The 57671-nt window shown below is 60.2% G+C and carries 50 protein-coding genes (1 of these 50 running past the window's edge); 29 read left to right on the top strand and 21 right to left on the bottom strand.

Annotated elements, in window-relative coordinates; all coding sequences use genetic code 11:
• Positions 1–303 carry the 5' portion of a S4 domain-containing protein gene (locus tag AC07XF_RS05060; protein WP_108231466.1) on the bottom strand. It extends 102 nt beyond the left edge of the window, so the window shows 303 of its 405 coding nt (coding positions 1–303); its start codon is at positions 301–303; its stop codon lies beyond the left edge, outside the window.
• Positions 304–519: 216 nt separating this feature from the next.
• Here AC07XF_RS05060 and rimB point away from each other — a divergent pair, with 216 nt between their 5' ends.
• Complete coding sequence (gene rimB, locus AC07XF_RS05055; protein WP_007983163.1) at positions 520–999, top strand: retropepsin-like aspartic endopeptidase RimB; 480 nt, start codon at positions 520–522, stop codon at positions 997–999.
• Positions 996–1901, top strand: a complete 906-nt coding sequence (rimK, locus tag AC07XF_RS05050) for a 30S ribosomal protein S6--L-glutamate ligase (protein WP_007972871.1) — start codon at positions 996–998, stop codon at positions 1899–1901. The genes rimB and rimK overlap by 4 nt, the downstream gene beginning before the upstream one ends.
• 165 nt (positions 1902–2066) lie before the next feature.
• Here the strand turns inward: rimK and AC07XF_RS05045 are convergent, their stop codons facing one another.
• The gene (locus AC07XF_RS05045) at positions 2067–3380 is read right to left on the bottom strand and encodes an ATP-binding protein (RefSeq protein WP_007983159.1); all 1314 of its coding nucleotides are present in this window, start codon (positions 3378–3380) and stop codon (positions 2067–2069) included.
• Positions 3381–3495: 115 nt separating this feature from the next.
• Positions 3496–4236 carry an osmolarity response regulator transcription factor OmpR gene (gene ompR, locus AC07XF_RS05040; RefSeq protein ID WP_008003231.1) on the bottom strand — a complete coding sequence of 247 codons (741 nt, stop codon included), beginning with the start codon at positions 4234–4236 and terminating at the stop codon, positions 3496–3498.
• 361 nt (positions 4237–4597) lie between these two features.
• Between ompR and AC07XF_RS05035 the strand changes: the two genes are divergently transcribed.
• The 7 genes from AC07XF_RS05035 to tauD all read left to right on the top strand — a co-directional run bounded on the left by AC07XF_RS05035 (position 4598) and on the right by tauD (position 12966).
• The gene (locus tag AC07XF_RS05035) at positions 4598–6922 is read left to right on the top strand and encodes a Tex family protein (protein WP_495025640.1); all 2325 of its coding nucleotides are present in this window, start codon (positions 4598–4600) and stop codon (positions 6920–6922) included.
• Complete coding sequence (locus AC07XF_RS05030) at positions 6922–7305, top strand: PaaI family thioesterase (protein ID WP_007972875.1); 384 nt, start codon at positions 6922–6924, stop codon at positions 7303–7305. Before AC07XF_RS05035 ends, AC07XF_RS05030 begins: the two co-directional genes overlap by 1 nt.
• Positions 7306–7548: 243 nt before the next feature.
• Positions 7549–9132, top strand: a complete 1584-nt coding sequence (gshA, locus tag AC07XF_RS05025) for a glutamate--cysteine ligase (protein WP_495025639.1) — start codon at positions 7549–7551, stop codon at positions 9130–9132.
• Positions 9133–9377: 245 nt separating this feature from the next.
• Complete coding sequence (gene tauA, locus AC07XF_RS05020; protein ID WP_008003239.1) at positions 9378–10355, top strand: taurine ABC transporter substrate-binding protein; 978 nt, start codon at positions 9378–9380, stop codon at positions 10353–10355.
• Positions 10356–10370: 15 nt separating this feature from the next.
• Complete coding sequence (gene tauB / locus AC07XF_RS05015) at positions 10371–11165, top strand: taurine ABC transporter ATP-binding subunit (protein WP_495025638.1); 795 nt, start codon at positions 10371–10373, stop codon at positions 11163–11165.
• Positions 11162–11995 carry a taurine ABC transporter permease TauC gene (tauC, locus tag AC07XF_RS05010; protein WP_495025637.1) on the top strand — a complete coding sequence of 278 codons (834 nt, stop codon included), beginning with the start codon at positions 11162–11164 and terminating at the stop codon, positions 11993–11995. Before tauB ends, tauC begins: the two co-directional genes overlap by 4 nt.
• 128 nt (positions 11996–12123) lie before the next feature.
• Positions 12124–12966, top strand: coding sequence for a taurine dioxygenase (gene tauD, locus AC07XF_RS05005; protein ID WP_495025636.1), 843 nt, complete (start codon positions 12124–12126; stop codon positions 12964–12966).
• Between the two features lie 142 nt (positions 12967–13108).
• On the opposite strand, the gene mgrA is transcribed toward tauD, so the two are convergent.
• Complete coding sequence (gene mgrA / locus AC07XF_RS05000; RefSeq protein WP_495025635.1) at positions 13109–14146, bottom strand: L-glyceraldehyde 3-phosphate reductase; 1038 nt, start codon at positions 14144–14146, stop codon at positions 13109–13111.
• Between the two features lie 157 nt (positions 14147–14303).
• On the bottom strand, positions 14304–14705 hold the full coding sequence (locus AC07XF_RS04995; protein ID WP_495025634.1) for a type II toxin-antitoxin system HicB family antitoxin: 402 nt from the start codon (positions 14703–14705) through the stop codon (positions 14304–14306).
• Positions 14706–14912: 207 nt separating this feature from the next.
• Here AC07XF_RS04995 and AC07XF_RS04990 point away from each other — a divergent pair, with 207 nt between their 5' ends.
• Positions 14913–15173: a hypothetical protein gene (locus AC07XF_RS04990; protein WP_007983141.1), complete on the top strand. Its 261-nt coding sequence runs from the start codon at positions 14913–14915 to the stop codon at positions 15171–15173.
• A gap of 24 nt (positions 15174–15197) precedes the next feature.
• Here AC07XF_RS04990 and betT read toward each other — a convergent pair whose 3' ends face one another.
• Both betT and epsC read right to left on the bottom strand, forming a co-directional pair.
• The gene (betT, locus tag AC07XF_RS04985; protein ID WP_495025745.1) at positions 15198–17159 is read right to left on the bottom strand and encodes a choline transporter BetT; all 1962 of its coding nucleotides are present in this window, start codon (positions 17157–17159) and stop codon (positions 15198–15200) included.
• A 397-nt stretch (positions 17160–17556) separates the two neighbouring features.
• On the bottom strand, positions 17557–18483 hold the full coding sequence (epsC, locus tag AC07XF_RS04980) for a serine O-acetyltransferase EpsC (RefSeq protein WP_007983137.1): 927 nt from the start codon (positions 18481–18483) through the stop codon (positions 17557–17559).
• Between the two features lie 190 nt (positions 18484–18673).
• Between epsC and AC07XF_RS04975 the strand changes: the two genes are divergently transcribed.
• The 13 genes from AC07XF_RS04975 (at position 18674) to AC07XF_RS04915 (ending at position 31598) form a co-directional block, all read left to right on the top strand.
• Positions 18674–19672 (top strand): D-cysteine desulfhydrase, encoded by a 999-nt coding sequence (locus AC07XF_RS04975; protein WP_495025633.1) that lies wholly within the window; start codon positions 18674–18676, stop codon positions 19670–19672.
• A gap of 351 nt (positions 19673–20023) precedes the next feature.
• The gene (gene tcyJ, locus AC07XF_RS04970) at positions 20024–20818 is read left to right on the top strand and encodes a cystine ABC transporter substrate-binding protein (RefSeq protein ID WP_495025632.1); all 795 of its coding nucleotides are present in this window, start codon (positions 20024–20026) and stop codon (positions 20816–20818) included.
• Positions 20818–21483 (top strand): cystine ABC transporter permease, encoded by a 666-nt coding sequence (tcyL, locus tag AC07XF_RS04965; protein ID WP_007983131.1) that lies wholly within the window; start codon positions 20818–20820, stop codon positions 21481–21483. The genes tcyJ and tcyL overlap by 1 nt, the downstream gene beginning before the upstream one ends.
• A gap of 4 nt (positions 21484–21487) precedes the next feature.
• Entirely contained in the window at positions 21488–22243 is a 756-nt protein-coding gene (tcyN, locus tag AC07XF_RS04960) for an L-cystine ABC transporter ATP-binding protein TcyN (protein WP_495025631.1), read from the top strand.
• A gap of 484 nt (positions 22244–22727) precedes the next feature.
• Positions 22728–23492: a hypothetical protein gene (locus AC07XF_RS04955; RefSeq protein ID WP_495025630.1), complete on the top strand. Its 765-nt coding sequence runs from the start codon at positions 22728–22730 to the stop codon at positions 23490–23492.
• Positions 23493–23862: 370 nt separating this feature from the next.
• On the top strand, positions 23863–25095 hold the full coding sequence (locus tag AC07XF_RS04950; protein WP_495025629.1) for an SfnB family sulfur acquisition oxidoreductase: 1233 nt from the start codon (positions 23863–23865) through the stop codon (positions 25093–25095).
• 23 nt (positions 25096–25118) lie between these two features.
• A complete protein-coding gene (locus AC07XF_RS04945) occupies positions 25119–26312 on the top strand; it encodes an SfnB family sulfur acquisition oxidoreductase (RefSeq protein ID WP_495025628.1) in 1194 nt (397 codons plus the stop codon).
• The gene (locus AC07XF_RS04940; protein WP_495025627.1) at positions 26313–27665 is read left to right on the top strand and encodes an LLM class flavin-dependent oxidoreductase; all 1353 of its coding nucleotides are present in this window, start codon (positions 26313–26315) and stop codon (positions 27663–27665) included. It begins immediately after the preceding gene.
• A 119-nt stretch (positions 27666–27784) separates the two neighbouring features.
• Entirely contained in the window at positions 27785–28594 is an 810-nt protein-coding gene (locus tag AC07XF_RS04935) for a MetQ/NlpA family ABC transporter substrate-binding protein (protein WP_495025626.1), read from the top strand.
• A gap of 2 nt (positions 28595–28596) precedes the next feature.
• Positions 28597–29730, top strand: coding sequence for a methionine ABC transporter ATP-binding protein (locus AC07XF_RS04930; RefSeq protein ID WP_495025625.1), 1134 nt, complete (start codon positions 28597–28599; stop codon positions 29728–29730).
• On the top strand, positions 29720–30364 hold the full coding sequence (locus AC07XF_RS04925) for a methionine ABC transporter permease (RefSeq protein WP_495025624.1): 645 nt from the start codon (positions 29720–29722) through the stop codon (positions 30362–30364). Before AC07XF_RS04930 ends, AC07XF_RS04925 begins: the two co-directional genes overlap by 11 nt.
• A 189-nt stretch (positions 30365–30553) precedes the next feature.
• The gene (locus AC07XF_RS04920) at positions 30554–30775 is read left to right on the top strand and encodes a hypothetical protein (protein WP_495025623.1); all 222 of its coding nucleotides are present in this window, start codon (positions 30554–30556) and stop codon (positions 30773–30775) included.
• A 196-nt stretch (positions 30776–30971) separates the two neighbouring features.
• Positions 30972–31598: a class I SAM-dependent methyltransferase gene (locus tag AC07XF_RS04915; protein WP_495025622.1), complete on the top strand. Its 627-nt coding sequence runs from the start codon at positions 30972–30974 to the stop codon at positions 31596–31598.
• Between the two features lie 134 nt (positions 31599–31732).
• Here the strand turns inward: AC07XF_RS04915 and AC07XF_RS04910 are convergent, their stop codons facing one another.
• The 3 genes from AC07XF_RS04910 to AC07XF_RS04900 are packed head-to-tail and all read right to left on the bottom strand — an operon-like array spanning position 31733 to position 36944.
• Entirely contained in the window at positions 31733–34783 is a 3051-nt protein-coding gene (locus AC07XF_RS04910; protein WP_495025621.1) for an efflux RND transporter permease subunit, read from the bottom strand.
• On the bottom strand, positions 34780–35844 hold the full coding sequence (locus AC07XF_RS04905; protein WP_495025620.1) for an efflux RND transporter periplasmic adaptor subunit: 1065 nt from the start codon (positions 35842–35844) through the stop codon (positions 34780–34782). Before AC07XF_RS04905 ends, AC07XF_RS04910 begins: the two co-directional genes overlap by 4 nt.
• The gene (locus AC07XF_RS04900) at positions 35841–36944 is read right to left on the bottom strand and encodes an efflux RND transporter periplasmic adaptor subunit (protein WP_495025619.1); all 1104 of its coding nucleotides are present in this window, start codon (positions 36942–36944) and stop codon (positions 35841–35843) included. Before AC07XF_RS04900 ends, AC07XF_RS04905 begins: the two co-directional genes overlap by 4 nt.
• A 176-nt stretch (positions 36945–37120) precedes the next feature.
• Between AC07XF_RS04900 and AC07XF_RS04895 the strand changes: the two genes are divergently transcribed.
• Complete coding sequence (locus AC07XF_RS04895; RefSeq protein ID WP_495025618.1) at positions 37121–38317, top strand: AAA family ATPase; 1197 nt, start codon at positions 37121–37123, stop codon at positions 38315–38317.
• 18 nt (positions 38318–38335) lie between these two features.
• Here AC07XF_RS04895 and AC07XF_RS04890 read toward each other — a convergent pair whose 3' ends face one another.
• The 9 genes from AC07XF_RS04890 to AC07XF_RS04850 form a co-directional block, all read right to left on the bottom strand.
• On the bottom strand, positions 38336–39457 hold the full coding sequence (locus tag AC07XF_RS04890) for an RHS repeat-associated core domain-containing protein (protein ID WP_495025617.1): 1122 nt from the start codon (positions 39455–39457) through the stop codon (positions 38336–38338).
• A gap of 539 nt (positions 39458–39996) precedes the next feature.
• Entirely contained in the window at positions 39997–40779 is a 783-nt protein-coding gene (locus AC07XF_RS04885; RefSeq protein WP_007983099.1) for a MetQ/NlpA family ABC transporter substrate-binding protein, read from the bottom strand.
• Positions 40780–41033: 254 nt separating this feature from the next.
• On the bottom strand, positions 41034–41957 hold the full coding sequence (locus AC07XF_RS04880) for a sigma 54-interacting transcriptional regulator (RefSeq protein ID WP_495025616.1): 924 nt from the start codon (positions 41955–41957) through the stop codon (positions 41034–41036).
• Between the two features lie 67 nt (positions 41958–42024).
• Positions 42025–42606, bottom strand: coding sequence for an alpha/beta hydrolase (locus tag AC07XF_RS04875; RefSeq protein WP_495025615.1), 582 nt, complete (start codon positions 42604–42606; stop codon positions 42025–42027).
• A 280-nt stretch (positions 42607–42886) separates the two neighbouring features.
• Positions 42887–43288 (bottom strand): ExbD/TolR family protein, encoded by a 402-nt coding sequence (locus AC07XF_RS04870; RefSeq protein ID WP_007972930.1) that lies wholly within the window; start codon positions 43286–43288, stop codon positions 42887–42889.
• 1 nt (position 43289) lies between these two features.
• Positions 43290–44015: a MotA/TolQ/ExbB proton channel family protein gene (locus tag AC07XF_RS04865; protein WP_204934118.1), complete on the bottom strand. Its 726-nt coding sequence runs from the start codon at positions 44013–44015 to the stop codon at positions 43290–43292.
• 44 nt (positions 44016–44059) lie between these two features.
• The gene (locus AC07XF_RS04860) at positions 44060–44869 is read right to left on the bottom strand and encodes an energy transducer TonB (RefSeq protein ID WP_495025614.1); all 810 of its coding nucleotides are present in this window, start codon (positions 44867–44869) and stop codon (positions 44060–44062) included.
• Positions 44870–45128: 259 nt separating this feature from the next.
• Positions 45129–47489 carry a TonB-dependent receptor gene (locus AC07XF_RS04855; protein WP_495025613.1) on the bottom strand — a complete coding sequence of 787 codons (2361 nt, stop codon included), beginning with the start codon at positions 47487–47489 and terminating at the stop codon, positions 45129–45131.
• Between the two features lie 134 nt (positions 47490–47623).
• Positions 47624–48544 carry a TauD/TfdA dioxygenase family protein gene (locus AC07XF_RS04850; RefSeq protein ID WP_495025612.1) on the bottom strand — a complete coding sequence of 307 codons (921 nt, stop codon included), beginning with the start codon at positions 48542–48544 and terminating at the stop codon, positions 47624–47626.
• A 183-nt stretch (positions 48545–48727) separates the two neighbouring features.
• Between AC07XF_RS04850 and AC07XF_RS04845 the strand changes: the two genes are divergently transcribed.
• The gene (locus tag AC07XF_RS04845) at positions 48728–49648 is read left to right on the top strand and encodes a LysR family transcriptional regulator (RefSeq protein ID WP_495025611.1); all 921 of its coding nucleotides are present in this window, start codon (positions 48728–48730) and stop codon (positions 49646–49648) included.
• 105 nt (positions 49649–49753) lie between these two features.
• Here AC07XF_RS04845 and AC07XF_RS04840 read toward each other — a convergent pair whose 3' ends face one another.
• A complete protein-coding gene (locus AC07XF_RS04840; protein ID WP_495025610.1) occupies positions 49754–50767 on the bottom strand; it encodes an ABC transporter substrate-binding protein in 1014 nt (337 codons plus the stop codon).
• A 380-nt stretch (positions 50768–51147) separates the two neighbouring features.
• On the opposite strand from AC07XF_RS04840, the gene AC07XF_RS04835 reads away from it, so the two are divergent.
• From AC07XF_RS04835 to AC07XF_RS04825, 3 genes are read left to right on the top strand one after another with little or no spacing between them, the layout of a single operon-like run.
• Positions 51148–52746 carry an ABC transporter permease gene (locus AC07XF_RS04835; protein WP_495025609.1) on the top strand — a complete coding sequence of 533 codons (1599 nt, stop codon included), beginning with the start codon at positions 51148–51150 and terminating at the stop codon, positions 52744–52746.
• On the top strand, positions 52743–53558 hold the full coding sequence (locus AC07XF_RS04830; RefSeq protein WP_495025608.1) for an ABC transporter ATP-binding protein: 816 nt from the start codon (positions 52743–52745) through the stop codon (positions 53556–53558). The genes AC07XF_RS04835 and AC07XF_RS04830 overlap by 4 nt, the downstream gene beginning before the upstream one ends.
• A gap of 15 nt (positions 53559–53573) precedes the next feature.
• Positions 53574–55184: an arylsulfatase gene (locus tag AC07XF_RS04825; RefSeq protein ID WP_495025607.1), complete on the top strand. Its 1611-nt coding sequence runs from the start codon at positions 53574–53576 to the stop codon at positions 55182–55184.
• A gap of 131 nt (positions 55185–55315) precedes the next feature.
• Here the strand turns inward: AC07XF_RS04825 and AC07XF_RS04820 are convergent, their stop codons facing one another.
• Positions 55316–56389, bottom strand: coding sequence for a fatty acid desaturase (locus tag AC07XF_RS04820; RefSeq protein ID WP_495025606.1), 1074 nt, complete (start codon positions 56387–56389; stop codon positions 55316–55318).
• Between the two features lie 100 nt (positions 56390–56489).
• On the opposite strand from AC07XF_RS04820, the gene AC07XF_RS04815 reads away from it, so the two are divergent.
• Positions 56490–57494, top strand: coding sequence for an AraC family transcriptional regulator (locus AC07XF_RS04815; RefSeq protein WP_495025605.1), 1005 nt, complete (start codon positions 56490–56492; stop codon positions 57492–57494).
• The last annotated feature ends 177 nt before the right edge of the window (positions 57495–57671 follow it).

Below are 57671 nucleotides of genomic sequence, written 5' to 3'. Positions count from 1 at the left end.
GGCGGCGTTTTCGCGCTTGGCGATGCTGGCTTCAGTTTCGGCGTACAGCATCTGCGCCTCCGGTGCGCCCCGGCGAACGATCGACAACGCCTGGACCACCACCGTGCGCTCATCGAAACCGGTGCGAATCACAAACTCATCGCCGACGCGTGGCTCTTTACCCGGCTTGCAACGTTCGCCCCGGCAATGCACCTTGCCGCTTTCAATCGCCGCCTTGGCCAAGGCACGGGTTTTGTAAAATCGTGCAGCCCACAACCATTTATCGAGGCGGACTTTGTCGTCCTCTTCGTTTTTTTGTGCCATGGAATTTCCTCATTCTGAAATATTGGTGAACTGTACTACCGTTTCTGTCGTGCCAAGAATTTCACCGTCCCGGACTACAATGCTGACATTCCATAACCTCCTTGTGAGACTGGAAATACGGGCCGTAGATATCTGTCGCCTTTTAACCATTATTCTGCGTGAATACCGCGAATTTGGCCGCATGCGGCCCGAGCGGTTTCTACCGGTTGAGCACTTTTGAAGACATTTGACCATTTGACCGTTGTCGGTCTGCGCGAGTGGGTGGCGCTCCCGGATTTGGGAGTCGCGGGCCTTCGGGCAAAAATCGACACCGGTGCCAGCACCTCAAGCCTCCACGCCACCGAAATCGAGCCATTCGAGCGCGACGGCGAACAGTGGGTGCGCTTCACCGCGCACCTGGGCTCCGTCGTGCAACTGCGTCACCGGCGCTGCGAAGCACCGCTGGTGACAATGAAAACCATTAAAAGCTCAAACGGTCACGCGCAGGTGCGATACGTGATCAGCACCACCCTGGCCCTTGGTGATCGGGTCTGGCGGGTCGAGTTCACGCTCGCCTGCCGCAAGTCCATGCGTTATCGCCTGCTGCTCGGCTCCAAAGCCCTGATCCACGGCCAGTTGGTGGTCAATCCGGGCATCAAGTATGTACAAGACAAGCCGGTGTTCCCGGTATCTACCTCCTCCACAGGTGTTGCATGAAGATCGCTGTGCTGTCGCGGAATCCGCGTCTGTATTCCACCCGTCGTCTGGTCGAAGCCGGTACCGAGCGTGGCCATGAAATGGTGGTGGTCGACACCTTGCGCGCCTACATGAACATCGCCAGCCACAAGCCGCAGATCCACTACCGCGGCAAACCGTTGGAGGGTTTCGATGCGGTGATTCCACGGATCGGTGCGTCCGTGACGTTCTATGGCTGCGCGGTGCTGCGTCAGTTTGAAATGATGGGGGTATTTCCGCTCAACGAATCGGTGGCCATTGCCCGTTCGCGGGACAAGCTGCGTTCGCTGCAATTGCTGTCCCGTCGCGGGATCGGCTTGCCGGTGACCGGGTTTGCCCACTCCCCCGACGACATTCCCGACCTGATCGAAATGGTCAATGGCGCACCGTTGGTGATCAAAGTGCTGGAAGGCACCCAAGGCATCGGCGTGGTGCTGTGCGAAACCGCTACCGCCGCAGAATCGGTAATTGAGGCGTTCATGGGCCTCAAGCAGAACATCATGGTTCAGGAGTACATCAAGGAAGCTGGTGGCGCGGACATTCGTTGCTTCGTCGTCGGCGACAAGGTGATTGCAGCGATGAAGCGCCAGGCCAAACCCGGCGAGTTTCGCTCCAACCTGCATCGCGGTGGCAGCGCGAGCCTGATCAAGATCACTCCGGAAGAACGCATGACGGCATTGCGCGCAGCCAAGGTCATGGGGTTGGCGGTAGCGGGTGTGGACATCCTGCGCTCCAATCACGGGCCGCTGGTGATGGAAGTGAACTCGTCGCCAGGACTTGAAGGGATTGAGACCACCACCGGGAAGAATGTGGCTGGGATCATCATCGAGCATTTGGAGAAGAATGGCGGGCCGAATATGACCCGGACAAAAGGCAAGGGTTAACCCGACTCGGTCGCCTTGTGGCGAGGGAGCTTGCTCCCGCTGGAGGCCGGAGGACTCCCGATTCCGGCAACCGTGTTGTTTCATTGAATCACGGTTGCCTGGTTTTGCGGCTGCTACGCAGCCGAACGGGAGCAAGCTCCCTCGCCACAAAGGCCTCTGTGTTTGCTAAACAGCATCCCGCGGCAACATCAACCCCAATGGCAAGCGCACCCGCGCCTCCAGCCCACCGCCCGAGCGGTTACGCAGTTCAACATTGCCGCCATGCATCGAAGCAATCCGCTTCACAATTGCCAACCCCAACCCGGTACCCTTGCCACCTCGGGCACGGTCACCGCGGGTGAACGGGTTGAAGATCGCTTCCAGTTCCGACGGATCAATACCGGCGCCACGGTCCATGACACTCAGCACCACGTAAGGCGCGGCGGTGTCGCCCGAGACATACGCCGCCACTTCCACTCCGCTGCCGGCATGATGCAGCGCGTTGCCGATCAGGTTGTTCAACAGCCGCTTCATCGATACCCGACGCAGCGGAAACGGCTGGATAGGCTCCAGACGCAATCGCACTTTTTCTTCGGTCTGGTTGTACGGCGCGGCGACTTCGCGAACCAGGTCGCTCAGGTCAACCTCCTCCACCGATTCGTCACGCCCGTCGCGAATGAACGCCAGGAACTGATCGAGAATGGCGTCCATGTCTTCGATGTCACGCACCATGTCGTCGGTCAGGTCGGTGCGATCGCCCATCAGTTCCAGGGACAGGCGCAAGCGTGTCAACGGCGTACGCAAGTCGTGGGATACCCCGGCCAGCATCAACTCGCGCTCTCGACCTGCCTGTTCGACGTCTTCGGCCATCTGGTTGAAGGCACGGTAAACCTCGGTCATCTCACTCGGCGTATCGCTGATTGGCAGCCGCACGCTGCGACCCTGGCCGAGTTGCCGTGCGGCATACACCAGACGTTTCAAAGGTTGATTGAGCTGGCTGACGAAGATCCAGGCCGAAGCGGTGGAAAGCAGACCAATCGCGAGGAACCAGCCCAGCACGTTCCAGATTTTCTGGCCGCGCAACGGATGGGGATAAAGCGGTACTTTCAGCCAGCCATCGCCCAGGCTTGGCGCCCGGACCCACAGCGCCGGTGGCGAATGCATGCGTAACCGGACTTCAGTGTCGGCACCCAGCTCCGCCTGCATCTGCCGCTGGTAGATCTCGCTGTAAGGCCAGTGTTGTTCACCTTCCGGCACGCCGGCACCCACCACCCGGATCAGGGTCGCGGCCTCGGCGATCTTGCCGCGGTTTTCTTCATCGGCAGCCCAATAGGCGCGTAGCGTCAGGGCGACGCCGTGGCTGTACTGGCGGTCCACCAGCACGTCTTCGTTCATCAGCAGATAAACCAGGGTCAGCGCCTTGGAGAACAGTACGACGATCAGCACCAGCCAAAGGGTGCGGGAGAAGAAACTCTGGGGGAACCAAACGGGGGTTTTCATGGATAACCGTTAAACACTTGCAGGAGCGAGCGATGCTCGCATATTGCGGATCGCGAGTCTGCGGACAGGATCGATTGATCCGTTGTCCGCCTGACCCGCTCCTACAAATCGCCAATCACTTGGTGGCGGTACCATCCGGAACAAATACGTAACCCACGCCCCAGACAGTCTGGATGTAACGCGGTTTGGACGGATCGGGTTCGATCATCCGGCGCAGACGGGAAATCTGCACATCAATGGAACGCTCCAGGGCATCCCACTCGCGACCACGGGCCAGGTTCATCAGTTTGTCGCGGGTCAGCGGTTGACGCGCGTTCATCACCAGGGCCTTGAGCACTGCGAACTCACCGGTGGTGAGCATGTGCACTTCTTCGCCGCGCTTGAGTTCGCGGGTAGCCAGGGACAGCTCGTAGTCACCGAAGGTCACGCTTTCGTCTTCGCTGCCCGGGGCGCCAGGCACCGGAGCCGACTGGCGACGCAATACCGCTTTGACGCGGGCCATCAGTTCATCCGGGTTGAACGGCTTGGCCAGGTAATCGTCGGCGCCCAGTTCCAGGCCCTTGATACGGCTCAGCTCATCGCCCTTGGCAGTAAGCATGATGATCGGGATCTGATTGTTCGCGTTGCGCAGGCGGCGGCAGGCGGTCAGGCCGTCTTCGCCGGGCAACATCAGGTCGAGGACGACCAGGTTGAACACTTCGCGCGCCAGCAGGCGGTCCATTTGCTCAGTGTTCGGTACGGCGCGGGCGCGGTAGCCCTTGCTGACGAAAAAACGTTCCAACAGGCTGCTGAGGCCCGGATCGTCGTCAACAATAAGAATTTTTTCGCCTTCAGCAATGTTTGCAGTGCTGCTCATTGGATGCTCCTTTGATCTCGGCGCGCATTATGGCGTAGCTGCCGTTATACGCACCGTGTGCATTGTTAGCAGATTTTTCCTTTACCGCCAGGAAACCGGCCATTACACCTGCCATCTGCGATGCCCCCGAATGCCGTAACGCTGGTTATAATGCGCGGCCTTTTGTGTCAGGCAACATCAGACAGGTACTACAGACGGACGCGATTTATTTTTATAGCGTCAGCAGTAATTGTTCGATTTCACGGGTCAACGCAATGCCTGTTGACCCAGGCAGCGGCGCTGGCCAGGCCGCTCAACCAGACTCGCAAAGGCCCAAACTACGCGCCTGCGAGCCTGCTTTCACAATTTGTCAGGTGGTTTTATGGACAGCATCAACAGCCGCATCGCCGAGGAACTCGGCGTACGCCCACAACAGGTCGAAGCGGCCGTCGCGCTACTCGATGAAGGCTCTACCGTTCCCTTCATCGCCCGTTACCGGAAAGAAGTGACCGGCAGCCTCGACGATACGCAATTGCGTCATCTGGAAGAGCGCCTGCGCTACCTGCGAGAACTCGACGAACGGCGCATCAGCATCCTCGCCAGCATCGAAGAGCAAGGCAAGCTGACCCCGCAACTCGAACGCGACATCAAGCTCGCCGACACCAAGACCCGTCTCGAAGACTTGTACCTGCCGTACAAGCAGAAGCGCCGCACCAAGGGCCAGATCGCCCTGGAAGCCGGCCTCGGCGAACTGGCCGACGGCCTGTTCAACGATCCGTCCCTGAACCCGGAAACCGAAGCCGCACGCTTCATCGACGCGGAAAAAGGCGTGGCCGATGTGAAGGCTGCCCTCGAAGGCGCCAAGTACATCCTGATGGAGCGCTTCGCCGAAGACGCCGGCCTGCTCGACAAGCTGCGCAACTACCTCAAGCAGGAAGCCACCCTCAGTGCCCGCGTCATTGCCGGCAAGGAAGAGGAAGGCGCCAAGTTCCGCGATTACTTCGAACACGACGAACCGCTGAAAAGCATGCCGTCGCACCGCGCGCTGGCGATTTTCCGTGGCCGCAACGAAGGCATCCTCAGCTCCGCGCTGAAAGTCGGCGACGAACTGCCGGGCACCATGCACCCCTGCGAAGGCATGATCGGCCAGCATGTCGGCATCCAGAACCAGAACCGCGCCGCCGACAAATGGCTGGGCGAAGTGGTGCGCTGGACCTGGAAGGTCAAGCTCTACACCCATCTGGAAACCGACCTGCTGGGCGAACTGCGCGATGGCGCGGAAACCGAAGCGATCAACGTATTCGCCCACAACCTGCACGACCTGCTGCTGTCGGCCCCGGCCGGCCCGCGCGCCACTTTGGGCCTCGACCCTGGCCTGCGTACCGGGTGCAAAGTGGCCGTGGTTGATTCCACCGGCAAGCTGCTGGATCACGCCACGGTTTACCCGCACGTGCCGCACAACAAGTGGGACCAGACCATCGCCGTACTCGCCGCCCTGTGCGCCAAGCACTCGGTGGACCTGATCGCCATCGGCAACGGCACCGCCAGCCGCGAAACCGACAAACTGGCCGCCGAACTGATCAAAAAATATCCAGCCATGAAGATGACCAAGGTCATGGTTTCCGAAGCCGGTGCATCGGTTTACTCGGCGTCGGAACTGGCTTCCAAGGAATTCCCGGACCTCGACGTGTCGATTCGTGGCGCGGTATCGATTGCCCGTCGTCTGCAAGACCCGTTGGCCGAGCTGGTGAAGATCGATCCGAAATCCATCGGCGTCGGCCAGTACCAGCACGACGTATCGCAACTGAAACTGGCCCGTGGCCTGGACGCGGTGGTCGAGGACTGTGTGAACGCCGTCGGCGTGGATGTGAACACGGCTTCCGTGGCGCTGCTGGCACGCATTTCCGGTCTCAATGCGACCCTGGCGCAGAACATCGTCAGCCACCGCGACGAGCACGGCGCGTTCAAGACCCGCGCCGCACTGAAGAAAGTCGCACGTCTGGGCGAAAAAACCTTCGAACAGGCCGCCGGATTCCTGCGCGTGATGAACGGCGACAACCCGCTGGACGCCTCTGCGGTACACCCGGAAGCCTATCCGCTGGTTCAGCGCATCGCCGCCGAGACCGACCGCGACATTCGCTCACTGATCGGCGACAGCGGTTTCCTCAAGCGCCTTGATCCGAAGAAATTCACCGACGAAACCTTCGGTCTTCCGACTGTCACCGACATTCTCCAGGAGCTGGACAAGCCAGGTCGCGACCCGCGTCCCGAGTTCAAGACCGCCGAGTTCCAGGAAGGCGTCGAAGACCTCAAGGACTTGCAACTGGGCATGATCCTCGAAGGCGTGGTGACCAACGTGACCAACTTCGGTGCTTTCGTTGATATCGGCGTGCATCAGGACGGGTTGGTGCATATCTCTGCGCTTTCGGAGAAGTTCATCAAGGACCCACGCGAAGCGGTGAAGGCCGGTGACGTGGTCAAGGTGAAGGTCATGGAAGTCGACATCCCGCGTAAACGCGTGGGCCTGTCGATGCGCATGAGCGACACCCCGGGCGAGAAAATCGACGGCGCTCGCGGCGCGCGTCCGGGATCGGCGCCACGCCAATCCCAGAACACTGCACCGCGCAAGGAAACCACCGCGGCCGCACCAAGCAACAATGCCATGGCTTCGCTGTTCGCCAACGCCAAGCAGTTGAAGAAACGCTGATGGACATTCCCGCCGGGCTGACCGAAAGCGCATTTTTCAAGCTGCTGGGTTGCCGCTTGCACAGCCTGGAAACCGGGGTGGCGCAAGTCGCCCTGGCGCTTGAGCCAGAGCTGCGCAATCGCGGCGGCAAGCTGCACGGCGGGGCCTTGTTCAGCCTGGTGGACATTGCCATGGGGCTGGCCTGTTCCAGCACCCACGGCTTTGACCAGCAGAGCGCAACCATCGAGTGCAAGATCAACTACATCCGCGCTGTCTCTGACGGCGAGGTGATGTGCACGGCGCGGGTGATCCACCCGGGTCGCCGCACATTGGTGGTCGAGGCTGATGTGATGCAGGGCGACAAACTGGTCGCAAAAGCGCAAGGCACGTTCGCTGTCCTGTAGCTAGTCGTCATCAAATTGAGTTAATTTCAGCAGAACGCAACCTGTGGGAGCGGGCTTGCTCGCGAATGCAGTCTGTCAGTTGACATCTCTATCGACTGACACGACCCCTTCGCGAGCAAGCCCGCTCCCACATTGATTGCGGCGAGTTCCAAAACCAGGCGAAAACGCCAGTTTTAACTTCACCCTTGTAGACCGTCTTGCCCACCCCCATATTGGGGCGACTGACGCGTGAAGGAATCCAACTTGAGCGAACTTCTCAACCGCCGCCTGGCTCTGCTCGGCGAGCGCGCTAACCTCTCTCTGCTCGAACAGTGCCTTCACGGCATCGAACGTGAATGCCTGCGCGTGACCGGCGAAGGTCGCCTTGCGCAAACGCCGCACCCGGAAGAATTGGGTTCCGCGCTGACCAACGAACAGATCACCACCGACTATTCCGAGTCGCTGCTGGAGTTCATCACTCCGGCCCTGCCTGACCCGGCGGATACGTTGGCGAGCCTGGACAGGATTCACCGCTTTGCCTACAGCAAGCTCGGCAATGAGTACCTGTGGAGCCCATCGATGCCGTGCCCGTTGCCGGCCGAGGAAGACATCCCGATCGCCTATTACGGCACGTCGAATATCGGGCAGCTCAAGTACGTGTACCGCAAAGGCCTGGCGCTGCGTTACGGCAAGACCATGCAGTGCATTGCCGGCATCCACTACAACTTTTCCCTGCCGGAAAAACTCTGGCCGTTGCTCAAGCAGGCCGAAGGCTTTGTCGGCACCGACCGCGATTTTCAGTCGTCGTCCTACATCGCGCTGATCCGCAACTTCCGCCGCTACAGCTGGCTGCTGATGTACCTGTTCGGTGCTTCACCTGCGCTGGACGCCGGATTCCTGCGGGGTCGTTCGCACCAGTTGGAACAACTGGACCCGCACACCTTGTACCTGCCGTACGCCACCAGCCTGCGCATGAGCGACCTGGGTTACCAGAGCAACGCCCAGGCCGGCCTGACGCCGTGCTACAACGATCTGAACAGCTACACCGACAGCCTGCGCAAAGCGGTGGCCACGCCGTATGCACCGTACGTCGAAGTCGGCACCCACCAGGATGGCGAGTGGGTACAGCTCAACACCAACATCCTGCAGATCGAAAACGAGTACTACTCCAACATCCGCCCGAAACGCGTGACCTACACCGGTGAACGCCCTATCCAGGCGCTGATGGCCCGTGGCATCCAGTACGTCGAAGTACGCTGCCTGGACATCAACCCGTTCCTGCCGATGGGCATCGACCTCACCGAGGCGCGTTTCCTCGATGCGTTCCTGCTGTATTGCGCGCTCAATGACAGCCCGCTGCTGACCAACACCAGCTGCGGCAACGCGACCTCGAACTTCCTCAGCGTGGTCAAGGAAGGTCGCCGTCCGGGCCTGCAATTGCAGCGCGACGGCCAGCCGGTTGACCTGAAGGAATGGGCGGGTGAGCTGCTGGAAAAAATCGCGCCTCTGGCGGCGATGCTCGACCAGAGCCATGGCGGCGATGCCCACAGCAAAGCGCTGGATGCCCAGATGGCCAAGGTCCAGGACCCGTCCCTGACGCCGTCGGCCCAGGTATTGGCGGTCATGGCCGAGCACAAGGAGAGCTTTGCCCAGTTCTCCCTGCGCCAGAGCCAGGCCCATGCCGAGTTCTTCCGCAGTGAGCCGTTGGCAGCCGAGGAGCAAACCCGGTTTGAAGAACTGGCGCGTTCGTCACTGGCTCAACAGGCTGAGCTGGAACAGAACGAAGTCGGTGATTTCGATGTGTTTGTCGGGGCGTACCAGGCGAGCATTCTGGCAATCAGCAACTAAGCGTCAAACACAGGTTCCTGTGTGGGAGCGGGCTTGCTCGCGAATGCAGAGTGTCAGGCGACTTTACTGTGACTGACATACCGCTTTCGCGAGCAAGCCCGCTCCCACAAAGGGAATGATCGGCTGCGCTCCCCCAGAGTTTTCCTCTCATAAGCTAATTCGAAAAAGTTATTTATTTTCGAATTCTTAGATCATTTAGTCTCTTTCTCACGCCGACACTCGGTCGCCTGACAAGGAGCTTTCTGATGAAACTGACTTTCCCTCTACGCTTGCTGGCGGCCGCTTCTTTGGCTACCGCAAGTTTCTTTGCCCAGGCGGCCGGTGTCACCGTCGCCTACCAGACCACCGTTGACCCGGCGAAAGTCGCCCAGGCCGACGGCGCCTACGAAAAAGCCACCAAGGCCGATATCAGCTGGCGCAAATTCGACAACGGTGCCGATATCATCGCCGCCATTGCCTCCGGCGACGTGCAGATCGGCTACCTCGGTTCCAGCCCCCTGACCGCTGCAATCACTCGCAAAGTCCCGGTAGAAACTTTCCTCATCGCCACCCAGATCGGCGCCGCTGAAGCCTTGGTTGCCCGCGATGGTTCCGGGATCAAGACCCCGCAAGACCTGATCGGCAAGAAGATCGCCGTACCCTTCGTTTCCACCGGCCATTACAGCCTGTTGGCTGCGCTGAAGCACTGGAACATCGACCCGTCGAAAGTCACCGTTCTCAACCTGGCGCCACCTGCGATCATTGCCGCCTGGAAACGCGGTGACATCGACGCCACTTACGTCTGGGACCCGGCCCTCGGTGTCGCCAAGGAAAACGGCAAAGTGCTGATCACCTCTGGCGAGCTGGCCAAGTTCGGCGCACCGACGTTCGATGCCTGGATCGTGCGCAAGGATTTCGCCGAGAAACACCCGGAGATCGTCACCGCGTTCGCCAAAGTAACTCTCGATGCCTACGCCGATTACCGCAAGGACCCGCAGGCCTGGCTCGCCAACCAGGGCAACGTCGACAAGCTTGTAAAACTGTCCGGCGCCAAGGCCAGCGATATTCCGCTGCTGCTGCAAGGCAACGTTTACCCGCTGGCGGCTGATCAGGTGATCACTCTCGGCGCACCGACCACCAAAGCCATCACCGACACCGCTGCGTTCCTCAAGGAACAAGGCAAGGTCGAGGCTGTGCTGCCGGACTACGCGCCGTACGTCAGCGCCAAGTTCATCACCAACTGATCGGGAGTCAATGCGATGGCCTTGCTACAGCTGGAGCGCATCAGCGCACAGTACCCCGGCAACCCGGAACCGGTGTTGACGGATATCTCCCTGAGCCTGGGGCCCCGGCAGTTGCTGGTCGCCCTCGGCCCGTCCGGCAGTGGCAAGACTTCGCTGTTGAACCTGATTGCCGGTTTTGTCGAACCCAGCGCCGGGCGCATCACCCTCGATGGTGTACCAGTCAAAGGCCCGAGCGCCGAGCGCGGCGTGGTGTTCCAGGACGACGCGCTGCTGCCATGGCAGGACGTGTTGGCCAATGTCGGTTTCGGTCTTGAGCTGGCCGGTATCGCCCGGGACAAACGCGAAGCTCGCGCCAGGGAAATGCTCGCTCTGGTCGATCTTTCCGGTTTTGAACAGCGCCGCATCTGGCAGCTCTCGGGCGGCCAGAAGCAGCGTGTCGGCCTGGCCCGTGCCCTCGCCGCCGACCCGCGCGTGTTGCTGATGGACGAGCCTTTCGGCGCCCTCGACGCCTTCACCCGCGAGCAGATGCAGGAACTGTTGCTGCAAGTCTGGCAACGCACCGCCAAACCAGTGTTCCTGATTACCCACGACATCGAAGAAGCTGTATTCCTCGCCACCGACCTGATTCTGTTGGCGCCGAACCCGGGGCAAATCGTCGAGCGCCTGAGCCTCGATTTCGGTCAGCGTTACGCCGCTGGTGAGTCGGCTCGCTCGATCAAATCCGACCCGCGTTTTATCGAAACCCGCGAACACGTACTCGCCAAAGTGTTCTCCCAACGCAGCGCCGCCCAGCGGCAGGAGCGCGCATGAGCAGTTACGAAATTCCCGTCGCGGCGATAAAACCAGGCACTGCCGTGCCTGCGATACGACGCAGCTTGAGCACTCGCTGGATCAGCGCGCTGACACTGGCCGCGCTCGTTGCCATTTGGTGGGCCGTAACGGCGACCGGTTTGATCGAGCCGCTGTTCCTGCCGCCACCTTCCGCCGTGCTGCAAAAAGGCTGGCTGCTGGCGACCACGGGTTATATGGATTCAACCCTGTGGCAGCACCTCGGCGCGAGTCTGGGCCGCATCGGCCTGGGCCTCGGTTTTGCGATTCTCACCGCCGTGCCGGTGGGAATCGCCATCGGCGCCAACCGTATCGCCCGTGGTGTACTCGACCCGCTGATCGAGTTCTACCGGCCGATTCCGCCGCTGGCCTACCTGCCACTGATCGTGATCTGGTGCGGCATCGGCGAGTTGTCGAAAGTGCTGCTGATCTACCTGGCGATCTTCGCCCCGATTGCCATTGCCACCGCCACCGGTGTGCGCACGGTCGATCCGGCCAAATTGCGTGCCGCACAGTCCTTGGGTGCGACCCGGGCGCAGCTGATACGCCACGTGATTTTGCCGAGTGCCTTGCCGGATATCTTGACCGGTGTGCGCATTGGCCTCGGTGTGGGTTGGTCGACGCTGGTTGCCGCCGAATTGATCGCCGCCACCAGCGGTCTGGGTTTCATGGTGCAGTCAGCCGCGCAGTTCCTGGTCACCGATGTGGTGGTACTGGGGATTCTGGTGATCGCACTGATCGCCTTCGCGATGGAAATGGGCCTGCGTGCCCTGCAACGCAAACTGGTGCCGTGGCACGGCCAGGCCCACTGAAATCATAAATGTGGGAGCGGGCTTGCTCGCGAATGCAGAGTGTCAGACGACTTTATTGAGACTGACACACCGCTTTCGCGAGCAAGCCCGCTCCCACAAAAAGCGCACCCGAATTCAAGAGAAACACCATGAGCGAGTTGACCATCACCCCTTTAAGCTCGGCCCTCGGCGCGCAAATCAACGGCGTCGATATCAGCCAGCCGCTGAGCGCGGAACAACGCGACGCCATCGAGCAGGCCCTGCTCAAGCATCAGGTCCTGTTCTTTCGCGACCAGCCGATCACACCGCAGCAACAAGCACGGTTCGCTGCCAATTTCGGCGACCTGCACATTCATCCGATCTACCCCAACGTGCCGGAACAACCGGAAGTGCTGATCCTCGATACCGCCGTCACCGACGTACGCGATAACGCGATCTGGCACACCGACGTGACCTTCCTGCCGACTCCGGCGATGGGTGCGGTGCTCAGCGCCAAGCTGCTGCCGGAGTTTGGCGGCGATACATTGTGGGCCAGCGGGATTGCGGCGTATGAAGCCCTGTCGGTGCCGATGAAAACCTTGCTCGAAGGGTTGACCGCCACCCACGATTTCACCCGTTCGTTCCCGCTGGAGCGCTATGGCAACACGCCCGAAGCGCTGGCCCAATGGGAAGAAGCACGACGCAAGAATCCGCCGCTGTCGCACCCGGTGATCCGCACGCATCCGGTGAGCGGGCGGCGCTCGTTGTTCGTCAACGAAGGCTTCACTTCGAAGATCAACGAGTTGTCGGATACGGAAAGCGAGGCGATTCTGAAGTTTTTGTTTGCCCATGCCACGCGGCCGGAATTCACCATTCGCTGGCGCTGGCAGCAGGATGACATCGCGTTCTGGGATAACCGCGTAACCCAGCATTACGCGGTGGATGATTACCGGCCGGCGCGGCGGGTGATGCAGCGGGCGACGGTGTTGGGGGATGTGCCGTTTTTTCGTTGAACTCCAAACTCTTTACTGATTGTCTTGGCCCCTTCGCGAGCAAGCCCGCTCCCACATGGGATTTGTGTCGACCACCAACCTGTGGGAGCGGGCTTGCTCGCGAAGAGGCCGGAACAGGCACCAAAAATCCAGTGCCGATCACTTACTCCGCAGTCGAAGGCTTCTCCCAAAGATTGATCCCACCCTCTTTGGCAAATCGATCTATCTCCGCCAGTTCCTCTGCGCTGAAGTTCAAATTCTTCAACGCCCCGACGTTCTCGATGATCTGCTCCGGCCGGCTCGCGCCAATCAATGCCGAAGTCACCCGTGGATCACGCAGGGTCCACGCCAGCGCCAGTTGAGCCAGGCTCTGACCGCGACGCCTGGCAATTTCGTTGAGCCCACGAACATGTGCGATGTTGGCATCAGACAAGTGCGATGCCTGCAACGAGCCACCGCCCGGACGATTGACCCGCGCATCCGCCGGCACGCCGTTGAGGTATTTGTCAGTCAGCAAGCCTTGGGCCAGTGGAGTGAAGGCAATCACGCCAGTGCCGAGTTCGTCAGTGGTATCCAGCAGGTCTTCTTCCACCCAGCGATTGAGCAGGTTGTAGGCCGGTTGATGGATCAGCAACGGGACTTTCCATTCCTTGAGCAACGCGGCCATTTCACGGGTTTTCACCCCGGAATATGACGAAATGCCGATGTACAGCGCCTTGCCCTGTTGCACCGCTGTCGCGAGTGCGCTGGCGGTTTCTTCCAGTGGGGTGTCCGGATCGAATCGGTGGGAATAGAAGATATCGACGTAGTCCACGCCCAGACGCTGAAGACTCTGGTCGAGGCTGGCCAGCACGTACTTGCGCGAACCGCCGCCCTGACCGTAAGGACCGGGCCACATGTCCCAACCGGCCTTGCTGGAGATGATCAGTTCGTCGCGGTACTGCTTGAAGTCTTCACGCAGCAAACGACCGAAGTTGATCTCGGCGCTGCCATACGGCGGGCCATAGTTGTTGGCCAGGTCGAAATGGTTGATGCCCAGGTCGAATGCCGTGCGCAACAGCGCGCGCTGAGTGTCGATCGGCGTGCTGTCGCCGAAGTTGTGCCACAGGCCCAGCGACAGCGCCGGCAGCACCAGACCGCTGCGGCCCACGCGGCGGTAAGGGATGGCGTCATAGCGGTTTTCGGCAGCGGTGTAAGTCATCGAATCCTCTCTTGTCGGTCTTGAATCTGGTATCGACTGCTTTGCCAGTCGCCCAGCATACGCCCGGATCAAAGCCAAAAAACCTGAGACTCGATGAATTGCTGAAACGTTTCACAGATTTTTTATCTGCACCCTCCGTATCGACCTAATAGCCCTTTTACGCCGACAACTCGCGCAAGGCAGCAGCAGCCAAAAAACCGGACCTTGAGCTGTATCGCTGATCCCGTTTTACCGTTTGGTCGATTCGCTCAAGCAATTGCTCAGGCAGTGTGGCATTGAAGCGCACCGACTTGCCGAAATAGGGTGTGATATCGAAATCGACCACTGCCCATACACCGCCGGCGTAATCAGGGTTATCGAGGTGAGCGTCGACCTCACGCACCTGCGGCAATGGATCGCCATCGGCAACCAATCCTTCGTAGTGCAAGGACAATGCCTCCTTCACGCTCTCGAGTGCTTGCGCCACAGTGCTGCCAGCAGAGAAACAACCCGGCACGTCCGGGACGATCACGCCGTACTCTGAATCGGCATCCTTGTGCAGAACGACCGGAAATTGCATGTGGATGAATCCTTCCTGTGATGTGTCCTCATTGGGACTTTCGTATTCGATGACCGGTGAAGCGCGACAGAAATACACACCATACACACTCAGAAAAAATATTAGTCGATCACGGCGAGACTGACTTTCTCTCCCGGACCAGCGGCAGGCTTGTTTAACTATGCTCAACAGGAGGAAAGTCGCTGAATCACCAGGACGGAACCAGCCATGCACACCACGATCATCATCACCTTCGGCCTGGCCTTGCTGGCCCTGATGCTGTTCATCGGCGAGAAACTCGGCTTCAGCCGCCAGACGCTCACCTACAGTTTCGTGATCCTGTGGCTGGCGCTGACAGTGATCAACGGCGCCATCGGCGTGGTGACCGCTGGCCAGTCGTTGAGTACGGAACTGGGGATCGGCACGATGGTGTTCAGCATTCCGGTGGCGGCGCTGGTGTTGTTCATGGTGCTGAGCGCCGAGAGCTGAAAAGCCCCGGCGCCCTGCCTGCGATCAACGCACCAGGTGCAGGAACTGCATGTGCCGTTCGTACTGGTCGAGGATGTCGTTGATGATCTGCTCCTTGGTGTACCCCATCAGATCGTAATCCTGGCTACCCTCGCTCAGGTGCACTTCGGCCCGATAGTAACGGCGATTATTGAGTTGCTTGGAACCCATGCCGCCGCGGGCAAAAGACGGCGTGAAATAGCCGCGCATCTGCACTTGATAAACGAACGGATGCTGATCGCCATGGCCGATCTCCAGGCTGACGCTGTCATTGGCCGGGTCCGGGTGGGTCGCTACGTGCAAACCCTTTTCGACGAACACGGCCGACACTTCTTCAATCGCCGGGCGCACCGTCGTATCGAGGAAGCGATAGACCTCGTCCCGTGACGGAAAATGTACCGCCTGACTCAGGCGCTGACGCCAGCCGCCCTTGCCACGCAGGGAACCCGAGACCGGTGCCAGTGAGTGCATCTGCGCAATTTTTTTCTGCGATTCCAGATAAAACGCCTTGTGCAGCCCCCACATCATCAGCAGCAAGATCAACGAGAACGGCAGCGAGGTCAGGACCACCGCCGACTTCAATGCATCGATGCTGCCGGAGAACAGTAATGCGCTTGTCACTAGCGCAGTCATTGCGCCCCAGAACACTCGCAGCCATTTCGGCCCGTCTTCATCGGGATTGCCGCCCTTGGCAGACAGCGTCGACAGCACCACGGTGCCGGAATCGGCGGAGGTGACGAAGAACACGAAACTGATGAACACCGTGACCGCGATGACGGTCTTGCTCCACGGGTAGGTTTCCAGCAGCAGGTAGAGCGTCATCGACGGATTGTCGATGGCCGACATACCGAGTGCGCTCATGCCGTGGTTGAGCACTTGATCGATGGCGCTGTTGCCGAAAATCGACATCCACGCCAGGGTGAACCCGAGCGGAATCAGCAGCACGCCGAAAACGAATTCGCGGATGGTGCGGCCACGGGAAATCCGCGCGATGAACAAACCCACGAATGGCGACCATGCGATCCACCAGGCCCAGTAGAACACCGTCCAGCCGCCCAGCCAGTCGCTGGGTTTGTCGTAGGCGTAGAGGTCGAAGCTCTTCATTGGCAAAGCGCCGAGGTAATCGCCAATGTTCTGGATCAGGGTGTTGAGCAAGTGCTGCGTGGGGCCGGCAAACAACACGAACAGCAACAGCGCACAGGCCAGCAGCATGTTGATGTCGGACATCACCCGCACGCCTTTATCGACGCCGGACACCGCAACGATGATCGCCGCCCCCATCATCAAGGTGATCAACCCGATCTGGACCCACTGGGTGTGGGCGATGCCGAACAGGTAGTCCAGGCCCGAGTTGAGGTGCAACACGCCGAAGCCCATGTCGGCACCGAGGCCGAATACCGTGGCGATGATGCCGAAACCGTCCACCGCGTAACCGATGGGGCCGTTGATGCGCTTGCCGATCAGCGGATACAGCGCCGAGCGCAGGGCCAGTGGCAGGTTATGCCGGTAGGCAAAGTAGGCCAGCGCCATGCCGACAAAGGCGAACACGCCCCAGCCATGCAGGCCCCAGTGCAGAAACAGGATCTGCATCGCCTGACGTGCAGCCTCCGCCGTACCGGCCTCGCCCTGGGGCGGTTGCAACATGTGGGTCAGCGGCTCGGACACGCAAAAGAAAAACAGGGTGATGCTGATCCCGGCGGCGAACAGCATGCCGGCCCAGGACAGATAGCTGAATTCGGGTTCGTCGTGGTCGGCACCGAGCTTGATCTTGCCGTAGCCGGACAAGGCGGTGACCACCACGAAGACCAGATACAGCGTCATCGCCAGCATGTAGTACCAGCCGACCGTGTTGGCGGCCCAGTTTTGCGCCGCCAGCAACCAGGCACCGGCCTGTTCGGGCATGGCGATGACAACGACACCAAACAACAGAATGAAACTCGCCGAGAACCAGAACACCGGCGGATTCATGCGGATCAGACCGCTTGAAGGGATGGACGATGCACTCATGTACGGTGCACCTCGAAAGGCAAAAACGTGGCTGTGGAAATCGGACTCAGCAAAGGCAAGCCTCCTGTTGTGAGCGGGCAGCGAACCGCCGGTTTAACTTGAATGAACGTTCAAGTTAAACATGGATAGGGGGCTAAGGACTAATCGCAGGGCTCGGCGGTAGTGGTTGTACGCTAGCTCAAGGGAAGAAAAAACGCGGGATTTACGGGGTTCTGTAGGAGCTGTAGGAGCTGTCGAGTGCAACGAGGCTGCGATCTTTTCCAATGCACCGCAAAACCAAGATCAAAAGATCGCAGCCTCGTTGCACTCGACAGCTCCTACAAGTCCTACAGGTCCTACAGATCCAACGACTGGGATCTTATTTTTGCGCCCCATCGTCATGCTGCAGATTCGCCTGGGTCAGGTTGCTGCCCGCCGGCACGCTGCGGGTCAGCCAGACGTTGCCGCCAATGGTCGAACCCTGGCCGATGGTGATCCGCCCGAGAATCGTCGCCCCGGCATAAATCACCACGTCATCCTCGACAATCGGATGCCGAGGCTGGCCTTTCTGCAACTGACCGTCTTCGTCCGCCGGGAAGCGCTTGGCGCCCAAAGTCACCGCCTGATAAATCCGCACGCGCTCGCCGATGATCGCGGTTTCGCCGATCACCACACCAGTCCCGTGGTCGATGAAGAAACTGCGGCCGATCTGCGCACCAGGGTGAATGTCGATGCCGGTGGCCGAGTGAGCGATTTCCGCGCTGATCCGCGCCAGCAACGGCAGCCCGGCACGGTACAAATGGTGGGCCAGGCGATGATGAATCACCGCCAGAATCCCCGGGTAGCACAACAATACTTCATCGACACTGCGCGCTGCCGGGTCGCCGTGATAGGCCGCCAGCACGTCGGTGTCCAGCAGGCTGCGCAACCCCGGCAGGGCGAGGGCGAAGTCCTGAATGATCTGGATGGTTTTGGCTTCGACTTCGGTATCGGCCTGGGCACTGTGGCGCGCGGCGTAGCGCAATTCGAGCCGCGCCTGGGCCAACAGCGCATTCAACGCCACATCCAGCGTGTGGCCGACATAGAAGTCTTCGCTCTCTTCGCGCAGGTCAACCGGCCCCAGGCGCATCGGGAACAACGCCCCGCACAAGGCTTCGAGAATCTCCGCCATGGCCGCCCGGGAGGGCAGCTCGCGACCGCCCTGCTCGGTACTGGCCCGGCCATTTTGCGCTCGCCACTGCTCACGCGCGGTGCGCAGCTGGCTGACGATGGTCTGCAATTGCCAATGGCTGGAACGCTCACTCACGGTAAAAACTCCTCACGGGCGACCGGACTGTCTGGCCGCACTGACGGCGTTTACTTTACGGCAAGGGTCGCAAAGCAAATTAAGAACCAATAATGCTGTGCTCATTACGATTAGCTATAAGCGATTGGCGGTTGCCCCGGCTTTTGGGCGTGCCTATAGTCCTGAGATCTTCCACGGCCAGTACGGACCCATGATCAAACAACAGCTCGCCCGCTTTAACCGCCTCGACCTGCTCGGTCAGCCCACCGCCCTGGAAAAACTCGAACGCCTGTCGACCTGGCTGGGCCGCGACGTATACGTCAAACGCGATGACCTGACTCCGCTGGCGATGGGTGGCAACAAACTGCGCAAACTTGAATACCTCGCCGCCGATGCCCTGGCCCAGGGTGCCGACACCTTGATTACCGCCGGCGCGTTGCAATCGAACCATGTACGCCAGACGGCCGCTATTGCCGCCAGGTTGGGCCTGGGCTGCGTCGCCCTTCTGGAAAACCCCCTCGGCACCGATGACAGCAATTACACCGGCAATGGCAACCGACTGCTGCTCGACCTGTTCGATGCCAAGGTCGAGCTGGTGGAAAACCTCGATAACGCCGACGAGCAACTGCAAGCCCTGGCCGGCCGACTGCGCAACAACGGCAAGAAGCCGTATCTGGTGCCGATCGGTGGTTCCAATGCACTGGGCGCCCTGGGCTACGTGCGCGCCGGGCTGGAGCTGGCCGAACAGATCAAGGACACCGGCCTGACCTTCTCCGCCGTGGTTCTGGCTTCGGGCAGCGCCGGTACTCACAGCGGTCTGGCACTGGCCTTGAGTGAAGCACTGCCGGATCTGCCAGTGATCGGCGTGACGGTTTCGCGCAGCGACGAAGACCAGCGGCCGAAAGTTCAAGGTTTGGCTGAGCGTACCGCCGAGCTGCTGGGGGTGAGTCTGCCGGCGGCATTCAACGTCGAGCTGTGGGATGAATACTTCGCCCCGCGTTACGGCGAGCCGAACGCCGGGACACTGGCAGCGGTGAAGTTGCTGGCGAGTCAGGAAGGCCTGCTGCTCGACCCGGTCTACACTGGCAAGGCCATGGCGGGGTTGCTCGACGGGATTGGTCGTCAGCGTTTCGACGACGGCCCGATTATCTTCCTGCACACCGGCGGGGCACCGGCGTTGTTTGCCTACAAAGACTACCTGGCCGGCTGAACCATTTATCTTGGATAGGGATTGTCTGTGGCGAGGGAGCTTGCTCCCGTTGGGGCGCGAAGCGCCCCCCTGCATTCTTGGGCCATTTGGGGTTTGCGGATTTACGACTGCTGCGCAGTCGAGCGGGAGCAAGCTCCCTCGCCACAATGGATCGCCTTCATATTCAATTTGCGCATAACAAATAGAATATTTATTATTTTCCTATCTAACTGCACCCTCTTATAGTCACGCCGCAGGCGAATTTGCAGCGAGACGCATAAGCTGCATTAGGGCAGGATATCGCAGTCGTCCAATTCCCGAATTTGCCAACTTTCCTAAAGCGTCTTCCATAAGAAAACACAGGGGCTTGTCATGAATTTTTCCGCACTACGTCGCAATCTGCTGGTGGGCTCGCTGGGCCTGGCACTCAGCGCCGGCCTGATTGGCCATGCCGTTGCCGGTGAGCAACTGCAAAAAATCAAAGATGCCGGCGTGATCAACGTTGGCCTGGAAGGCACTTACCCACCGTTCAGTTTCGTCGACGCCGACGGCAAACTGGCCGGCTTCGAAGTCGAGTTCTCCGAAGCCCTGGCCAAAGAGCTGGGTGTCAAAGTCAAACTGCAACCGACCAAATGGGACGGTATCCTCGCGGCGCTGGAATCCAAACGTCTGGACGCGGTCATCAACCAGGTGACCATCACCGAAGAGCGCAAGAAGAAGTACGACTTCTCCACGCCTTACACCGTTTCCGGGATTCAGGCGCTGACCCTGACTAAAAACAAAGACACCATCAAGACCGCCGCCGATCTGGCCGGCAAGAAAGTCGGCGTAGGCCTGGGCACCAACTACGAGCAGTGGGTCAAGGACAACGTTCCAAAAGCCATCATCAAGACCTATGACGATGATCCGACCAAGTTCCAGGACCTGCGTGTCGGTCGTATCGACGCCATTCTGATCGACCGCCTGGCCGCGCTGGAATACGCCAAGAAGGCCAAGGACACCTCCGCCGCCGGTGATGCGTTCTCCCGTCAGGAAGCCGGCATTGCCCTGCGCAAAGGCGAGCCTGAACTGCTGGCTGCAGTGAACAAGGCGATCGACAAGCTGCGCGCCGATGGCACCCTGAAAAAACTCTCGGAAAAATACTTCAACGCTGACGTCACTCAATAATGGAAGAAGCTTTCCAACTCGCACTGGACTCCGCGCCCTTCCTGCTCAAGGGCGCGTACTACACGGTGATCCTCAGCCTGGGCGGGATGTTCTTCGGCCTGGTGATGGGATTCGGCCTGGCGCTGATGCGCCTGTCGCGCTTCAAACTGGTGAGCTGGATCGCCCGCATCTACGTGTCTTTCTTTCGCGGCACGCCGTTGCTGGTGCAACTGTTCGTGATCTATTACGGCTTGCCGCAATTGGGTCTGGAACTTGATCCGCTGCCGGCGGCCCTGATCGGCTTCTCGCTGAACATGGCCGCCTACGCCTGCGAAATCCTGCGTGCCGCGATCAGCTCCATCGAGCGCGGACAGTGGGAAGCGGCTGCCAGTATCGGCATGACCCGCGCGCAGACCCTGCGCCGGGCCATCCTGCCGCAAGCGATGCGCACGGCTTTGCCGCCGCTGGGCAACAGCTTCATTTCGCTGGTCAAGGACACCGCGCTGGCCGCCACCATCCAGGTACCGGAATTGTTCCGTCAGGCGCAGTTGATCACCGCCCGTACTTTCGAAATCTTCACCATGTATCTTGCCGCCGCACTGATCTACTGGGTCCTGGCCACGGTGCTGTCGCACCTGCAGAACCAGTTGGAAGCGCGGGTCAATCGGCACGACCAGGAGTCCTGACCCGATGATTGTCGTGGAAAAACTGACAAAGCAGTTCAAGGGTCAAGTCGTGCTCAACGGCATCGATCTTGAGGTCAAGGAAGGCGAGGTAGTCGCGATCATCGGCCCTAGCGGTTCGGGCAAGACCACCTTTCTGCGCTGCCTGAATTTCCTGGAAGAACCCACCAGCGGCCGGATCAAGGTCGGTGATATCGAGATCGATACCAGCCGTCCCCTGAACCAGCAGCAGAGCCTGGTGCGGCGTTTGCGCCAGCACGTGGGCTTCGTGTTCCAGAACTTCAACTTGTTCCCCCATCGCACCGCCCTGGAAAACGTCATCGAAGGCCCGATCATCGTGAAGAAGATCGCGCACGCCGACGCCGTGACCCTGGGTAAAAAGCTGTTGGCCAAGGTTGGTCTGGCGGGCAAGGAAGACGCTTACCCGCGTCGTCTTTCCGGTGGTCAGCAACAGCGCGTGGCGATTGCCCGGGCGTTGGCGATGGAGCCGGAAGTAATCCTGTTCGATGAACCGACCTCGGCACTCGACCCGGAGTTGGTGGGCGAGGTGTTGGCGACCATCCGCGGCCTGGCCGAAGAGAAGCGCACCATGGTGATCGTCACCCACGAAATGGGTTTTGCCCGGGACGTGGCCAACCGTGTGGTGTTTTTCGACAAGGGCGTGATCGTCGAGCAAGGCGAAGCGAAGGCATTGTTTGCCAACCCGAAAGAAGAGCGGACAAAGCAGTTTCTCAGCAAGTTCCTGAATAACGCTCACAACTAATAAACCTGCGCAACAACGGTCAACTTCCACGGATGGAAGTGACACCCCCTCAAAAAAACCACCTCAACAATATCAAACTAAATTTATATATTCGACACGCCTGTTTTGTAATCGCGTGCGGTACATATATATGCTTCGCAACAATTCAGTCGCGCTATTCCACTCGGTCGCCTATCGCATGGAATGACCGACAACTTGTCACGAAATGTCCGTACAACGCGGCTTTCAGCAGATAAAGTCGACACAGCAACAGGGTTTACTTACTTGTCACCGTAGGAACTTTCTGAATAGCATCAAACATCATCCATAACTAACAAATCTCATTGACACTGGTTATCCATAACTCTTATCTAGTCTCTAGCCAGCGACACTCATCACGCTCAAATCATTATTTCAATTCAAAGTAATGAATGGTTTTGCTGTTCGATATTTGGTTTTTGACTTTCCAGAAACGGACATCGTTGCAAGACTTCAAGGAGACTTCATGAAAAGCACCTCGAACAAACCCGGGCTTGTAGCCCCGACCCTGGCACAATCCAACAAGACCGCCATCAACATTACTTGCGCGGCTCACCTGCTGATTGAGGTAGCGCCCTACCCCGCCATGGACAAGGGCGACCTGATCGAACTGTTCTGGGACAACTGCTACGTGGCCTCCCGCGTGCTGACGGCCAGCGATGTCGGCCAACCGGTGCAGATGCGGGTGCCTGAAAGTTTTGTCGCCAACGGTACTTCGCGCATTCACTACCGGGTCATGCAAGTTGGCCGGGGGCCGGCGGTATCGGCCAGCCGCAACATGCAGATCAAACTCGACTGCCCGGGCGGCCAGCCCTCCGCGCTGTGCGGCGATGAAAACCAGTGCCTGGCGCCGGTGAGCATTCCCGAGGCGATTTGCCGCCAGGGGGTCAATCCGAGCCAGGTCAAACGCGGTGTTCCCTTGACCATCGAGCCGTATCTGAACATGGCCGCCGACGACGAAATCACCCTGCGCTGGGGCGATGTGCGCATGGACCTGCCACGGCTCAAGTCCGCTGATGTGGGTCAGCCGATTCAGGTCTGGATACCCCCGGCCATCATCCTCGAAGCCGGCGAAGACCTGCGGCTGGAAGTGACTTACTGCATCCTCGACCGGGTGGGCAACAATTCGCGCTGGGCACCGGCACGGACGCTGAAAATCGGTTGTGCCAATCCTTATCTGAAAGTCCCCCCGAAAAAAGTGCTCAAGGCTGCCGAATCCCGCAAGCAATGAACACAGGTACTGTGGCGAGGGAGCTTGCTCCCGCTGAGGTGCGAAGCGCCTCTAAAACCTGCAAATGCATTGTTCTGGTTGAAGCGCGTCAACCCGTTTTGCGACTGCTTCGCAGCCGAGCGGGAGCAAGCTCCCTCGCCACAGGGGTCGGTGCACACCAGCGGAATCATCCTTCTATGTATATTCCTAAAAGTTAGTTCATAAATTATTTATACACGTTTAGGGTATATACACCGGACCACCGGACATTCTTGTTTTCATGCGCTGCCACAAGCGGCGCTTCCATGAGATGTGAGGTAGGTATGGTCCGGAACACAATCACCCCAGTGCAGATCGCCAGGGCATTGCGAGCAGCCAAGGAGTGGCACTGATGTCCAGTCTGGCAGATGCAATCGTCCAGAGTGACCTGGACATCGCCCCGCTGTTGTTGCCCGCACAAGTCTTGCGCAACGATGCTCAAGCCATCAAAGCGGCCCATGAACTGGCGCAAGTCGCCCGCCTGCAAGCGGCCAGACGCGACCAGCAGCGCAAGCTGCCGTGGGCCGAAATCGAACAGTTCACCCGCAGCGGCCTGGGCAGCATTTCCATCCCCCGCGAGTACGGTGGTCCGCAGGTTTCGTTTGTCACCCTGGCCGAGGTCTTCGCGATCATTTCCGCGGCCGACCCGGCACTCGGACAGATCCCGCAAAACCAGTTCGGCATTCTTAACCTGGTGCTCGGCAGCGCCACCGAAGTGCAGAAAAAACAACTGTTCAAAAGCGTTCTCGATGGCTGGCGCATCGGCAATGCCGGGCCTGAGCGTGGCACCAGAAACACCCTGGAATTGAAGGCACGCATCACCGCTGACGGCATCCTCAACGGCCAGAAGTTCTATTCCACCGGTGCACTGTTCGCCCATTGGGTCGCGGTCAAGGCATTGAACGACGATGGCAAGCAAGTGCTGGCGTTCATCCGGCGCGGCACACCGGGATTGCGCATCGTCGATGACTGGTCCGGCTTTGGTCAGCGCACCACCGCCAGCGGCACGATTTTTCTCAACAACGTGCAGGTCGATCCCGAACTGGTGGTGGATAACTGGCGGATCAACGACACGCCGAACATCCAGGGTGCCGTCTCACAACTGATTCAAGCGGCCATCGACGCCGGTATCGCCAGAGGCGCCATCGACGACGCCATCGAATTCGTGAAAACCCGCGCCCGGCCATGGATCGACGCCAAGGTCGAGCGGGCCAGCGATGACCTGTACGTGATCGCCGATATCGGCAAGTTGAAAATCGAATTGCACGCCGCCGAAGCATTGTTGCGCAAGGCCGGGCAAGTGCTCGATGAAGTCAGCGCCGCACCACTCACCGCCGAGTCCGCCGCTCGCGCCTCGATTGCCGTGGCCGAAGCCAAAGTGCTGACCACCGAGATTTCGTTGCTGGCCAGCGAAAAGCTGTTCGAACTGGCCGGCAGCCGCGCGACCCTTGCCGAATTCAACCTCGACCGCCACTGGCGCAATGCCCGAGTGCACACCCTGCACGACCCGGTGCGCTGGAAATATCACGCGGTCGGCGCCTATCGCCTCAACGGCACGCTGCCTAATCGTCATTCCTGGATTTAACGACCAGACATCTGGAGAAGCACATGAGCATTTCTCACTACGTCGCGGTCATCACCAGCGATGAGCAAGCCCTGATCGTCGCCAGCGATCTGGCCGAAGATTTCAAACGCGACAGCGCCACACGCGATCGTGAACGCCGTTTGCCACACCCCGAACTGGAGGTGTTTTCCCGTTCGGGCCTATGGGGCATCAGCGTGCCAAAAGAGTATGGCGGCGCCGGTGTTTCCAACGTCACCCTGGCCAAGGTAATCGCCTTGATTGCCCGGGCCGACGGATCGTTGGGGCAAATTCCGCAGAACCATTTTTATGCCCTCGAAGTGCTGCGAGTGAATGGCAGCCATGAACAGAAAAAGCGTCTTTATGCCGAAGTGCTGGCCGGCCAGCGCTTCGGCAATGCCCTCGCCGAACTCGGCACCAAAACCGCCCACGATCGCACAACCAGTCTGACCCGCGATGGCAGCGGGTATCGCATCAACGGTCGCAAGTTCTATGCCACGGGTGCGATTTACGCCCAGCGCATTCCCACCTCGGTGGTGGATGAAAACGGCGTACAGCAACTGGCATTCGTCCCGCGCAACAGTAAAGGCCTGACGGTGATCGACGACTGGAGTGGCTTCGGTCAGCGCACCACGGGCAGCGGTTCGGTGGTGTTCGAAGATGTCTACGTCGCTGCCGAAGATGTCATCCCGTTTCAAAGCGCCTTCGAGCGTCCGACCCCGGTCGGCCCGCTGGCGCAGATTCTTCATGCCGCTATCGACACCGGCATCGCCCGCGCCGCGTATGAAGATGCACTGCACTTCGTGCGCACGAAAACCCGGCCATGGATCGACGCCACTCACGAAAAAGCCACGGACGATCCGCTGACCCTCAAGAGCTTCGGCCACCTGAGCATTCGCCTGCACGCGGCCGAGGCACTGCTGGAGCGTGCCGGTGAATACCTCGACAAGGCCCAGGCCGACACACATGCCGAGACCGTCGCGGCCGCGTCGATTGCCGTGGCCGAAGCCCGCGCCCTGAGCACCGAAATCTCCCTGGCCGCCGGTAGCACGCTGTTCGAACTGGCGGGCAGTCAGGCGACCTTGGTCGAACACGGCCTCGACCGCCACTGGCGCAATGCCCGGGTGCACACCCTGCACGATCCGGTGCGCTGGAAGTACCACGCCGTCGGCAATTACTACCTCAATGATGAAAACCCGCCACTGCGGGGGACCATCTAAATGGCTAAAAAGAAGATCCTGCTCAATGCGTTCAACATGAACTGCATCGGGCACATCAACCACGGTTTGTGGACGCACCCGCGCGACACATCCACCCGCTACAACACGATCGAATACTGGACCGAACTGGCGCAGCTGCTGGAGCGCGGGTTGTTTGACGGCTTGTTCATCGCCGACATCGTCGGGGTCTACGATGTCTACCAGAACTCGGTGGACGTGCCGTTGAAAGAGTCGATCCAGCTGCCGGTCAACGACCCGCTGTTGCTGGTGTCGGCCATGGCGGCGGTGACGAAAAATCTCGGTTTCGGCCTGACCGCCAACCTCACCTACGAAGCGCCATATCTGTTCGCCCGACGCCTGTCGACGCTGGATCACCTGAGCCGTGGGCGGGTCGGCTGGAACATCGTCACCGGCTATCTCGACAGCGCAGCCAAAGCCATGGGCCTGAGTGAACAGGTCGAGCATGACCGTCGCTACGACCAGGCCGACGAATACCTGGAGGTGCTCTACAAACTCTGGGAAGGCAGTTGGGAAAACGGTGCGGTGCTGAACGATCCGCAGCGGCGGATCTACGCGCAGCCTGAGAAAGTGCACAAGGTCGAGCACAAGGGCGAGTTCTATCAGGTCGAGGGTTATCACCTCTGTGAACCGTCGCCGCAGCGCACGCCGGTGCTGTTCCAGGCTGGCAGTTCCGATCGCGGGTTGCTGTTCGCCGGGCGGCATGCCGAGTGCGTGTTCATCAGCGGCCAGACCAAGGCATCGACCAAGGCTCAGGTGGACAAGGTCCGTGCCAGCGCCGTCGAGGCCGGGCGCAATCCCGAGGACATCAAGGTGTTCATGGGGCTGAACGTGATCGTCGGCGCCACCGAAGAGTTGGCCTGGGCCAAGCACGCCGAATACCTGAGCTACGCCAGTGCCGAGGCCGGCGTGGCGCATTTTTCGGCGTCCACCGGGATCGACTTTTCCCAGTACGAAATCGACGAGTCGATCCAGTACGTGAAGAGCAACGCCATTCAATCCGCCACTAAACACCTGCAAAACAACGACTGGACCCGCCGTAAATTGCTCGAACAACACGCCCTCGGTGGTCGCTACATCACCGTGGTCGGCTCGCCGGAACAGGTGGCCGATGAGCTGGAATCGTGGATCGCCGAAACCGGGCTGGATGGCTTCAACCTGACCCGCATCGTCACGCCGGAAAGCTATGAGGATTTCATCGAGCTGGTGATTCCGGAGTTGCAACGGCGGGGGTCGTACAAGACCGCTTATGACAACGGCACCTTGCGTCAAAAGCTGTTTCGCGAAGGGGCGTTTTTGCCTGAGCAACATACCGGTTCGGCTTACCGCCGCTAAAAGCTTCGCTGGCAAGCCAGCTCCTACAGGTGATCGTGTTGCACATGTAGGAGCTGGCTTGCCAGCGAAGAGGCCCGACCCGACACCCTAAATTTATGCACTGACTGGAAATATTCATCATGACCAAGAGACTCCGTACCCACCCAGTCAAAGCACTGGCCCTGGCCCTCGGTCTGTTCAGCTCGGTGGCGTTCGCCGCCGACGCGCCGCTGAAAATCGGTACCACCGCCGCCTTCGCCATTCCGCTGGAAGCGGCGGTCGAAGAAGCCGGCAAACAAGGCCTGAAAGTCGAGCTGGTGGAGTTCAGCGACTGGATCGCGCCGAACGTCAGCCTCGCCGCCGGCGACATCGACGTGAACTACTTCCAGCACATCCCGTTCCTGGAAAACGCCAAGGCTGCCTCGGGTTTCGACCTGGTGCCGTTCGCACCGGGCATCATCAACAACGTCGGCCTCTACTCGAAGAAATACAAAAGCTTCGACGAGTTACCACAAGGTGCCAGCGTGGCCATCGCCAATGACCCGATCAACAGTGGTCGCGGTTTGCAACTGCTGGCCAAGGCCGGCTTGATCACCCTCAAGCCCGGCGTCGGCTACAAGGCCACCGAAGAAGACATCATCGCCAACCCGAAGAACATCAAGATCCTCCAGGTCGAAGCCGTGCAACTGGTGCGCGCCTATGACGATGCCGATCTGGTGCAGGGCTACCCGGCCTACATTCGCTTGTCGAAAACCTTCGACGCCGGCTCCGCGCTGCTGTTCGACGGCCTCGATCACAAGGAATACGTGATCCAGTTCGTGATCCAGCCGAAGAGCAAAACCGACCCGCGCCTGATCAAGTTCGTCGACATCTACCAGCACTCACCCGCTGTGCGCGCCGCACTGGATAAGGCCCACGGCAAGCTCTATCAAGCCGGTTGGGAAAGCTGAACATGACCGCCGCCATCCAACGGCGACTGGAGATTCCAGAGCCCCGCTTTTTATCAGAGCATGCTGAACATACTGAGCTGCATCCCGAACTGAACCATGCCCACGTTCGCTTCATTGGCCTGGGCAAAACCTACAACGGCCAGCAAGGACCGGTGGCCGCGCTGCACGGCATCGACCTGGCGATCCAGCGCGGCGAAGTGTTCGGCATCATCGGCCGCAGCGGCGCCGGCAAGTCGTCGCTGATCCGCACCATCAATCGCCTGGAACAACCAAGCAGCGGTCGGGTACTGATCGATCAGGTCGACATCGGCGAGTTCGACGAAGACCGCTTGGTGGCGCTGCGTCGGCGCATCGGCATGATCTTCCAGCACTTCAATTTGATGTCGGCCAAGACCGTTTGGCAGAACGTCGAGCTGCCGCTGAAAGTCGCCGGCGTGCCCAAGGAACAACGCGAGCAGAAAGTCCGTGAGCTACTGGAACTGGTCGGTCTGCAAGCCAAACACAAGGCTTACCCGGCGCAGTTGTCCGGTGGGCAGAAACAGCGAGTGGGCATTGCCCGGGCGCTGGTGCATGACCCGGAAATTCTGCTGTGCGACGAAGCCACCTCGGCACTGGATCCGGAGACTACGCAATCGATTCTCGGCCTGCTGCGCGAGATCAACCGGCGCCTGGGCCTGACCATTGTGCTGATCACCCACGAGATGGCGGTGATCCGTGAAATCTGTGATCGCGTGGTGGTGCTGGAGCACGGGCGGATCGTCGAGCAAGGGCCGGTGTGGGAAGTCTTCGGCAATCCACAACATGAGGTCAGCAAGACATTGCTTGCGCCGCTGCAACACGCGTTGCCACAAGAGCTGCAAAGCCGTCTGTTGGTGCAATCAAACGCTTCAAATGCCGCCGTGGTCCTGCGCTTGCAGTTCACCGGCAGCCAACGCGACGAACCCGACCTGGCCGCACTGTTCAGCGCCCTCGGTGGCCGCGTGCGGCTGTTGCAGGGTGGCGTGGAACGGATTCAGGGTCATGCCCTCGGGCAACTGCTGCTGGCAGTGACCGGCTCAACTCTCGGTGCCGAGGAATTGCGTCAACGCGCCTCCCATTGGGCGCAACAAGTGGAGGTACTGGGTTATGTGGTTTGATCGCTTGTTGCAGGGTTTTATCGACACGTTCCTGATGGTCGGCGTGTCATCGTTGATCGCACTGTTGGCGGGCATTCCGCTCGCGGTGATCCTGGTCACCAGTTCCAAGGGCGGCATCTACGAAGCCCCGGCGCTCAACCGTGCTTTGGGCGCGTTCGTGAACTTGTTCCGCTCGATTCCGTTTCTGATCTTGATGGTGGCGCTGATTCCGTTCACCCGATTGATCGTCGGTACCACCTACGGCGTGTGGGCGGCCGTGGTGCCACTGACCATCGCTGCCACGCCGTTTTTTGCGCGCATCGCCGAGGTCAGCTTGCGCGAAGTCGACCAAGGTTTGATCGAAGCGGCACAAGCCATGGGCTGCCGGCGCTGGCACATCGTCTGGCATGTGTTGTTGCCGGAAGCACTGCCGGGGATTGTCGGCGGGTTCACGATTACGCTGGTGACGATGATCAACTCCTCGGCCATGGCCGGGGCGATTGGCGCGGGTGGGTTAGGGGACATTGCGTATCGGTACGGATATCAGCGGTTTGACAGTCAGATCATGCTGACAGTGATTGTGTTGCTGGTGGTGTTGGTGGCGGTGATTCAGTTGGGTGGGGATCGATTGGCGCAGGGGCTGAACAAGCGCTAACCCGCTGAAGGCCACCGTGCTTTTGTGGCGAGGGAGCTTGCTCCCGCTGGGCTGCGAAGCAGCCCCAAACCATTCAGTACGGTGTATCAGTGAAATTCGGGTGTCAGGTTTTACGATTGCTGCGCAATCGAGCGGGAGCAAGCTCCCTCGCCACAGGTGATCACCGACCCTGACAGGGAAGTTTTACCAATGGAAAAATCCGTACCCGATCCACCTTCCGAAAATCCTGCCAACGAAACCAGTACTGAAGACCCGCTCAGGGATCGATCAGCGCTCTATCGCGCCAGCAACCCGCACCGCCCGATGAAATGCGCTTCGGTTACGGCGTATCAGTGCGGCGATCAACTCAAGGGGGCCAACCGTGCGATGGTGGATCACGCCATTGAATGTTTGGGGATGAAAAAAAATTGAGTCAGACTTTAGTAATCCGTTGTCAGTGATACAGCTTTCGCGAGCAAGCCCGCTCCCACACTTGGTCTCTGGCGTACACAATCCATTTGTTCGACGCGGTTAAGTGTGGGAGCGGGCTTGCTCGCGAATGGCTGCGCAGCAGCCCCATACCTGATGGCGTATATTCGGTACATCCCACTTGCCTGCGCAGCCAACCATGAAACAGACACCCGACGACCTCGAACAGATCACCGCCACTACGCTGGGCCACTACAACTCGGTGGCCGAAAGTTTCCGTGAAGGGACGCGAGATCACGATGTCAGCCAGAACATCGATGCCCTGCTGCGGCACATTCAGGGTGAAGCGCCTTTTGACATTCTCGATTTCGGCTGCGGGCCGGGTCGTGATTTGCAGACGTTCACCCGTATGGGCCACAAGGCTGTCGGCCTCGACGGTTCGGAAAAATTCGCGCAGATGGCCCGAGACGACAGCGGTTGCGAGGTCTGGCAGCAGGACTTCCTGAAGCTTGATCTGCCGGCCGAGCGCTTCGACGGAATCTTTGCCAATGCGGTGTTGTTTCATGTTCCGCGTCAGGAATTACCACGGGTGCTGAAGCAGTTGTGGGGAACGCTGAAACCGGGTGGGGTGTTGTTCAGTTCCAATCCCCGTGGCGAGAATCAGGAAGGCTGGAACGGGCCGCGTTATGGGTCGTATCACGACCTGGCGGCTTGGCAGCAGTTGCTGATTGAGGCGGGTTTTGTGGAGTTGGAGCATTACTACCGGCCGACCGGGCTGCCACGGGAACAGCAGCCTTGGTTGGCGAGTGTCTGGCGCAAGGTGTAAGCGCTTTAGCCTGAGGTGTCTGTTCTGACGCTTTCGCGGGCAAGCCCGCTCCCACAGGGAACCGAGTATTGCTGAACAACTCGGTCAACTGTGGGAGCGGGCTTGCCCGCGAATAGAGCGCGCAGCGCTCGCCTTTACGCCACCTCTTTCTTCGGCTCGCGGATTTTGTACCAGGCCACATACAGCGCCGGCAGAAACAGCAGCGTCAGCAAGGTGGCGATGACGATCCCGCCGATCATCGCGTAGGCCATCGGGCCCCAGAACACTTCCCGGGCAATCGGGATCATCCCCATGCTCGCCGCCGCGGCGGTCAGCAGGATCGGTCGACGTCGATGCTCGGTGGCCTGCACCACCGCATCCCACGGCGCATAACCCTTCTGCTCGTACTCCTCGATCTGGGTCACCAGGATCACCGAGTTACGGATGATGATACCGATCAACGCGAGAATCCCGAGAATCGCCACGAAGCCCATTGGCGTGCCCGTCGGCACCAGCGCGATAACCACGCCGATCAGCCCCAGCGGCGCGACGCTGGCCACCAGGAACAGCTTCTGCACGCTGTGCAACTGGATCATCAGGAAGGTCGCCATCAGGAACAGCATCAACGGCACAACCTTGGCAATCGGTCCCTGAGCCTTGCCGCTTTCCTCCACCGTACCACCGGTGGCAACCTTGTAGCCCGCCGGCAATTTGGCTGCGAAAGCATCGATGGACGGCTTGAGGATTTTCACCAGGTCCGTCGGCTGGATCTCGTCGCGGATCGTCGCCTTGATGGTGATGGTCGGCAGGCGATCGCGACGCCACACCAGCGGCTGCTCCAGTTCGTAGCGCACCGTGGCGAACGCCAGCAGCGGAATCGACGTGCCACCAGGTGTGACGATTTGCAGGTTCTGCAGGGTTTCCGGCGTACCGCGCTCGGAGTCCACCGCACGACCGACCACGTTGATCAGGTAAATGTCGTCGTCAACCTGGGTCACCGACTGGCCGCTGACGATGCCGTTCATCAGATTGGCCACATCCTCGGAAGACAACCCCAACTGCCGCGCCTTGTCCTGGGCGATGTCGATCCGCAGCACTTTGCCCGGTTCGTTCCAGTCGTAGATGATCTCGCCAATGTGCGGGTTCTTGTCCAGCTCAGAGGCCAGGTCGATGGCATGTCGGCGCACCTGATCGATGTCTTTGCCGCTGACCCGGTACTGGATCGGACGCCCTACCGGCGGGCCCATTTCCAGTGCCTGGACATAACCGCCGATGCCGACGAAGTCGTTGCGCAAGCGCTCGCTGATCTTCTGCATCATGGCCTCACGGGTATGGCCTTTGCTGACGATCACCAGTTGCGCGTAGAACGGGTTTTGCAGTTGCTGGTCCAGTGGCAGATAAAAACGGATGGCGCCCTGACCGATGTAAGTGCTCCAGCGCACGATGTCCGGATCGTCCTTGAGCGTGGCCTCGAGGCGGTCGACGGCCCGGCGGGTTTCGTCGAGCGAGGCGTTTTGCGGCAGGTTCAGGTCCACCAGGATTTCCGGTCGATCCGAAGACGGGAAGAACTGGTTCTGCACGTAGCGCATGCTGAACACCGCCAGCACAAAGCACAGTACGGTGATGCCAATGGCCCACCAGCGATTGCGCATGCACCACAGCAGCCCACCGTTGAACGCCTTGCCGATGCGCCCGGGTTCGCCTTCATGGGGTTTCACCTTGGTGCTGAGAATGTGCACGCCGATCACCGGCGCAAACAGAACCGCCACCACCCAAGACACCAGCATCGCACAGGCAATCACCGCAAACAGGGTGTAGGTGTATTCACCGGCCGAGCTGGCGTTCAAGCCGATTGGCACGAACCCTGCCACCGTCACCAGCGTACCGGTGAGCATCGGGAACGCCGTGGAGGTGTAGGCGAAGGTTGCCGCCTGCTCCTTGGTCTCGCCCAATTCCAGGCGCGTGACCATCATTTCCACGGTGATCATCGCATCGTCCACCAGCAGGCCGAGGGCGATGATCAGTGCACCGAGGGAAATCCGCTGCATGGTGATGCCGCTGTACTCCATGAACACGAACACCATTGCCAGCACCAACGGGATCGAGCACGCCACCACCAGCCCGGCACGCACGCCGAGACTGACGAAGCTGACCAGCAGCACGATCACCACCGCTTCGAACAAGGCACTGGTAAAGCCGCCGACGGCTTCCTCCACCACCACGGCCTGATCGGAGACGTTGTAAATGCCGACACCCACCGGCAGGTCGGCGGTCAACTGGTCTATGCGGGCGTGCAAGGCCTTGCCAAACGCCTGGACGTTGCCACCCTTCTGCATGGCAATCGCCAGGCCGATGGCCGGTTTACCGTTGTAGCGGAATTCCGGCGAGGCCGGATCGACGTAGCCACGGCTGATTTCAGCAATGTCGGCCAGACGATAGTAACGGTCGTTGAGCTTGAGGTTGACCTCGGCCAGGTCTTTCTCCGAAGCGAACTTCCCTGACGTGCGCACCGAAATCCGCTCCGGCCCGGCCTCGATGACACCCGCCGGGGTCACGGCGTTCTGGCTTTGCAGACTCTGCACCACCTGACGCTCATCGATGCCCAGCGCTGCGAGTTTGCGCGTGGAGAAATTCAGGTACAGCACTTCGTCCTGCTGGCCGACCATTTCGATCTTGCCCAGCCCCGGCACGCCACGAATTTCCATGCGGGCCTGTTCCACATAGTCGCGCAACTGACGCTGGGTCAGGCCGTCGGCGGTGAAGGCGTAGATCGAACCGAAGACGTCACCGAACTCGTCGTTGAACGACGGCCCCTGTATGCCTTGCGGGAACTGGTAGCGAATGTCGCTGATCTTCTTGCGCACCTGGTACCAGATTTCCGGGATGTCCTTGGCACTGGTGGTGTCGCGCAGGTAAACGTACACCGTCGATTCGCCGGGGCGCGTGTAGCTTTTCACATAGTCGAGGGAGTCGAGTTCTTCGAGCTTCTTCTCGATCCGGTCGGTGATCTGCTTGAGGGTTTCCTCCTGGGTCGCCCCCGGCCATTTGGTCTGGATCACCATGGTTTTGATGGTGAACGAAGGGTCTTCTTCGCGCCCCAGGTTGAAATACGAGAACACACCCATCAGCAACGCGACGAACATCAGATACCAGATGAACGACTGATGCTTGAGGGCCCATTCCGAGAGGTTGAAAGGCCCTTTCATTGACTGTCCTCGTCGATTTTCACTTGCTGCCCCGGTTTGAGGCTGTTGACACCGGCACTGACCACCCGCTCGCCGTTCTTCACGCCGCCGGCCAGCACCACGGTACTGTCGGTGCGGCTGATCACCTCGATGTCACGGGGGGAGACGGTTTTACTCTGTGCATCGATCACCCAGATCCGTGGCTTGCCGTCGACCTCTTGCAGGGCGGTGACAGGCAGCACGATGCGCGGCTTGATCGCCGAGCTCAGGCTGACGCTGATGGCTGTACCCAAGCGAAAGCCCGGTGGCGTTTCGGCCAGCGACAGGCGGGCGCGCCGGGTGCGTGTGGCGCTTTGGGCCTGAGGTTCGATTTCGCGGATCACGGCGGTGGTGTTGATACTCGGATCAAGTTGCGCGGCAACCAGAAACACCACATCGCTGGGCAGTTGATCGACCAGGGTATCCGGCAGGTCGATCACCGCTTCCTTGATGTCCGGTTGTGCCAGGGTCACCACTTGCTGACCGGCCGTCACTACTTGCCCGGCCTCGGCGCTCCACGCGGTGACTACGGCTTTATGGTCGGCGTGCAACTCGGTGTAGCCCAGTTGATCCTTGCTCTGGTTGACGGCCGCCCGCGCCTGATCGAGGGAGGCCTGGGTGGTTTTCAGGTATGTATTGGCCTCGTCCAGTTGCGCTTGCGCACCGACCCCGCGATCAAACAAGGCTTGCTGGCGCTGGGCACTGGCCTTGGCATTGATCAGTTCCGCCTGGACTTTCGACAGGTCGCCCTGGGCCGAACGCAACTGGTTCTGCTGATCGGAAGGATCGAGGGTGGCGAGCAGCGTGCCCTTCTCCACCTCGGTTCCGACATCGACGTTACGACTGGCGATGCGCCCGCCCACGCGAAAGCCGGTATTGCTTTCATAGCGTGCCTGGATGCTGCCGGCGAAGCGGCCCAGGTCCTCTTCGCTCAAGGCCTGAATCTTGATCGACAACACTGGCCGTACCGGCGCCGGTGGCGGTTCGCTTTTGGAACAGGCGCTCAGCACCAGCCCGATGGACAACGCCCATAAAGGCTTCATGGCTTTGCTCCCCACGTCAGATCCTTGTAAGTGTTTTCGGCAATCTCGACTTCCATGCCCGGGTGCAAGAGTTGTCCGCCCGCGATGATGACTTTGTCGCCGTCTTTCAACCCGCCACTGATGATGACCTTGCCGGTCAGGTAGCGACCGACCGTGACCGAATGCAACTGGGCCTTGCCCTGGTCATCGACAATCCAGACCGCAGGTTCACTGATATTTTTGGTCAGCGCCGACCACGGCAATTCGATGACCGGCTTGCCCGACCCCCTGGCCGTGGCACTCACCACCGAACCCAGTTGCATGCCGTCGGGCAGACTGTTGAGGCCGACCTTGACCTGCACGGTACCGGATTGTGCCGACACCGCCGGGGTGATTTCGCGCACGGTGCCGGTGGTTTTGATTGCCGGGTTGTCGAGCAGGCTCAGGACAATGGTTTCGTCCCTCGGCTTCTCGGCCAGCAGCGATTCATAGACATTGAACACCGCATCCCGGTCGCCGTCCCGGGCCAGGCTGAAGATCGGCATCGTCGCCTGAACCACCTGGCCGACTTCCGCCTGACGCGCGGTAATGATCCCCGGCGCATCGGCGATCAGCGCCGTATAGCTCAACTGATCCCTGGCATTGGCCAACTGCGCCTGGGCGGCGCTCAAGGCGCTCTGGCTGCTGCGCAAGGCCGCCTGGGCCGAGTCGAATTCGCTCTGGCTGGTGTAGCCCTTGGGCAGGAGTTTTTGCTGGCGCACGAACGCCGCCGCGCTCTGCGTCACTCGTGCCTGTTCAGCCAACACTTGGGCCTGGGCCGAGTCGACATTGGTCTGCAAATCCTTGGGGTCGAGCCGGGCCAGCACTTGCTTGGCTGTCACGCGATCACCGACGTCCACCGAGCGCTGGATGATCTTGCCACCCACGCGAAAAGACAGCTCCGTCTGTACCCGTGCCTGGATATCACCGGTGAGGGTAACCGAGGCCGCGTAATCCGCTGGCTTGACGACTTGCACGAACACCCGTGGCAGGTATTCCTGAATGGGTTTTTTCTCGTCGCAAGCAGTCAACAGGGTGACGACACTCAAGGCCATTACGACTTTCAATCCGGGACCCGCCATGCAAACTCCTTGGCCTTTTTTATGGACAACTCGACAGAGAGCTTAGAACAGTATCCCAACCGTGCACGCCCCCCTTATGAAGAAACAGCTCGCAACGTTTTACGCCTGAAACACTTGCCATAGACGGCTGCGCGTGCCTGACAATGAGCCCCGTCGATACCGTTTCTGGAACCCACATGCTCAAGACTCTCGCGGTGGCCAATTACCGCTCGATCAACAAACTGGTGATCCCGCTGGGCCAGTTGAATCTGATCACCGGCCCCAATGGCAGCGGCAAATCCAACCTTTACCGTGCGCTGCGGCTGCTGGCGGAAACCGCTCAGGGCGGCGTGGTCAATGCCCTGGCCCGTGAGGGCGGACTGGATTCGACCTTCTGGGCCGGCCCGGAATCCATCACCCGGCGCATGCGCAACGGCGAAGTGCCCATCGAAGCCACGGTACGCCAGGGCGTCAAACGCCTGCGGCTGGGTTTTGCCGGTGAAGATTTCGGTTACTCGATCAGCCTGGGCCTGCCCGATTCCAATGGCCATTTCATGCTGCCCGGGCACAGTTCGCCCATACCGTCACGTTTCAGCCTCGACCCGCAGATCAAGCGCGAATGCCTCTGGGCCGGAGCGTTCTATCGTCCGGCGAGTCTGCTGGTCGATCGTGACGGTCCAATGATCCGTGCCCGCGCCAATCGCAGCTGGGATGTACTGGCCCAGCACACGCCGACTTTCGACAGCCTGTTCGATCAGGTCGGCAGCCTGCGCGGGTCGCCTGAAGTGCTGGAGATGCGCGAGTTCATCCGCCGCTGGCGCTTTTACGATCACTTTCGCAGCGACGCCGACGCCCCGGCGCGTCAACCACAACTGGGCACCCGCACGCCGGTACTGCATCACGACGGACGCGATCTGGCGGCGGCCTTGCAGACGATCATCGAAATCGGCGATCCCGAGGCGCTGCGGGCCGCGATCAGCGATGCGTTTCCCGGCGCTCGACTGCACATCGAACCACTGCCGGGTGGACGCTTCACCATTGAGTTCTTTCAGGAAGGCTTGTTGCGGCCGTTGTCGGCCGCCGAGTTGTCGGACGGAACGTTGCGCTATTTGCTGCTGGTGGCGGCGCTGCTGACGCCACGACCGCCGACACTGATGGTGTTGAACGAACCGGAAACCAGCCTGCACCCGGATCTACTGCCGGCGCTGGCGCGCTTGATTATTCGCGCTTCAGAGCAGTGTCAGGTGTGGGTGGTGTCCCACGCCCGGCGCTTGATTTCGGCGTTGCAGGAGGCCCCCCAATGCAACTGCATCGTGCTGGAAAAAAATCTCGGCCAGACCGGGATCGTCGGGCAGCGGATGCTGGATGAACCGGCATGGTATTGGCCGGATTGAGGTTTTCCCGTGAGGCTGTCATGTCCTTCGAATTCTTTTGTTCTGATTGAGCTGCAACCGCTGACGTCGGGCCTCCAGAACTGGCCGGTTCAACTCCAAACCAAGCATTTCGTCGTAAGATCGCTTGCCGCTCAGCTTTTGCTGGTTTGAACTGAATGTGCCAGGTGTCTGCGGCGGAGCAGAGGCCTCGAAAGACAACGAAGGCGGCAAGGAAGCTCGGGGTGAAATGGGTGGTGTCGCCGGAATCACCCGCCTCTTGTTTTGCACAAAACTACTCAAGCCAGCCTCAACCGTGGGATCACGCGCAGCCAAGTAAGTACCCAACCTCGATACCGATGCCAACGCAGTCAACCCTAAAGCGATAAACCCCAGGGTTTTGGCCGCCTCAGTGTCCCCGGTTATTCCCGCAACGGCACTGGCAATCCCTGTCAAGGCTGTCACGAAAATCGCTCCACTGGCCACGACCGTACTGGCTGCCGCGAAGGTCTGCCTGAACGTTAATTGCCCTGCGGCCCCCCATTGCAATGCGTCTTTGGCTAAATTGTAGGAGGGGATGACACGCGACATACCCACTCGAGTGTTCGTCGTGCTCAAGAGGCTTGTGAACAGCCTTGCAAATTCGGCAAACCGCCCCGTCGGATCACTGAAATTCACCGGATCCCCCAGACAATACGCATACGCATTCAACCCACCCCGCCCAAACGGACTCAAGCTGTCCGGGCTGTTGAAGCGCATCAACACCGGGTTGAACGCCCGATGCCCGTTACCCAGCAAATAATGGCCGGTGACGGGATCGATCACTTCGCCGGTGAAGCCCAGCAGACTGCCGAGACCACCCTCGACCCGACGATGACCATAAGGCGCATAGGCCTGCGACACAGATCCGGCCTGCAAGACAGAACGCTGCTGGTCAGTGGCCAGCAACTGGCTGTTGATGTCATCACCCTCACGCGATTGCATCGCCAGCAATTGCGTGTCGTGCTGGAACACACTCTGACTGTCCCGGCCTTTCAGTTGCGTGACCAGATGTGAGCCCCGGTAAATCCGGGTCAGTTGTTCCTGCCCGAGCGGTTCAAGTTGAATCAGCAGATCCAGTGCGTCGTAGCGATACCGAATCATGGGCGTTTGTACTGTGTTCATCAGGACAATCTCCTTGTAATGGACACAGCTTGCTCCCGCTCAATCGCGCCGGCACCTAGCAGAACTGCTAGGTGCAGGCGTAAAAGCTGTTGCACGGGTTTGCCGAGACCAGGGAAGACAGCTACTTTCCTTTGCGTTGTAGGAAGGATCTTTATTTTGCAACGCATCTCCAAGGACGAAGCACTTTTGGCCAGACTCCCGGCCAACATCTCACAAGGACGAGAACATGGCAGACGTACAAACGCCACAACGGCTGGAACCGCAGGACATTCTGAAATTATTGATGGCGTTGCGCAGGGCGTTAAAGGCCAAGCCGGCCTGAGTGCTTTTGATCTTGTGGCGAGGGAGCTTGCTCCCGCTGGGGTGCGAAGCGGCCCTAAAAATGGGACTGCTGCGCAGTCCAACGGGACGGTGCGGCGATCCGACAAGCGCCCTCGCCACAAAAGCTCTCTCGCCACAGGTAAATCGAACGCTCAAAAAAACGCCGACGCTAAATCAGCCGTCGGCGTTTGAAACCTTGAAGGGGTTTACTCCGCGAATCAGAACGCTGGCAATACCGCGCCGCTGTACTTCTTCTCGATGAACGCTTTCACTTCAGGGCTGGTCAGGGCTTTGGCCAGTTTCTGGATGGCAACGCTGTCCTTGTTGTCCGGACGGGCCACCAGGAAGTTCACGTAAGGCGAATCGGCACCTTCGATCACCAAAGCATCTTTAGCCGGGTTCAGACCCGCTTCCAGCGCGTAGTTGGTGTTGATCATGTCCAGATCAACCTGATCCAGCACACGCGGCAACATCGCCGATTCCAGTTCCTTGAACTTGAAGTTGTGCGGGTTCTTGGCGATGTCCTTCGGTGTGGCCAGAGCGTTTTTCGGGTCTTTCAACTCGATCAGGCCGGCCTTCTGCAGCAGGATCAGGGCACGGCCGCTGTTGCTGCCTTCGTTCGGGATGGCAATGGTCGCGCCATCTTTCAACTCAGCCAGGGTTTTGACTTTCTTCGAGTAGCCACCGAACGGTTCGACGTGCACGCCGATCACGGTTTCCAGGTGAGTGCCTTTGCCTTCGTTGAAGCTTTTCAGGTACGGCAGGGTCTGGAAGTAGTTGGCATCCAGACGCTTCTGGTCGACCTGCACGTTCGGCTGAACGTAGTCGGTGAAGACTTTGATTTCCAGGTCCACGCCTTCTTTGGCGAGGGTTGGCTTGATCAGCTCAAGAATCTCGGCGTGTGGAATCGGGGTTGCCGCAACCACCAGTTTCTCGCCAGCCTGGGCCAGGCCCGCGGTCAGGGCAGCCGCCAGTGCGGTGAACAACAGAACCTTTTTCATGCAGTGTCCTTATCGAAAATCACAGTCGCTTGTGGCGACGGCTTGAAGATGAGAGTGCCAGTGAAGTGCTATCGCTGGTGTGAAGCGGACAATACCGGGATTTTTTATTCCCGAACAATAACGTTTATTCAGCTTCATATTCCATTTTGTTCATACAGCTGTAGGAGCAAGCTTGCTCGCGATGGTCGTGAACGAAAACGCGTAAAACCTGATGCCCAACGGCGTCTTTGGGTTTCTCGCGAGCAAGCTCGCTCCTACAGAAATCCGGCGTTTGCGAGCAGTTGTTTCAAGGCGTCTTTTTCGGCATCGGAACCGTTGCCAAGAATCTGCTTGAGCTGCTGTTCGATCCGTCCCAGACCTTCATCAGGCAAATTCAGATGCTCCGGTAAAATCTCGTCACCGGTACTCACCAACAGCGCAAAGTGAATGACGTTTTCCAGCTCCCGGGTATTGCCCGGCCAACTGTGGCGTTCCAGCACAAGTTGCGCCTCCTCGCTGATCAATGGCACCGGCAGGTCGAGGCGCTGGCTGTAGATGCCGAGGAAATATTCGGCCAGCGACAGGATGTCACCCGGGCGCTCGCGCAGCGCCGGCAGTTCGAGCGGGCCTTCGCTGAGGTAGTGATAGAGCCGCTCATGGAATTTTCCGGCGGCGACGGCCTGGGCCAGATCGATGCTGGTGGCCGCTACCAGCCGCACATCCACCGGGCTCGGCTGCTGAGCACCGACGCGGGTGACTTCGTGGTTCTCCAGGGCGGCAAGCAGCTTGATCTGTATCGGTAGCGGCAGGTCGCCGATTTCGTCCAGGTACAGCGTGCCGCCATTGGCTGAGCCGAACCAGCCTGCACGACTGCTCGCCGAACCGCTGTAGCTGCCCGCCGCATAGCCGAACAACTCGGCGTCGGCGTAGGTCAGGCTGATGGCGCCGCAGTTGACCGATACGAACAACCCGCCGCGATCACTGGCGCGATGGATATGCCGCGCCAGCAATTCCTTGCCGGTCCCGGTTTCGCCACGGATCAGCACCGAGACTGAACGCGTGGCCAGTTGCTCCAGGTCCTCGCGCAACTTCCGCGAACGCGGATCGACAAACACCAACGCCTTGGCGCGGATGCTCAGGGGACTTTTTTCGGCATCGGGAAAGGTCAGCAACGGCTGACCGAAGGTTTCAAAGCTCATGGCAGACTCCCGCCCAAAACCGCCGGGAGACGGGGGCGTATTTACAGAAAAAGAAAATTCAAAGGGTTCAGGCGCGGCGCAGGGCGTGGTGTTCCATACGGTTCTGCAGGCGATAGAGATAGGCAAAACCCTGCTCCCAGCGCTGGTGACCGGACTTCACGTTGATATGCCCCGCCCCCGCCAGAATCCCCGCCTCGGCACCCCATTGGCGCGCCAGTTCCAGGGCGCGCGGCGCACTGACAGCGCTGTCGTTGTCGGAGCTGACGACCTGGCTCGGAAAGGGCAGCAGATCCGTCGGAATCGGCGCGAAGTTGCGCAAGGCCGGCACGCAGGCCGGGCGCTCGACATCCGCCGGTGCGACCAGCAAGGCACCGCGCACCTGACGCAAGAACTGCACGGGTGCGGTCGCCGCCCAATGGGCGACAGTGATGCAGCCCAGGCTATGGGCAATGAGAATCACCGGCGTGCTGTCGGCGGCAATCGCCTCGGCCAGCGCCGCGACCCAGTCTTCGCGACGCGGCGTCAGCCAGTCGGCCTGCTCCACCCGCGCACTGTTCGGCAGGCTGTTCTGCCAGTGGCTTTGCCAATGATCTTCTGGCGATCCTTGCCAGCCCGGCACAATCAGGTAGCGAATTGATTCGTTGCGCATGGGGGAGCTCTCCTGCTGCGTGTCTGTTCCCGGTCGAGTATAGGGAGGAGAGATATATTCGTTAAGGAATAAGAAGCTATTTATTAAGACCTATATAGAATATAAAACACATAACCTGTAGGAGCTGGCTTGCCAGCGATAGCGGTTTAACAGTCAACGTAGATGCTGAATGCCAGGGCCTCATCGCTGGCAAGCCAGCTCCTACAGGTTTTGGGTTTACTCGGAATAAAAAAGGGGCCGCACCCTGCCAAGGAGACGGCCCCGGAAAATCAAAATTCGGTTATCGCGCAGTAATCACCGACAGCTTGGTGATCCCTGCCCGTTCAATCGACGCCATGGCCCGGGCCACCTCGCCGTAATTCACGCCATCGTCCGCCTGCAACTGCACGCGTACCTCGGGGTCCTTGGCCTTCGCCGACTTGAGGTTGAACTCCAGCAGATCCGGTTGTATCTCGTCCTTGTTGATAAACAGTTTGCCGGCACCATCGATGCTCACCACCAACGGGTCTTTCTGCTCCACCGGCGCCACCGCCTCGGTCTTGGGCAGGTTGATCGGAATGGCGTTGGTCAGCAGCGGCGCGGTGACGATGAACACCACCAGCAACACCAGCATCACATCCACCAGCGGCGTCACATTGATCTCGCTGAGCACCTCATCGGTGTCTTGCGTGGAGAAGGCCATGTCAGGACGCCTCCTTCACTTTTTGTGCGCTGCCCTGGGCCGCCAATTTGTGCGCCGTCGGGTGGATCAGTACGCGGAACGAACTCTTCTGCGCCAGGCTGTAGAAGTCGTGGGCGAAGTCATCCAGGTCCGCCGCCGTCAGTTTCAAACGACGCAAAAAGTAGTTGTAAACCAGCACCGCCGGCACCGCGACGGCGATCCCCACGCCCGTGGCGACCAGTGCCGCACCAATCGGCCCGGCCACCGTTTCCAGGCTTGCCGAGCCCGCCGCGCTGATACCTTTCAACGCTTCCATGATTCCCCACACCGTGCCGAACAATCCAATGAACGGCGAGGTGCTGCCGATGCTCGCGAGCACCGCCAACCCGGTTTCCAGCGACCGGCGCTCGCGCACGATCTGCTGTCGCAAGGCACGCTCCAGGCGATCCTGATGATTGATCGCCTGGCTCAAATCCGCCGCCTGCGGCGCCTCGCCGACCTGGATCGCGGCATAACCGGCCTGCGCCACCCGGGCCGCGGCACCGGGACGGGTTTCGCTTAGTTCGGCCGCCGAATCGAGACTCGAGGCGGCCCAGAACTGCTGATGAAACTTCCGGTCCTGCGCCTTGAGGCGGCCGAACTGCACACCCTTGAGCAGCGCCAAACCCCAGGTCGCAACGGAAAAAACCACCAGCAGCCAGATCACCGCGCTTTCGATGGATTCAAGTGGAGAGGCCAGTAACGTCATGGTGTATTCCTCGTGTAAACGTTTCGCGCGAAATTGGTTTCTGTTTAATGAATCTTGAAATCGATGGGCACGCTGACCCAGCCGTCCCGGGCGACATCACCTTGCTTGGCCGGCACGAAACTCCAGCGTTTCACCGCGTTCAGCGCAGCTTCGTCGAGTGCATCGCGGCCACTGCTTTTCTGGATCTGGATCTCGCCGGGCTTGCCGCTGGCCAGCACCTGCACGCGCAACAACACCGTGCCTTCCCAACCGCGACGCTGGGCCAGCGACGGGTATTCCGGCGCCGGGTTTTTCAAGTAGCCGGCATTGGCGGAGGCCGGTGTTACGGGTGCGGGCGTCGGCGGTGCAGGTGGTGCCGGGGTCGCGACGGGCATTGCCGGTGTCACAGGCGCGGGTGGTTGCTCAACAGCCTTTGGCGCCGGTTTCGGTAGCGGTTTGGCGACCGGTCTGGGCTTGGGAACCGGCTTCGGTGGAGGTGGCTTCACGGCCAGTTCGTCTTCCACGGGCGGTGGCGGCTCAATCACTGGCTGCACGGGTTGCGGTGGCGGCGGCTCGACCACCGGAGGCGCCGGACGTGAAAACTCGATGGTCATCGGCGGAATCTCTGGCGGCACGATTGGCAGCACTGGGGTCGGTTGTTGATTGACCCAATAAATCACCGCGCCATGCACCAGCAAAGCCAGTACACCGAGCAGAATCGTCTCCCGTCGACTCAAGATGCCCTTGGGCGCGCGCTGCAAACGCAACTGGCCCAGGGGCACCCGGTGCAGTCGACCAAGATCGACCAACTCACCACCAGGCACCTGGCGCCACAGCACTTCATGTGCACCGGCGGCGGTCTGGACATTGCCCATTGTTTAACTCCCTGCGGTCTCTTTGCGGACTACCGGAACGTCGTGCTGAACATCCCCCGACGACGTCCCGATAGAGCAATCATTGGCTTGAACGCTTAGTTCTTAAAGTAATGTTTGAGCTTATATTTAGACCTTGAAGGAATAAACAAAACCCTCAACCCACCGCCAGAGCCCGCCGTTCAAGGGCTCCGGCGTAGTGGAAAAAATCCGATGCTTTTCGTGCATTGAAAGTATTCATTCGAAGCATGCTTTTTCGCCGTCAGAAGTCGTATCGGCCAGTCACACCCAGCGTCCGTGGCGTGCCGAGCAGGCCTTCATAACCACCATTGGCGGCCGTCCACAACGTCGTGTAGTAGGTTTTGTCGAAGGCGTTTTTCAGCCACAACGAAACGTCCCACTGCCCCTGGTTGAAATCGCCCCGCAGGCCGGTGGACAGGTTGACCACCGCGTAGCTCGGGATCTGCCCGAAGTCGGAATCCTCCACAGTGCCCACTGCCTTGGAGCGGAATGCATAGCTGGCGGTGACGTACTCTTCGAAGCCGTTGCTCAGGTTCCACTTGTATTCGCCGTTGGCGTTGCCGATCCATTTCGAAGCGCCAACCACTTGATGCCCGGTCAGGTCGCAGGAGGCGGGAGCACCGGGCCTCAGGCTGACTTCAGGCGGGCACGGCGCATTCTTGTACGAGAGGTAACTGACGTCGTTGTACGAGCCGTTGATGTTCAGCGTGAGGCCGCGCAACGCAAGCAAAGTGCTTTCGAATTCCACGCCACGGGAGCGTACGGAGCCGGCGTTGGTCAGAAACTGCACGCGGTTGACGTCGTCGAAGGCGTTGGTCTGATAGCCATTGACCTGGGTCCAGAACAGGTTGGCGTTGAGTTGCAGGCGTCGGTCCCACAGGGTGCTCTTGAATCCGAGCTCGGCGTTGTTGGCGCGCTCGGTGCCGATCAGCAGCGAGTCGGCACCGGCCACCGGCGCCGTGCCGACGGCCAGATTGATGCCGCCGGATTTTTCGCCATGGGACAACGTGGCGTAAGTCAGCAGGTCGTCGGTGAGACGGTAGCTAAGGTTCAACAGGCCCGAGGGACTGGAGCTGTACTGATTCAAATCGCCGGAATCGAAGACCCCCGCACGAGCGCGTCGTGCCGCGGCCGCCGCACCGGTGACCGCGACACCACCGGCCGGTGCATCACGTGTGACCCTGGCGTTTTTCTCCTCATAGGTGCCGCGCAACCCGGCGGTGAAATCCAGGCGTTCGGTCAAGTGCCAGGTGCCTTGGGCGAATAGCGCGAAGCTGTTGGTTTCGATATGACCGTTGCCGACGCTGTCGACATTGTTCAACGCACCCTGGGGCGTGCCGTTCCAGATGTCGGCTTGCGGGCCGTAGAAGGTGAAGGATTTGTTGTCCAGGTCAGAGCCGAAGTAATAAGCGCCCAGCACGTAATCGAAGAATCCGCCGGCAGGCGACGCCAGGCGAAACTCCTGGGAGTACTGTTTATCCTCCACCGAAACGCCGGCGTTGTGGAAGGCGGATACGTTCAGGCCGTCATCATTGCGCGGGGTGAAATTCCACCAGCGATAGGAGCTGATGGAGGTCAGGGTGAAGTCGCTCGGCAGCGTCCAGTTGGCCTCGACCGACGTGCCGCCCTGATGCACGGTGACGTGTTGGTCATTGTTCAGGTTGACCTTGCGGTGCGTGCCGTCAACCAGTGTCGCGCCAGCGGCATTGGCCCGCGATTGATAGAGATTGACGCCATTGATGGTCGGCCCGGTATTGAACAACACCCGGGTGCCGGCGCTGGAATCCTCTTCGTTGTAGTCGCCGATCCAGCGCAGGTTGAACGATTCATTCGGCTTGAACAGCAACTGCCCACGGAAGCCATCGCGGGAGCCACCATTCAGGTCATGGCCGTCGAATTCGTTTTTGATGTCACCGTCGCTGCGGGTGCGGTACGCAGAGAAACGTCCGGCCAACTCGTCATTCAGCGGGCCGGAAATCGTGCCCTTGGTCTGGAAATATCCGTCCTCGCCCACCGAAGATTCGATGCTGCGTTCCGGGGTGAAGGTCGGCGCGCGGGTGCTGATGTTGATCACGCCGGCGGTGGTGTTCTTGCCGAACAAGGTGCCTTGCGGACCGCGCAGCACTTCGAGCTGCTCGATGTCCATCAGGTCGAACACGGCCATGCCCGGCCGGCCGAGGTAAACGTTATCGAGGTACAGGCCGACACTGCCTTCCAGGCCATCGCTGGCCGGGTTGTTGCCCAGGCCACGAATCGACACGCTGGACTGACGCGCATGCATGTAGGCGACGTTGACGCTGGGCACCAGTTGCTGCAAATCCTGGATGCGATAGACCCGCTGGATTTCCAGCGTCTGGCCGCTGACCACACTCATGGGTGTCGGAACGTCCTGCGAACTTTCTTCGCGGCGGCGAGTGGTCACGGTCACGGTTTCCAGTTGGGCACTGTCGGCCGTGGCGGTTTTTGTGGGGGTGGTTTCCGGGGTGCCGCTTTCGGCTGCATAGCCTTGGGTCCAGCTGGCACTGCCTGCTAGTAGCAGAGCCAGGGGCAGGCGTTTGAGCCGTTGGGGTGAGGAGGTTTGAGCAAAGTGCAACGGACTCATAAGGCGGGGTTCCCGATCAAAAAAAGTTCTTTGTTGCTTGCCAGGCCGCCTTCGCGAGCAAGCCCGCTCCCACACTGACCGTGTGAACACTGGAGATCCCCTGTGGGAGCGGGCTTGCTCGCGAAGGCGTCGGCTCAGACGCCGCCGATATCCGGCCCTTTCACGGTCTGGCTGACCTGCCCATTCACACCCACCGGCACTTCACCCTTGAGCGTCACACGGCGCACGATCCGGTCCTGGGTCCCGTAGTCATCCACCGCGTAATGCTGGGTGGAGCGGTTGTCCCAGATCGCCACATCGCCGGCCTTCCAGCGCCAGCGCACGATGTTTTCCTGGCGGATCACATGGCTTTGCAGCAGGCCGAACAGGTGCGCCGAATCGGCCTGGGAATAGCCTTTGATGCGTTTGACGAAATGCCCCAGCAACAAGCTCTTCTCGCCACTGATCGGGTGCACACGGACCACCGGGTGTTCGGTCTCGTAGACGGTCGAGGTGAAGATCTTGCGATAGCGTTCCAGCTTCTCGGCAGAGACGTCCGGCCGGGTGCCGGCGTAGTCGTATTCATTGCTGTGCACGGCGACCAGTTTGTCGGCCAGCTCACGCAGCTCCGCCGACAACCCGTCGTAGGCAGTGGCGGTGTTGGCCCACAGGGTGTCGCCGCCGAAAGCCGGGGCCACCACCGAGCGCAGGATCGAGGCTTTCGGGTAGGCCTCGACGAAAGTCACGTCGGTGTGCCAGGAGCTGGCTCGCTGGCCCTCGGCGCCGTCCAGTTCCAGTAGAAAACGGGTGCCTTCGCGCACCGGCACAGTCGGGTGCGCTATCGGTTCGCCGAGCAGGTGGGCGAACGCTTCCTGACGCTGATCGTCGAGCTGAGTCTGCTCGCGGAAGAAGATCACTTTGTATTGCAGCAGCGCCTGTTGAATGGCTTCGACGGTGGCGGCATCCAGCTCGCCAGAAAGCTGTACGCCACGGATTTCGGCACCGATGCGACCGGCCACCGGATGGATTTCAAGCGCGTGAACAGCGGGTTGTACTGCGAAAGCGGCATTGCTCATGGGTAGACCCTCATCAGACTGCTTGCGGTTGAACCGGCCGCGAAACGCTGCTCTATCTATATTCTATTTAGATCTAATAGATATCTACATGCTTCGTTGACGGAATAAGAGGTTGCATTTAAAACCTCAGTCAACCCTCGTCGCAAATGCCTTCGAGCTATTTTTAGGATGCCGGAAAAGCATATGGATCTTCGCCAGTTGCGTTACTTCATCGCCCTCGACGAACACCGCAGTTTCGTGCGCGCGGCCGAGGCCATGGGCATTACCCAGCCTGCCTTCAGCCGCAGCATTCAGGGGCTGGAGCACGAGTTCGGCTGCGTCCTGGTGGACCGTGGCAACAAGGATTTGCGCCCCACCCCCGAAGGCCTGGTGGTGCTGCAACATGCCCGCAGCCTGGTGCAGGGTGCGGCGCTGCTCAGCTGCGAAGTGACGCAGATGACCAAGCTCGATGCCGGTGAACTGCGCTTCGGTTGCGGCCCGGCACCGGCGGTGAAACTGGTGCCGGATGCGGTGGCGCAATTCATCAACGCGCACCCGAAAGTGCGCACCTGTTTCGAAGTGGATAACTGGGAAAAACTCAGCCGCGCCCTGAGCCGTGAGGAGATCGAATTCTTCATCGCCGACATTCGCCACTTCGAGTCCGACCCGAACTTCCAGACCCAGGCACTGACGCCCAAACGTGGCGTGTTTTTCTGCCGGCCGGGGCATCCGCTGCTGGCCAAGGAGAGCCTGTCGACCAACGACATGTTCGACTACCCGCTGGCGACCACGAAGATCCCGCCAGGTATTCGCAAACTGCTGGCAAACCTCAGTGGACGGGTGGATTTTTCGCCGACCATCGAGACCGAACATTTCCCGGCGCTGGTGAAAGTCGTGCTGCAATCCAACGCCATCGGCGTGGGCACGCAAGAGGCGTTTATCGAGGACATTGCCCAGGGTTCACTGGCGCTGCTGCACTGGCGCAATTTGCCGCAGAACATCGAAAGCATGAATGCGCGGTGCGGGATTGTCAGTCGCACCGGGTTCCGGTTGTCACCGGCGGCGCGGGCGATGATCGAGACGTTGGTGGCGGTGGACAGGCAGCAGATCAGCGTCGCGGTTTAGGGCCTCTTCGCGAGCAGCCCGCTCCCACAGGGGGATCTCTGTCAGGCAAAAATCCAGTGTGGGAGCGGGCTTGCTCGCGAAAGCGTCCGAATTGACGCTAGAGATTCAAAGTTTTGCCGCAGCCAACTCCGGCACCACCCAATCGCTCACCTTGAACGGCTTGCGAATCAGCTTCTGCTGCGACGCCAGGTCCACCGCATCCTGCAATTTGCCAAGGAACACCGGGTCGAGCGTCGACGGGAAAACCTCGCTGAGTTTCTGATCCTTCAAATCCTGGCTGAGAATCACCGGCGGGTAACTCGCCAACCCCGACACCAACTGAACGTAAGCGTCCTTGTTGCTGTCCTGGGTCAGCCACGCCACCGCTTGCTGTTGCGCCTTGAGCAGTGTGGCGACCGCCTCGGGGTGCTCGTCGACAAACTTCCCGGTCCCCACCAACACCGCCTGCACGCTACCGGCGCCGCCCAGGTCCTTGGTGTTCAGCGGCAACTCGGCCAGCCCCTTGGCCTGCAACGCCGTGAGCCCGGAACCGCCCCACGACGCATCGATCTGCTTCGCCGCCAGCGCCGCGACCGCCGCATTGAAGTCGAGGTTGATGACCTTCACATCCTTTTCGCTCAACCCCTGACTGGCCAGCGCCGCATCGAAGGACAACTGACTGGCGGTACCACGAAAGATCGCCACGCGTTTGCCTTTGAGATCTTGCAGGGTCTTGATCCCCGAACCTGGCACCACGCCGAGGTAATGCTTCACCCCGCGCGCCGAGGCGCTGAGCAGTCGCGTATCCAGACCATTGGACTTGCCGATGATGGCTGCCAGATCGCCGAGGTAGGCCAGGTCGACCTGACCGTTGGCGAACGCCTCGTTGATCACCGGGCCTGCGCCCTTGAAAAAACTCCACTGAATCTTGATGCCTTGATCGGCGAAAGCCTTTTCGAAGATCTGTTGATCGCGCAGCACATCCACAACACCGCCACCGCTGTGCTGGGTACCGGCGCTCAGGTCCGGCACGGCGATGCGAATTTCCTTGAGCTCGCCGGCGTTGGCCGTGAAGGCCAGCAAACCCGCCAGGGCCGGTGCGGCGAACAGGCTGATGACACGTTTGAAGGGAAGGTTCATGGGTGCGGCTCCTTGGGGCAACGGGCGTTGAGGAGCCGAAAGTAGGCCGAAGTGGAACCAACACTTAAATACTATAAATTCACATTTTTATAGCATTTCAATCTATATCAACATTTCCGGGCCTCTTGGCCAGGTATGCAGGAACGGCATCGAAAATATTCTTCGAATGCATTGGATGCAGCTGAGCTGGAGGCCTTAAATGGCTTGGCTTATCTCTTAATAGTATTGATTTGAATTTTTATAGATCGATTTTACATACACCTTAATCCCTGTGGGAGCGGGCTTGCTCGCGAAGTGGGCGTGTCAGTCACTCCATTGTTGCCTGATACACCGCTTTCGCGAGCAAGCCCGCTCCCACAGGAAGACAACGGAGGTCATCCATGGCCCGTGTTTCTCTTCTCAGCCTGCCGCTGGCCGCGCCACCACTGGAAAACCAACGCCTCTGGCCCAACCTGAATCGTCGGCTGTTGCCTTGGTTGCTGCCGGTCACTCTGTTCACACTCTGGTGGCTCGCCAGCCGCAATCACTGGATGAGTGAGCAAATCCTGCCGGCGCCGATCCTGGTCTGGAACAGCGCGGTGGAATTGTCCCAAGGCGAGTTGTGGAGCCATTTGTGGATCAGCCTGCAACGCTTGTTCTGGGGGCTGCTGGTCGGGATCAGCGCTGGTGCTGTTTTGGGTGCGGCACTGGGTTTCAGTCGTCGACTGGAGCGTCTGGTATTTCCAACCTTCGCCGGGTTGGCGCAAGTCCCGACCCTGGCCTGGATTCCCTTGTTCATGGTGTTTTTCGGCATCGGGGAAGTGCTGAAACTGGTGGTGCTGATCAAGGCCATCGTGGTGCCGGTGACCCTGCATACACTGGTCGGTGTGCGCGATGCGCAACCAAAGCTGCGCGAGGCTGCTGCTGTGTTGCGCCTGCCCAGGCGCCTGTTGATCCGACGCCTGGTGTTGCCCGCAGCACTGCCGGCATTCATGGCCGGTGTGCGCCTCGCCCTGGCCGCTGGCTGGACTTCGTTGCTCGCGGTGGAACTGCTCGCTTCCAGTGAAGGCATCGGTTACCTGATGGTCTGGGCGCGGCAACTGTTCATGCTCGACATCGTGTTCGTGTGCATCGTGGTGATCGGCTTGATCGGCGTGGCGATGGACCGCGGCATCGGCCTGCTGGACAGGAAGCTGGTGCACTGGCCGCACCCGGCCACCGCCGAAATCCGTCGCGGGCCGCGTTATCAAGGCTGGCAACGCCTGCAACCGTGGCTGCTGCCACTGGCGCTGCTGGCGTTGTGGCAACTGAGCTCGGATCAGCAGTGGATTGACGCGAACATTCTGGTCAGCCCGCTGGCCGTCCTGCAGACCACGTGGAGCGGTTTGCTCGACGGTACGCTCATCAACGGAATGGCTTTGAGTCTTGGCCGAACCCTTGGCGGATTGCTGCTCGGTGGCGGGTTAGGGTTTGCCTTGGGATTGCTGCTGGGGCTGTCACGCACCAGTGAACGCGTGCTCGGCCCGACCCTCGCCGCCATCCGCCAGATCGCCATTTTCGCCTGGGTGCCGCTGCTCACCGCGTGGTTCGGTCTGGGGGAATTGGCCAAGTGGGTGTTCGTTGCCCTGGCCGCTTTTTTTCCGCTGTTGATCGCCACCCAACGCAGCGTCGCCCACTTGTCGCCGCAACTGAACGAGGCCGCGCAAGTGTTGCGCCTGAATCTGCCCCAGCGTCTGCGCCGGCTGGTGTTGCCGGGTGCGGCGCCGGGGATATTCGCCGGGCTCAGGCTGAGCCTGATCTACGCCTGGCTCGGCACCATCGGCGCCGAATATTTCATGCCGTCCAACGGCGGCATCGGCAGTCAGATGATCGGCGCCCAGCAACTGCTGCGCATGGACCTGATCATGGCCGGCATGCTGCTGGTGGGCCTGACCGGCGCCCTGCTCAACCTCATTGGCCAACGCCTGGAAATCCGCGCCACCCGCTGGAGACACGCATGAACGCACCGATTGTCAGCTTCAAACACGTGGGCAAAACCTTCGACGTCGACGGTTTCGAACTGGAGGCCATTCGCGAATTCAACCTGGACATCGCCGAGGGTGAATTCGTCGCCATCGTCGGCTCCAGCGGTTGTGGAAAATCCACTTTGCTACGGCTACTGGTGGGCCTCGATACGCAGTTTCGCGGGCAGATTACCGTGGACGGCAAAGCCGTCAGCGGCATCGGCAGCGAGCGCGGCATTGTCTTTCAGGAACACCGTTTGTTCCCGTGGCTGAGCGTGGCCGACAACATCGGCCTGGGCCTGGTCAACGAACCATTGAGCGCTGCGCAAAAGCAAAGGCGCATCCATGATTTCATCGAACTGGTGGGCCTCGGCGACTTTGCCCGAGCCTATCCGCACCAACTCTCCGGCGGGATGGCGCAGCGCGTGGCCATCGCTCGTGGCCTTGTAGCCAGCCCGCGGATTCTGCTGCTGGACGAACCCTTCGGCGCCCTCGATGCACTGACCCGCCAGCAGATGCAGGACGAACTGCTGGCGATCCGCGCACGGGCAAAAATCACCACCATCCTGGTCACCCACGATGTCGAGGAAGCGATCTTCCTCGCCGACCGCGTAGTGGTGATGGAGCCGCGTCCGGGGCGGATCAAGCAAGTGGTCGACATTGCCCTGGCCCATCCGCGCCAGCGCAGCAGTTTCGACTTCCACCAGTTACGCGAAGAACTGCTTCACGAACTCACCAGCGACGATCACTACCAGCCTCCCGTGCCGGTGCAGGTCCGCGATTTGCCCCTGTCCTTCATTGCCTACTGAAAAAGGAAATGCTTGATGCCGCAACGTCCCAACTTTCTCGTGATCCTGGCCGATGACCTGGGCTTTTCCGACATCGGTGCCTTCGGCGGCGAAATCAACACGCCGAACCTCGATGCCCTGGCCAACAATGGCTTGCGCCTGACCGATTTTCACACCGCACCGACCTGCTCGCCGACTCGTTCGATGCTGCTGACCGGCACCGACCACCACATCGCCGGCATCGGCACCATGGCTGAAGCGCTGACCCCGGACCTGATCGGTAAACCGGGCTACGAAGGGCATCTGAACGACCGCGTGGTCGCCCTGCCCGAGCTGTTGCGCGAAGCCGGTTACCAGACCTTGATGAGCGGTAAATGGCACCTGGGCCTGACCGCAGAACGGGCGCCCCATGCCCGGGGTTTCGAGCGCTCGTTTTCGCTGTTGCCTGGCGCCGCTAACCATTACGGCTTCGAGCCGACCTACGATGAAACGACGCCACGGCTGCTGAAATCCACCCCGGCGCTGTACATCGAAGACGACACTTTCATCGACGAGCTGCCCAAGGATTTCTACTCCTCGGACGCCTTTGGCGACAAGCTGCTGCAATACCTCAAGGAGCGCGACCAGACCCGGCCGTTCTTCGCGTACCTGCCGTTTTCCGCGCCGCACTGGCCATTGCAGGCGCCGGCGGATGTGGTGGAAAAATACCGCGGCCGCTATGACGCCGGCCCTGAAGTGCTGCGACTTGAGCGCCTGGAAAAACTCAAGTCCTTGGGATTGATCGAGGCCGATGTCGAGCCACATCCGCTGATCCAATTGACCGCGCAGTGGGATGCCTTGAGCGACGAGCAACGGCAGATTTCCGCGCGAGCCATGGAAGTTTATGCGGCGATGGTCGAGCGTATGGACTGGAACATCGGCCGCGTTGTCGACTATCTGCGCCAGCAAGGGCAACTGGACAACACGTTCATCCTGTTCATGTCCGATAACGGTGCCGAAGGGGCATTGCTGGAGGCCTTCCCGAAATTCGGGCCGCAGTTGCTGACCTATCTCAACCAGCACTACGACAACAGCCTCGACAACATCGGCCGGGCCAATTCCTACATCTGGTACGGACCGAACTGGGCACAAGTGGCGACCGCGCCGTCGCGTCTGTTCAAGGCCTTCACCACCGAAGGCGGCATTCGCGTCCCGGCGCTGGTGCATTACCCGCAGCTGCCGCTCAAGGGCCAGATCAGCCATGGGTTTGGCACGGTGATGGACATCACGCCGACCATTCTCGACCTGGCCGGTGTGCGCCATCCGGGCAAGCAATGGCATGGCAAACCCGTAGCAGAGATTCGCGGGAAATCGTGGCTGGGTTTTCTGTCGGGCGAGACGGCGCAAGTACATGACGAACACACCGTTACCGGGTGGGAATTGTTCGGTCGGCGGGCGATCCGCCAGGGGCAATGGAAGGCGGTGTACATCCCGGGACCGGTGGGGCCGGCGACCTGGCAGCTGTATGACCTGGGCAATGATCCGGGGGAGATTCATGACCTGGCGCTGAGCCAACCGCAGAAGCTCAGTGCCTTGATCGAGCACTGGCAGCGGTATGTGGATGAGACTGGCGTGATCTTGAGCGAGTCGCCGTTTCAGCCGGATTGAGGTTGCCTGAACCGGCCCCTTCGCGGGCAAGCCCGCTCCCACAGTGATTTGTGCTGAACGCAAATTTTGCATTCACCGCAGAAACCTGTGGGAGCGGGCTTGCTCGCGAAAGGGCCATCAAATACAGCCAATCAAACCCTGACTACACGCCCCTTTTCCGCAGCCACTTCTTCTTTGCGCTCAAACCGGTTGGCCCGCGCAAACGTGCCAAAATCATTAAACCGCACCCCCATCTCGCGCATCACCTTGTGCCCCACCGGCACGGTCAACTGGCGGATGTAGAACGGCTCCTTCACCACAAAGTGATGGATCCCGTGGCTGCTGCCGAAGTTGAAACAGAACGCCTGCAACGGCCACAGCCACCGTGCGTTCAGCACCTGGCATTGCTGCATCACGTTCCCCGGCTCGATGTCACCGTAGTAGTGCATGTTCGAGCTGATGAAGTGCAGGCAGAAAGTGCGCAGCACGTTCGGGCCGATGATCACCACTGCCGCGATATCGATCACGTTCATCACCGACAGCGTGGTCGCTGACCACTCGATCGGCGCGCCCATCAGGTGCGCAACGCCGTTCGCTGCATGGAAACCGAGAAACACGTACCACGCGCCCCAATGCATCAGCGCCAGCGGTGCATAAACCTTCAGAGTGCGCTGGATGATGCTGAACTTCATCGCCCAGGTCTTGGCCCGCAACATGCGGATAAACGACGACATGATGTTGTCGCCAATCATCAAGAACCGTGCGAAGCCCCAAGGCTCGCCGTTAGTGATGGCGCGCTCTTCCAGGTCGGCCTCGGAACCGGACACCTTGTGGTGATTGAGGTGCAGATGGCGGCGAATCCAGGGGTTGATGGTGCTCGGCCGGGCGAGCCACACCAGTCCCATCATCAGGTTGTACGGCACTTTCTGCTTGCGGAAGTACATGCTGTGGATCAGGTCGTGCTCCAGCTCATGGGTCAACGAAGCGAAAAACGCGTTGAGCAACAGACACGCCCACCAAGCCATGTGCCCGGTCATGTAGAGCGCCGCCGAACCGACCATACCGGCGATGGCGAAGGTCAGAATGCCTGCGCCGAGGGCGTCCTGATGCTTGAGAATCGGGTATTGCTCACGCAGCTCGACGCCTCTGGCCAGCACCACTTCACGGATATGGGCTGATCGTTGGGCTGCATTCAGTCGTTGGGGGCTTGCAGAAGTACGGTCCATGCTTCCATCCTCTGGTTATTGATGGTTGCATCCTGCCTTGCGAACCCTCGCAACGCGGTAGCCGAGAACGCCAACCTGTTGACTGGAAGCGCCAATCAGCATGACCGAACCGACCTCCCTCGCCAGCTGGACCCGCGCTCTGCGCAAGCAACTCGATGCCCTGGGTATCGACAGCACGACCCTGTGCCATCAAGCGGGGCTCGACCCGGACTTGATGGACGACCCGAACGCGCGCTACCCGCTGTCGGGCACCACGCGCCTGTGGGAACTGGCGGTGCAGGCCAGCGGCGATCCGGCGATTGGTTTGCGCGTATCACGCTTTGTCAGCCCGACGACGTTTCATGCGCTGGGTTATGCGCTGGTCGCCAGCGGCAGCCTGCGCGAAGTGTTCGAGCGCATCGTGCGTTATCACCAGGTGGTCAGCAATGCCCTGGAACTGGAGCTGACCCGCGACGAGGATCGCTACAGCTTCCGGCTGAAAATTCCTTCAGGCAATCCGGCCCCGGCCTTCGAAGCCATCGATGCGTTCATGGCGATTTACGTGCGCACCTGCCGCAATCGCCTGGGTCGTGATTACGCGCCGCTGGCCACGTACCTGCGCCGTCCGGAGCCGGCAGACGCGCATCAATGGCACAAAGTCTTTCGCTCGCCGGTACATTTCGACGCCAACGAAGACCGGCTGGAATTCGCCTTCGTCGACTTCGACAGCCACCTGGACGATGCCAACCCGGAACTGGCCGAACATAACGAAACCGTACTCAAACGCACCCTGGCGCAACTCAAGCCAATGACCTGGGAACGCAAGGTCCGCGATGCCATTGAAGAACAACTGCCCGAAGGCGAACCCAGCGCCGAACACATCGCCAAGGCCCTGCACCTGAGCCTGCGCAGCCTGCAACGGCACCTGGCCGATGAGGGCTGCCGGTTCGATACGCTGCTCAACGAAAGCCGCGAAAACCTCGCGCTGCTGCACCTGCGCGACCCACAGGTGTCACTGAGCGAGATCAGCTATTTGCTCGGGTTTGCCGATACCAGCAGCTTCAGTCGCGCGTTCAAGCGCTGGACCGGGATGACGCCGGGGCAGTTTCGGGATGGGTTGCGCTGACAGATCCAAGAGGTGGGTTGCCTGGACCGGCCGCTTCGCGAGCAAGCCCGCTCCCACAGGGGTATTCGGTTAACCACAGATCTGAAGTTCACAAAAGTCCACTGTGGGAGCGGGGGGGGGGGGGGGGGGGGGGGGGGGGGGGGGGGGGGGGGGGGGGGGGGGGGGGGGGGGGGGGGG

This window comes from Pseudomonas sp. GW821-FHT01C01, from assembly GCF_059422645.1.
The sequence above is the reverse complement of the archived record's forward strand: the minus strand, read 5'-3'. Positions and strand labels throughout refer to the sequence as shown.

Coding starts and splice junctions, on each gene's coding strand:
- AC07XF_RS04860 (WP_495025614.1), bottom strand. CDS start 44,869: ATGGGCAATGTCCAGACCGCCGCCGGTGCACATGAAGTGCTGTGGCGC.
- AC07XF_RS04815 (WP_495025605.1), top strand. CDS start 56,490: ATGACCGAACCGACCTCCCTCGCCAGCTGGACCCGCGCTCTGCGCAAG.
- AC07XF_RS04955 (WP_495025630.1), top strand. CDS start 22,728: ATGAAAAGCACCTCGAACAAACCCGGGCTTGTAGCCCCGACCCTGGCA.
- AC07XF_RS04930 (WP_495025625.1), top strand. CDS start 28,597: ATGACCGCCGCCATCCAACGGCGACTGGAGATTCCAGAGCCCCGCTTT.
- AC07XF_RS04870 (WP_007972930.1), bottom strand. CDS start 43,288: ATGGCCTTCTCCACGCAAGACACCGATGAGGTGCTCAGCGAGATCAAT.
- AC07XF_RS05045 (WP_007983159.1), bottom strand. CDS start 3,380: ATGAAAACCCCCGTTTGGTTCCCCCAGAGTTTCTTCTCCCGCACCCTT.
- AC07XF_RS04885 (WP_007983099.1), bottom strand. CDS start 40,779: ATGAAAAAGGTTCTGTTGTTCACCGCACTGGCGGCTGCCCTGACCGCG.
- AC07XF_RS04880 (WP_495025616.1), bottom strand. CDS start 41,957: ATGAGCTTTGAAACCTTCGGTCAGCCGTTGCTGACCTTTCCCGATGCC.
- AC07XF_RS04950 (WP_495025629.1), top strand. CDS start 23,863: ATGTCCAGTCTGGCAGATGCAATCGTCCAGAGTGACCTGGACATCGCC.
- AC07XF_RS04830 (WP_495025608.1), top strand. CDS start 52,743: ATGAACGCACCGATTGTCAGCTTCAAACACGTGGGCAAAACCTTCGAC.
- AC07XF_RS04825 (WP_495025607.1), top strand. CDS start 53,574: ATGCCGCAACGTCCCAACTTTCTCGTGATCCTGGCCGATGACCTGGGC.
- tcyL (WP_007983131.1), top strand. CDS start 20,818: ATGGAAGAAGCTTTCCAACTCGCACTGGACTCCGCGCCCTTCCTGCTC.
- AC07XF_RS04910 (WP_495025621.1), bottom strand. CDS start 34,783: ATGAAAGGGCCTTTCAACCTCTCGGAATGGGCCCTCAAGCATCAGTCG.
- tcyJ (WP_495025632.1), top strand. CDS start 20,024: ATGAATTTTTCCGCACTACGTCGCAATCTGCTGGTGGGCTCGCTGGGC.
- AC07XF_RS04845 (WP_495025611.1), top strand. CDS start 48,728: ATGGATCTTCGCCAGTTGCGTTACTTCATCGCCCTCGACGAACACCGC.
- AC07XF_RS04990 (WP_007983141.1), top strand. CDS start 14,913: ATGCACACCACGATCATCATCACCTTCGGCCTGGCCTTGCTGGCCCTG.
- AC07XF_RS04900 (WP_495025619.1), bottom strand. CDS start 36,944: ATGGCGGGTCCCGGATTGAAAGTCGTAATGGCCTTGAGTGTCGTCACC.
- AC07XF_RS04855 (WP_495025613.1), bottom strand. CDS start 47,489: ATGAGTCCGTTGCACTTTGCTCAAACCTCCTCACCCCAACGGCTCAAA.
- rimK (WP_007972871.1), top strand. CDS start 996: ATGAAGATCGCTGTGCTGTCGCGGAATCCGCGTCTGTATTCCACCCGT.
- AC07XF_RS04915 (WP_495025622.1), top strand. CDS start 30,972: ATGAAACAGACACCCGACGACCTCGAACAGATCACCGCCACTACGCTG.
- AC07XF_RS04820 (WP_495025606.1), bottom strand. CDS start 56,389: ATGGACCGTACTTCTGCAAGCCCCCAACGACTGAATGCAGCCCAACGA.
- AC07XF_RS05030 (WP_007972875.1), top strand. CDS start 6,922: ATGGACATTCCCGCCGGGCTGACCGAAAGCGCATTTTTCAAGCTGCTG.
- mgrA (WP_495025635.1), bottom strand. CDS start 14,146: ATGACTTACACCGCTGCCGAAAACCGCTATGACGCCATCCCTTACCGC.
- AC07XF_RS04835 (WP_495025609.1), top strand. CDS start 51,148: ATGGCCCGTGTTTCTCTTCTCAGCCTGCCGCTGGCCGCGCCACCACTG.
- AC07XF_RS04935 (WP_495025626.1), top strand. CDS start 27,785: ATGACCAAGAGACTCCGTACCCACCCAGTCAAAGCACTGGCCCTGGCC.
- tauB (WP_495025638.1), top strand. CDS start 10,371: ATGGCCTTGCTACAGCTGGAGCGCATCAGCGCACAGTACCCCGGCAAC.
- tauA (WP_008003239.1), top strand. CDS start 9,378: ATGAAACTGACTTTCCCTCTACGCTTGCTGGCGGCCGCTTCTTTGGCT.
- betT (WP_495025745.1), bottom strand. CDS start 17,159: ATGAATCCGCCGGTGTTCTGGTTCTCGGCGAGTTTCATTCTGTTGTTT.
- tauC (WP_495025637.1), top strand. CDS start 11,162: ATGAGCAGTTACGAAATTCCCGTCGCGGCGATAAAACCAGGCACTGCC.
- tauD (WP_495025636.1), top strand. CDS start 12,124: ATGAGCGAGTTGACCATCACCCCTTTAAGCTCGGCCCTCGGCGCGCAA.
- AC07XF_RS04895 (WP_495025618.1), top strand. CDS start 37,121: ATGCTCAAGACTCTCGCGGTGGCCAATTACCGCTCGATCAACAAACTG.
- AC07XF_RS04850 (WP_495025612.1), bottom strand. CDS start 48,544: ATGAGCAATGCCGCTTTCGCAGTACAACCCGCTGTTCACGCGCTTGAA.
- AC07XF_RS04875 (WP_495025615.1), bottom strand. CDS start 42,606: ATGCGCAACGAATCAATTCGCTACCTGATTGTGCCGGGCTGGCAAGGA.
- AC07XF_RS04865 (WP_204934118.1), bottom strand. CDS start 44,015: ATGACGTTACTGGCCTCTCCACTTGAATCCATCGAAAGCGCGGTGATC.
- AC07XF_RS04940 (WP_495025627.1), top strand. CDS start 26,313: ATGGCTAAAAAGAAGATCCTGCTCAATGCGTTCAACATGAACTGCATC.
- AC07XF_RS04840 (WP_495025610.1), bottom strand. CDS start 50,767: ATGAACCTTCCCTTCAAACGTGTCATCAGCCTGTTCGCCGCACCGGCC.
- AC07XF_RS04995 (WP_495025634.1), bottom strand. CDS start 14,705: ATGCAATTTCCGGTCGTTCTGCACAAGGATGCCGATTCAGAGTACGGC.
- ompR (WP_008003231.1), bottom strand. CDS start 4,236: ATGAGCAGCACTGCAAACATTGCTGAAGGCGAAAAAATTCTTATTGTT.
- AC07XF_RS04890 (WP_495025617.1), bottom strand. CDS start 39,457: ATGAACACAGTACAAACGCCCATGATTCGGTATCGCTACGACGCACTG.
- AC07XF_RS04925 (WP_495025624.1), top strand. CDS start 29,720: ATGTGGTTTGATCGCTTGTTGCAGGGTTTTATCGACACGTTCCTGATG.
- AC07XF_RS04975 (WP_495025633.1), top strand. CDS start 18,674: ATGATCAAACAACAGCTCGCCCGCTTTAACCGCCTCGACCTGCTCGGT.
- AC07XF_RS04905 (WP_495025620.1), bottom strand. CDS start 35,844: ATGAAGCCTTTATGGGCGTTGTCCATCGGGCTGGTGCTGAGCGCCTGT.
- AC07XF_RS04945 (WP_495025628.1), top strand. CDS start 25,119: ATGAGCATTTCTCACTACGTCGCGGTCATCACCAGCGATGAGCAAGCC.
- tcyN (WP_495025631.1), top strand. CDS start 21,488: ATGATTGTCGTGGAAAAACTGACAAAGCAGTTCAAGGGTCAAGTCGTG.
- AC07XF_RS04920 (WP_495025623.1), top strand. CDS start 30,554: ATGGAAAAATCCGTACCCGATCCACCTTCCGAAAATCCTGCCAACGAA.
- AC07XF_RS05035 (WP_495025640.1), top strand. CDS start 4,598: ATGGACAGCATCAACAGCCGCATCGCCGAGGAACTCGGCGTACGCCCA.